Origin of the sequence: Guptibacillus hwajinpoensis (genome assembly GCF_020524165.1) — a bacterium.
Lineage (GTDB): Bacteria > Bacillota > Bacilli > Bacillales > Guptibacillaceae > Guptibacillus > Guptibacillus hwajinpoensis_D.
Genome location: NZ_JAIVKU010000002.1, coordinates 230,687 through 288,357 on the forward strand (window position 1 = coordinate 230,687; position 57,671 = coordinate 288,357).

At 37.8% G+C, this 57,671-nt stretch carries 53 protein-coding genes and 1 riboswitch (2 of these 54 running past the window's edge); of the genes, 51 read left to right on the forward strand and 2 right to left on the reverse strand.

Annotated elements, in window-relative coordinates; genetic code table 11:
- The 34 genes from LC090_RS02800 to LC090_RS02965 all read left to right on the forward strand — a co-directional run.
- Nucleotides 1-273, forward strand: partial view of a serine hydrolase domain-containing protein gene (locus tag LC090_RS02800; RefSeq protein ID WP_226655076.1) — the final stretch only. The gene continues 1,404 nt to the left of window position 1, outside the view; the window shows 273 of its 1,677 coding nt (coding positions 1,405-1,677); its start codon lies off the left edge, out of view; the stop codon is at nucleotides 271-273.
- Between the two features lie 24 nt (nucleotides 274-297).
- A complete protein-coding gene (locus tag LC090_RS02805; RefSeq protein WP_425590618.1) occupies nucleotides 298-2,385 on the forward strand; it encodes a glycoside hydrolase family 3 N-terminal domain-containing protein in 2,088 nt (695 codons plus the stop codon).
- 64 nt (nucleotides 2,386-2,449) lie between these two features.
- Complete coding sequence (locus LC090_RS02810) at nucleotides 2,450-3,721, forward strand: exo-beta-N-acetylmuramidase NamZ family protein (RefSeq protein ID WP_226655079.1); 1,272 nt, start codon at nucleotides 2,450-2,452, stop codon at nucleotides 3,719-3,721.
- Between the two features lie 236 nt (nucleotides 3,722-3,957).
- On the forward strand, nucleotides 3,958-5,352 hold the full coding sequence (locus LC090_RS02815) for a PTS transporter subunit EIIC (protein WP_226655081.1): 1,395 nt from the start codon (nucleotides 3,958-3,960) through the stop codon (nucleotides 5,350-5,352).
- Between the two features lie 22 nt (nucleotides 5,353-5,374).
- Nucleotides 5,375-6,430, forward strand: coding sequence for a DUF871 domain-containing protein (locus LC090_RS02820; protein WP_226655263.1), 1,056 nt, complete (start codon nucleotides 5,375-5,377; stop codon nucleotides 6,428-6,430).
- A gap of 4 nt (nucleotides 6,431-6,434) precedes the next feature.
- On the forward strand, nucleotides 6,435-7,340 hold the full coding sequence (gene murQ / locus LC090_RS02825; RefSeq protein WP_226655084.1) for an N-acetylmuramic acid 6-phosphate etherase: 906 nt from the start codon (nucleotides 6,435-6,437) through the stop codon (nucleotides 7,338-7,340).
- A gap of 60 nt (nucleotides 7,341-7,400) precedes the next feature.
- Nucleotides 7,401-8,252, forward strand: coding sequence for a MurR/RpiR family transcriptional regulator (locus LC090_RS02830; RefSeq protein WP_226655086.1), 852 nt, complete (start codon nucleotides 7,401-7,403; stop codon nucleotides 8,250-8,252).
- The gene (locus LC090_RS02835) at nucleotides 8,245-9,261 is read left to right on the forward strand and encodes a serine hydrolase domain-containing protein (protein ID WP_226655088.1); all 1,017 of its coding nucleotides are present in this window, start codon (nucleotides 8,245-8,247) and stop codon (nucleotides 9,259-9,261) included. Before LC090_RS02830 ends, LC090_RS02835 begins: the two co-directional genes overlap by 8 nt.
- Nucleotides 9,262-9,277: 16 nt before the next feature.
- Nucleotides 9,278-10,558 (forward strand): ABC transporter substrate-binding protein, encoded by a 1,281-nt coding sequence (locus tag LC090_RS02840; protein WP_226655090.1) that lies wholly within the window; start codon nucleotides 9,278-9,280, stop codon nucleotides 10,556-10,558.
- A gap of 12 nt (nucleotides 10,559-10,570) precedes the next feature.
- Entirely contained in the window at nucleotides 10,571-11,527 is a 957-nt protein-coding gene (locus LC090_RS02845) for a carbohydrate ABC transporter permease (RefSeq protein WP_226655092.1), read from the forward strand.
- A 12-nt stretch (nucleotides 11,528-11,539) separates the two neighbouring features.
- Complete coding sequence (locus LC090_RS02850; protein WP_226655094.1) at nucleotides 11,540-12,364, forward strand: carbohydrate ABC transporter permease; 825 nt, start codon at nucleotides 11,540-11,542, stop codon at nucleotides 12,362-12,364.
- A complete protein-coding gene (locus LC090_RS02855) occupies nucleotides 12,351-13,319 on the forward strand; it encodes an N-acetylglucosamine kinase (RefSeq protein WP_226655097.1) in 969 nt (322 codons plus the stop codon). Before LC090_RS02850 ends, LC090_RS02855 begins: the two co-directional genes overlap by 14 nt.
- Nucleotides 13,320-13,334: 15 nt before the next feature.
- A complete protein-coding gene (gene murQ / locus LC090_RS02860) occupies nucleotides 13,335-14,234 on the forward strand; it encodes an N-acetylmuramic acid 6-phosphate etherase (protein ID WP_226655099.1) in 900 nt (299 codons plus the stop codon).
- Between the two features lie 461 nt (nucleotides 14,235-14,695).
- Entirely contained in the window at nucleotides 14,696-15,430 is a 735-nt protein-coding gene (locus tag LC090_RS02865; protein WP_226655102.1) for a YveK family protein, read from the forward strand.
- Nucleotides 15,408-16,073 (forward strand): CpsD/CapB family tyrosine-protein kinase, encoded by a 666-nt coding sequence (locus LC090_RS02870; RefSeq protein ID WP_226655105.1) that lies wholly within the window; start codon nucleotides 15,408-15,410, stop codon nucleotides 16,071-16,073. The genes LC090_RS02865 and LC090_RS02870 overlap by 23 nt, the downstream gene beginning before the upstream one ends.
- A gap of 381 nt (nucleotides 16,074-16,454) precedes the next feature.
- A complete protein-coding gene (locus LC090_RS02875) occupies nucleotides 16,455-18,275 on the forward strand; it encodes a polysaccharide biosynthesis protein (protein WP_226655108.1) in 1,821 nt (606 codons plus the stop codon).
- A gap of 56 nt (nucleotides 18,276-18,331) precedes the next feature.
- Entirely contained in the window at nucleotides 18,332-19,486 is a 1,155-nt protein-coding gene (locus tag LC090_RS02880; protein ID WP_226655110.1) for a glycosyltransferase family 4 protein, read from the forward strand.
- Nucleotides 19,471-20,622, forward strand: a complete 1,152-nt coding sequence (locus tag LC090_RS02885; protein WP_226655112.1) for a glycosyltransferase family 1 protein — start codon at nucleotides 19,471-19,473, stop codon at nucleotides 20,620-20,622. The genes LC090_RS02880 and LC090_RS02885 overlap by 16 nt, the downstream gene beginning before the upstream one ends.
- The gene (locus tag LC090_RS02890) at nucleotides 20,585-21,481 is read left to right on the forward strand and encodes a glycosyltransferase family 2 protein (RefSeq protein ID WP_226655115.1); all 897 of its coding nucleotides are present in this window, start codon (nucleotides 20,585-20,587) and stop codon (nucleotides 21,479-21,481) included. Before LC090_RS02885 ends, LC090_RS02890 begins: the two co-directional genes overlap by 38 nt.
- Before the next feature lie 29 nt (nucleotides 21,482-21,510).
- On the forward strand, nucleotides 21,511-22,584 hold the full coding sequence (locus LC090_RS02895; protein ID WP_226655117.1) for an EpsG family protein: 1,074 nt from the start codon (nucleotides 21,511-21,513) through the stop codon (nucleotides 22,582-22,584).
- 30 nt (nucleotides 22,585-22,614) lie between these two features.
- Nucleotides 22,615-22,779 (forward strand): hypothetical protein, encoded by a 165-nt coding sequence (locus LC090_RS02900; protein ID WP_226655119.1) that lies wholly within the window; start codon nucleotides 22,615-22,617, stop codon nucleotides 22,777-22,779.
- Between the two features lie 9 nt (nucleotides 22,780-22,788).
- Complete coding sequence (locus LC090_RS02905; protein WP_226655122.1) at nucleotides 22,789-23,388, forward strand: sugar transferase; 600 nt, start codon at nucleotides 22,789-22,791, stop codon at nucleotides 23,386-23,388.
- Nucleotide 23,389: 1 nt separating this feature from the next.
- Entirely contained in the window at nucleotides 23,390-24,028 is a 639-nt protein-coding gene (locus LC090_RS02910; RefSeq protein ID WP_226655124.1) for an acetyltransferase, read from the forward strand.
- Between the two features lie 22 nt (nucleotides 24,029-24,050).
- Nucleotides 24,051-25,181, forward strand: a complete 1,131-nt coding sequence (locus LC090_RS02915) for an aminotransferase class I/II-fold pyridoxal phosphate-dependent enzyme (protein ID WP_305076408.1) — start codon at nucleotides 24,051-24,053, stop codon at nucleotides 25,179-25,181.
- A gap of 24 nt (nucleotides 25,182-25,205) precedes the next feature.
- Nucleotides 25,206-25,553, forward strand: coding sequence for a helix-turn-helix domain-containing protein (locus LC090_RS02920; RefSeq protein ID WP_226655129.1), 348 nt, complete (start codon nucleotides 25,206-25,208; stop codon nucleotides 25,551-25,553).
- Nucleotides 25,554-25,581: 28 nt separating this feature from the next.
- Complete coding sequence (locus LC090_RS02925) at nucleotides 25,582-26,304, forward strand: glycosyltransferase family 32 protein (RefSeq protein ID WP_226655131.1); 723 nt, start codon at nucleotides 25,582-25,584, stop codon at nucleotides 26,302-26,304.
- A 15-nt stretch (nucleotides 26,305-26,319) separates the two neighbouring features.
- On the forward strand, nucleotides 26,320-27,273 hold the full coding sequence (locus tag LC090_RS02930; RefSeq protein ID WP_226655133.1) for a glycosyltransferase family 8 protein: 954 nt from the start codon (nucleotides 26,320-26,322) through the stop codon (nucleotides 27,271-27,273).
- Between the two features lie 16 nt (nucleotides 27,274-27,289).
- A complete protein-coding gene (locus LC090_RS02935) occupies nucleotides 27,290-28,486 on the forward strand; it encodes a glycosyltransferase (protein ID WP_226655135.1) in 1,197 nt (398 codons plus the stop codon).
- A gap of 30 nt (nucleotides 28,487-28,516) precedes the next feature.
- On the forward strand, nucleotides 28,517-29,554 hold the full coding sequence (locus LC090_RS02940) for a glycosyltransferase family 2 protein (protein ID WP_226655137.1): 1,038 nt from the start codon (nucleotides 28,517-28,519) through the stop codon (nucleotides 29,552-29,554).
- Nucleotides 29,551-30,744 carry a glycosyltransferase gene (locus LC090_RS02945; protein ID WP_226655138.1) on the forward strand — a complete coding sequence of 398 codons (1,194 nt, stop codon included), beginning with the start codon at nucleotides 29,551-29,553 and terminating at the stop codon, nucleotides 30,742-30,744. The genes LC090_RS02940 and LC090_RS02945 overlap by 4 nt, the downstream gene beginning before the upstream one ends.
- An 8-nt stretch (nucleotides 30,745-30,752) precedes the next feature.
- Nucleotides 30,753-31,874: a polysaccharide pyruvyl transferase family protein gene (locus LC090_RS02950; RefSeq protein ID WP_226655139.1), complete on the forward strand. Its 1,122-nt coding sequence runs from the start codon at nucleotides 30,753-30,755 to the stop codon at nucleotides 31,872-31,874.
- Nucleotides 31,871-33,067: a glycosyltransferase gene (locus tag LC090_RS02955; protein WP_226655140.1), complete on the forward strand. Its 1,197-nt coding sequence runs from the start codon at nucleotides 31,871-31,873 to the stop codon at nucleotides 33,065-33,067. Before LC090_RS02950 ends, LC090_RS02955 begins: the two co-directional genes overlap by 4 nt.
- An 18-nt stretch (nucleotides 33,068-33,085) precedes the next feature.
- On the forward strand, nucleotides 33,086-34,252 hold the full coding sequence (locus LC090_RS02960; protein ID WP_226655141.1) for a glycosyltransferase: 1,167 nt from the start codon (nucleotides 33,086-33,088) through the stop codon (nucleotides 34,250-34,252).
- 28 nt (nucleotides 34,253-34,280) lie between these two features.
- A complete protein-coding gene (locus LC090_RS02965; protein ID WP_226655142.1) occupies nucleotides 34,281-35,828 on the forward strand; it encodes an oligosaccharide flippase family protein in 1,548 nt (515 codons plus the stop codon).
- Between the two features lie 151 nt (nucleotides 35,829-35,979).
- Here LC090_RS02965 and LC090_RS02970 read toward each other — a convergent pair whose 3' ends face one another.
- Nucleotides 35,980-38,745, reverse strand: a complete 2,766-nt coding sequence (locus tag LC090_RS02970) for a right-handed parallel beta-helix repeat-containing protein (RefSeq protein WP_226655143.1) — start codon at nucleotides 38,743-38,745, stop codon at nucleotides 35,980-35,982.
- Nucleotides 38,746-39,051: 306 nt separating this feature from the next.
- On the opposite strand from LC090_RS02970, the gene LC090_RS02975 reads away from it, so the two are divergent.
- From LC090_RS02975 to LC090_RS03020, 10 genes are all read left to right on the forward strand, one after another.
- Nucleotides 39,052-40,971: an asparagine synthase-related protein gene (locus LC090_RS02975; RefSeq protein ID WP_226655145.1), complete on the forward strand. Its 1,920-nt coding sequence runs from the start codon at nucleotides 39,052-39,054 to the stop codon at nucleotides 40,969-40,971.
- Between the two features lie 14 nt (nucleotides 40,972-40,985).
- On the forward strand, nucleotides 40,986-41,117 hold the full coding sequence (locus tag LC090_RS02980) for a paeninodin family lasso peptide (RefSeq protein WP_226655147.1): 132 nt from the start codon (nucleotides 40,986-40,988) through the stop codon (nucleotides 41,115-41,117).
- Between the two features lie 98 nt (nucleotides 41,118-41,215).
- Entirely contained in the window at nucleotides 41,216-42,145 is a 930-nt protein-coding gene (locus LC090_RS02985; protein ID WP_226655265.1) for an aldolase, read from the forward strand.
- A complete protein-coding gene (locus LC090_RS02990; RefSeq protein WP_226655149.1) occupies nucleotides 42,138-42,428 on the forward strand; it encodes a lasso peptide biosynthesis PqqD family chaperone in 291 nt (96 codons plus the stop codon). The genes LC090_RS02985 and LC090_RS02990 overlap by 8 nt, the downstream gene beginning before the upstream one ends.
- A 27-nt stretch (nucleotides 42,429-42,455) precedes the next feature.
- Nucleotides 42,456-42,905, forward strand: coding sequence for a lasso peptide biosynthesis B2 protein (locus LC090_RS02995; protein ID WP_226655268.1), 450 nt, complete (start codon nucleotides 42,456-42,458; stop codon nucleotides 42,903-42,905).
- Between the two features lie 25 nt (nucleotides 42,906-42,930).
- Nucleotides 42,931-44,130, forward strand: coding sequence for a nucleotidyltransferase domain-containing protein (locus tag LC090_RS03000; protein WP_226655151.1), 1,200 nt, complete (start codon nucleotides 42,931-42,933; stop codon nucleotides 44,128-44,130).
- A complete protein-coding gene (locus LC090_RS03005; protein ID WP_226655152.1) occupies nucleotides 44,123-45,913 on the forward strand; it encodes an ABC transporter ATP-binding protein in 1,791 nt (596 codons plus the stop codon). The genes LC090_RS03000 and LC090_RS03005 overlap by 8 nt, the downstream gene beginning before the upstream one ends.
- A 38-nt stretch (nucleotides 45,914-45,951) precedes the next feature.
- Nucleotides 45,952-47,901: an asparagine synthetase B family protein gene (locus LC090_RS03010; RefSeq protein WP_226655153.1), complete on the forward strand. Its 1,950-nt coding sequence runs from the start codon at nucleotides 45,952-45,954 to the stop codon at nucleotides 47,899-47,901.
- A 17-nt stretch (nucleotides 47,902-47,918) separates the two neighbouring features.
- Nucleotides 47,919-48,077: a paeninodin family lasso peptide gene (locus LC090_RS22235; protein ID WP_226655154.1), complete on the forward strand. Its 159-nt coding sequence runs from the start codon at nucleotides 47,919-47,921 to the stop codon at nucleotides 48,075-48,077.
- A 234-nt stretch (nucleotides 48,078-48,311) separates the two neighbouring features.
- Nucleotides 48,312-49,301 (forward strand): metallophosphoesterase, encoded by a 990-nt coding sequence (locus LC090_RS03020; protein ID WP_226655155.1) that lies wholly within the window; start codon nucleotides 48,312-48,314, stop codon nucleotides 49,299-49,301.
- Between the two features lie 145 nt (nucleotides 49,302-49,446).
- On the opposite strand, the gene LC090_RS03025 is transcribed toward LC090_RS03020, so the two are convergent.
- Entirely contained in the window at nucleotides 49,447-49,596 is a 150-nt protein-coding gene (locus LC090_RS03025) for a BH0509 family protein (RefSeq protein WP_142329588.1), read from the reverse strand.
- A 342-nt stretch (nucleotides 49,597-49,938) separates the two neighbouring features.
- Between LC090_RS03025 and LC090_RS03030 the strand changes: the two genes are divergently transcribed.
- The 7 genes from LC090_RS03030 to LC090_RS03060 form a co-directional block, all read left to right on the forward strand.
- Nucleotides 49,939-51,966, forward strand: a complete 2,028-nt coding sequence (locus LC090_RS03030; protein ID WP_226655156.1) for a S9 family peptidase — start codon at nucleotides 49,939-49,941, stop codon at nucleotides 51,964-51,966.
- Nucleotides 51,967-52,061: 95 nt separating this feature from the next.
- Nucleotides 52,062-52,170: riboswitch (SAM riboswitch) on the forward strand.
- Between the two features lie 169 nt (nucleotides 52,171-52,339).
- Nucleotides 52,340-53,146 carry a MetQ/NlpA family ABC transporter substrate-binding protein gene (locus LC090_RS03035; protein WP_226655158.1) on the forward strand — a complete coding sequence of 269 codons (807 nt, stop codon included), beginning with the start codon at nucleotides 52,340-52,342 and terminating at the stop codon, nucleotides 53,144-53,146.
- Nucleotides 53,147-53,167: 21 nt separating this feature from the next.
- Entirely contained in the window at nucleotides 53,168-54,202 is a 1,035-nt protein-coding gene (locus tag LC090_RS03040; RefSeq protein ID WP_226655160.1) for a methionine ABC transporter ATP-binding protein, read from the forward strand.
- Nucleotides 54,192-54,866 carry a methionine ABC transporter permease gene (locus LC090_RS03045; protein WP_226655162.1) on the forward strand — a complete coding sequence of 225 codons (675 nt, stop codon included), beginning with the start codon at nucleotides 54,192-54,194 and terminating at the stop codon, nucleotides 54,864-54,866. The genes LC090_RS03040 and LC090_RS03045 overlap by 11 nt, the downstream gene beginning before the upstream one ends.
- Nucleotides 54,867-54,881: 15 nt before the next feature.
- Nucleotides 54,882-55,982 (forward strand): alpha-hydroxy-acid oxidizing protein, encoded by a 1,101-nt coding sequence (locus tag LC090_RS03050; RefSeq protein ID WP_226655164.1) that lies wholly within the window; start codon nucleotides 54,882-54,884, stop codon nucleotides 55,980-55,982.
- 12 nt (nucleotides 55,983-55,994) lie between these two features.
- Nucleotides 55,995-57,092, forward strand: a complete 1,098-nt coding sequence (locus LC090_RS03055) for an iron-containing alcohol dehydrogenase family protein (protein ID WP_226655165.1) — start codon at nucleotides 55,995-55,997, stop codon at nucleotides 57,090-57,092.
- Nucleotides 57,093-57,611: 519 nt separating this feature from the next.
- Nucleotides 57,612-57,671: the beginning of an L-cystine transporter gene (locus LC090_RS03060; protein WP_226655166.1), read on the forward strand. The gene runs 1,335 nt beyond the window's last position; 60 of the gene's 1,395 nt are visible here — the first part of the coding sequence; its start codon is at nucleotides 57,612-57,614; its stop codon lies beyond the right edge, outside the window.

Sequence of the window (57,671 nt, forward strand, 5' to 3'; positions counted from 1 at the left end):
GATACGTGGTACCAAATGGAGGAAGGCTATGATACAGGAACAGTTGAGGTTACAGAGGATGGCGAGAAGTGGACAGAAGTAGTGTCGCTAACTGGCGCAAGCGAAAGTTGGGAAAGAGAAGAAGTTACGATTCCAGCGAATACGACACAAATTCGGTTTACTTATCATACAGACGGATCAACGAATAAGCGCGGATGGTACGTCGATGCAGTTCGACTTGATCAAGAAAAAATCTCGTTCACAAGCAATGACTGGGTGAAGCGAGCTTATTAATTTTCAACAAACAGGAGGGGTAAAATGAAAGGACGAAGTAAACGGATCGTTGTGGGGATATTGGCGTTTGTGATGATGTTTTCACAAATGTGGCTGCCAAAGGCTGGGGCAGAAGGTGCGCCACACTTAATTTTAATGGAAAACGTTCCTGAAGTAAGCGCAACGTTTGATGGAAACACAATGACGCTTCATCCGCTTCACATTTATGAAGACGGTCATTTTATGAAAACAGATCAGAATCTAACATGGAAGTCCTCTAATAAAAATGTAGCGAAAGTGGATGATGAAGGAAAAGTGACCTTAACAGGAAAACGCGGCCGCACATTCATTAGCGTTTCCGATGGTGAAAGCAGCGACCGCATTGCGATTGATTACAAAGTGAATAAATCGAATAAAAAAACGTCCGCAGCGACAATCGTTAAGCAAAAAGGAAAGCAGTACAATCTGATTGAAAATGCGATTGCGGGTATGACAATGGAAGAAAAAGTTGGTCAAATGCTAATGCCCGATTACCGAAACTGGGATGGTCAAAATGTGACCGAAATGCTTCCGGAAATCGAAGCACAAATCAAACAATATCACCTCGGAGGCGTGATTTTATTTCGTGAGAATGTGGTGACTACTGAACAAACAACAAAGCTAGTCGCTGATTATCAAGAGGCGTCTGAAAAGTACGGCATGCTGATGACAATTGATCAGGAAGGCGGAATCGTCACGCGTCTTCAGTCTGGAACGGACATGCCTGGGAACATGGCGCTCGGCGCAACGCGTTCACCTGAGCTTGCTGAGAACGTCGGGCATGCGATTGGAGAGGAGCTAGCTTCGCTTGGGATCAACACGAACTTTGCGCCAGATATGGATGTGAACAACAATCCAGATAATCCTGTTATTGGCGTTCGTTCATTTGGAGAAGATCCGGAGCTTGTAGCGGATCTTGGGATTGCTTATACGAAAGGACTTCAAAGTACCGGCGTAGCGGCAACAGCGAAGCATTTCCCTGGTCACGGTGATACTGCTGTAGATTCTCACCTCGGCCTGCCTGAAGTACCTTATGACAAAGAGCGCCTTATGGAAGTAGAGCTTTATCCTTTCCAAAAGGCGATGGAAGCGGGGATCGACGCGATCATGACCGCTCACGTGACGTTCCCGAAAATTGATGATACAAAAGTGATTTCGAAAAAAGACGGAACAGAAATTTCCCTTCCTGCCACACTCTCTCACAAGGTCCTAACCGAATTAATGCGCGATGAGATGGGGTATGAAGGGGTCATTACAACCGATGCGATGAACATGGGCGCGATTCAAGATCACTTCGGATCTGTCGATGCAGCGATCCGCTCCGTGAAAGCAGGAACGGATATCGTCTTGATGCCTGTTGGTCTTCCAGAAGTGGCGGAAGGATTATATGAAGCGGTGAAATCAGGTGATATTCCTGAGGAGCGCATCGAAGCTTCCGTTGAACGCATTTTAACGTTAAAAGTGAACAGAAGAATCATCAAGTCTGAGAACCCTATTGATGTAGAAGACCAAATTAAAGAAGCACTTCAGACAGTTGGATCTGATGAGCATAAAGCGGTTGAAAAAGAAGCTGCCGACAAGTCGATCACACTTGTGAAAAATGAAGATGTCTTACCACTTCATGCCAATAGTGATGATCATGTTGTCGTGGTTGGAAGAAGTTTCGTATCTTCGCTAGGTGACGCTGTAAAAGCGCAGCATGCGAATACGACAGTGATTGAAGCAAATGCAAGCTACACGTTAACAGACGAACAGCGTGAAACGATCGCTTCAGCTGATCAAATTATTGTAGGAACGTATTCGTACAGTGTGGGTACGCGTTCTCCTGAACATCCACAAATGCTAATGGTAAACGCCATTATGAATGAAACAGATGCACCGGTTATTGCCGTTGGAATTCGGAATCCATACGACATTATGGCGTATCCGAACGTTGATAGCTATTTAACACAGTATGGGTTTAGAACAGCGAGTTTTGAAGCAACAGCCGCAACTATTTTTGGTGAAAACGCACCAACAGGAAAGCTACCTATTACGATTCCAGGGGAAACAGGTGGCGTCCTTTATCACTTTGGGCACGGGTTAACGTACTAAAAATGATGATCGGGAAGAAGCGCTCATTCTTCCCGATTTTAAAAAATGGGGAGGCGTTTGAAACGTGAAAAAGTGGATGATTATGCTGGTGACAATGGTGCTCGTTCTATCCTCTTTGTCAGTCGCGCTAGCGGATAACAACGGAAAAGGAAATGCGTATAGTCACGATAACAACAAAAAGAAATTCAAGCTTGGTGTGGAAGTACTCCTAGATGATCAGAAAGAGTTAATTGAAGGCAAAAGCGTTGGGCTCATTACAAATCCTACAGGTGTAGATCAAGAGCTTAACAGTATCGTAGATTTATTACACAATGACGCGGATGTTGATTTGAAAGCGTTATACGGTCCGGAGCACGGGGTTCGTGGAAGTGCACAGGCAGGAGAATACGTGGAGTATTATATTGATGAAGAAACAGGACTTCCTGTTTATAGCCTCTATGGCGCTACGAAAAAACCAACGCCTGAAATGCTAGAAGGCATCGATGTTCTTCTATTTGATATTCAAGACGTTGGGACACGCTTCTATACGTATATTTACACGATGGCTTATGCCATGGAAGCCGCAGCTGAAAATGACATTGAATTTATCGTATTAGATCGACCGAATCCTCTTGGTGGGGAAGCAGTCGAAGGGCCGGTTCTCAATGATGACTATTCTTCTTTCGTTGGAAAATATGAAATTCCACTTCGCCACGGCATGACGGTAGGAGAGCTAGCCCAACTTTTTAATGAAGAATTTGAAATTGGCGCTGATCTAACAGTCGTTGAAATGGATAAGTGGAAGCGGGACATGTACTATGATGACACGCCTCTTGAATGGGTGCTTCCATCCCCTAATATGCCAACCCTTGATACAGCTCTCGTTTATCCAGGTGCTGCTTTAATTGAAGGAACGAATGTCTCAGAAGGTCGCGGAACGACAAAGCCATTTGAACTAATCGGTGCACCGTTTATTAATTCAACAGAGCTTGCCAATGAGTTGAACGCCCTTGAGCTTCCAGGCGTAGATTTTAGAGCCGCTTCTTTTACGCCTTCTTTCTCGAAGCACGCTGGGAAGTTAACACACGGCGTTCAAATTCATGTAACGGATAAAGAAGCATTTGAACCAGTACGAACAGGACTTAGCCTAGTGAAAACCATTCATGATCTTTACCCAGAAGACTTCGAATTCCGTGCAGAAAACAGCGCGGGTGTATCGTTCTTTGATCTCCTCGTTGGAAACGGTTGGATTCGAGAAGCGATTGAAAATGGAGAAAGTGTTGACGAAATGCAGCAGCAGTGGGAATCCGATCTGGAAGACTTTAAAGAAGTAAGAGAAGAATACTTGCTTTACTAAGGGTTAAAAGCACTCGTGAAATAGCGGGTGCTTTTTTTATGTAATAAAACTTCACGAAAACACTTACATTATTAAATAAAACTTGTTAAACTTAAATTATTAGAAAATTCAATACAAACGTACTGAGAAGGGAGGATCACTCGCGCATTAGGGGGAGCCAGCTAATTACATAGCATAAGACGCCAGAAAGATGTTGAATCGTTTCATGAAATCATCAGAAGAAATGGGGAAAGCTTGTGAGAAAAGAAGAACGTTTAGCTAATGAAATTTTACCTCTTCTCGGTGGACCATCGAATATTCAATCATTAACAAGTTGTATGACGAGGCTTCGCGTAACGACAATTGATTCGTCAAAAGTAGAGCTCGAACAGTTAAAAGAAATTGACGGGGTACTCGGCGTTGTGGAGGCTGAGACGATCCAGGTGATTTTAGGACCGGGAATCGTGACGAAGGTAGCAGAAGAAGTTTCTAAGATGAGTGGCGTAGAGGCGGAGGATGACGATGAGGATATCTTTGAAGGGCTCGCAGCCCAAACCAAATCAGATCTGAAGCAAAAAAACGCGACGCCATTTAAATTGTTTTTAAGAAAAATTGCCAGTATCTTTATTCCGCTCATTCCAGCGATCGTAGCCTCAGGTTTAATCGCTGGAATTACGAATATCGTCATTCGATCAGGTGTTGATCCTGAAACGTCACTTGTCTCCATTCTTAATTTCATTGGTTGGGGACTGTTTGGGTATCTTGGTATTTTTGTTGGGATTAACGCAGCAAAGGAATTTGGTGGAACCCCTGCATTAGGTGGGATTGCGGGCATTCTGATCATTAACCCTGCCCTTGCGGATATTACGCTTTTCGATGAACAGCTCGTTCCTGGTCGCGGCGGTTTAGTTGGTGTCATGCTTGCTGCCTTTTTCATGGCCTGGACAGAACGTCGGGTCCGTCGCTTCGTGCCTTCTTCTCTTGATATTATCGTGACGCCAACGATTTCGGTGTTAATTACAGGATTTGCGACGTTAATCGTGCTTCAGCCGATCGGCGGTTTCGTTTCAGATTTAATTACAAAAGGTTTGTTAGGGTTAATAGACGCTGGAGGCATTTTCTCAGGACTGATTCTTGCAGGAACGTTCCTGCCTCTAGTTGTAACAGGTCTCCATCAGGGACTAACGCCAGTTCATATGGAATTAATTAATACGATTGGTGATGATCCACTGCTTCCAATTCTTGCAATGGGTGGTGCCGGCCAGGTTGGAGCAGCTTTCGCGATTTATTTTAAAACAAAAAATAAAAAGCTTCGAAAAGTCATTAAAGCAGGATTACCCGTTGGGATTTTAGGTATCGGAGAGCCGCTGATCTTCGGTGTGACGTTACCACTCGGTCGCCCATTCGTGACAGCGTGTCTCGGGGCAGCGATCGGAGGCGCTTTTGCGGCCTTCTTTAAAGTCGCAACCATTGCGATTGGTGTATCAGGCTTGCCGCTCATTTTTCTTGTGAATTCAAACCAAATCCTCTATTACATTATTTCACTAGTCGTTGCGTACTTCTTTGGCTTTGTTTTCACGTATTTGTTCGGATTTAAGGAAGAAATGACGGAAGCAATTGATAAAGGCGCATCAAAGACGACGGCTGCATAAAGGAGGTAAAAGCGTGCTCGGAATGTCCATTTATCTAGGAAGTGATGGTGACATGGAAGGGAAGTTAAAGAAAGCGGAGGCCTTTGGACTGAAGGTGCTTTTCACTTCCTTACATATTCCAGAAGAAGATCACTCCACCTATCAAACTCGTTTAAAAGAGCTTGGTCGTTTGGCAAGAAAGTTTGAGTTGGCACTTGTGGCGGATATTTCGCCTCAGTCCATCTCCTATTTAGGAATTGAAAACTATGAAGAGCTCATTGAGTGGGGCCTGACCGGGATTCGTCCTGACTATGGCTATACGGATGACTTAATCGTTTCGTTGTCTCAAAAAATGAAAGTCGGGCTAAACGCGAGCACTGTGACAAAAGTTGAAATTGAACGATGGATTGAGATGGGGGCAAACTCTAGGAATCTTGAAGCGTGGCATAACTATTATCCTCGTCCTGAAACGGGCCTTGATGACGCTTTCTTCGCAGAACGAAATGCGATGTTTCGCAAATATGGCATTCAAACGATGGCGTTTATTGCAGGAGATGAACAGTTTAGAGGGCCTATTTATGCAGGTTTGCCAACGCTCGAAAAGCATCGCGGTATGCCGCCACACGGCGCCTGTGCTGAACTAATTTATCGGTACAAAGTGGACCACGTACTAGTTGGGGATATTTCGATTAGCGACGATCAGCTTAGTAAACTATCCCTTCTTGCGCAGGGAGTGATTCCACTTGATGTCGAAAATCCTGATCAACAGTTTGAAAGATTCCATGTCGCAGGTCGCCACGAGAATCGCCCTGATCCTGCGCGCGATGTGATTCGTTCAATGGCTTCCCGGCGCTTTCATGATCGTCCTGACCCATTGCCTTCAGTAGAACGGAAAAGCGGTGTCGTAACGATTGATAATGCGAACTATGGTCGCTATGCTGGAGAAATTCAGTTAACAAAAAGGAGTCTTCCAGCAGACGATCGGGTAAACGTGATAGGAAATGTAACAGAGAATGATTTACCACTTTTACAATGGATCGGGGCGTCTCAGCCCTTTCACTTACAATTGAAAAATGATGCTATTTATGAAAGGAATTAGTGAAATGAATTTAAAGAACATCCAGACCGAGCAAAGAAATCAAAACACGCTTACGATTGATCAAATGACAACAAACGAGATTCTTCGCGTGATGAATGAAGAAGATCACGTTATTCCTGAAGCGGTTAAAGCAGCACTTCCCGTTATTGAACAACTTGTTGACCAGATTGTGGACGCTTTTCAACAGAACGGTCGTTTAATTTATGTTGGGGCTGGAACGAGTGGAAGGCTCGGCGTTCTTGACGCCTCTGAATGTCCACCTACGTTCGGCACTCCGTCTGAACAGGTGATCGGCGTTATCGCTGGGGGCGATCAAGCGCTTCAATACGCTCTTGAAGGAGCGGAAGATGATGAAGCGCAGGCTGTTGAGGATATGAAAAATCTCCATCTTACGCCAAACGATGTGATTGTTGGAATCGCCGCAAGCGGAAGAACGCCTTATACAGTGGCGGCCATGACGTACGCGAAAACCGTCGGTGCGACGGTTGGTGCCGTTACTTGTAGTGACAACACGAAAATGGAAGAGGTGGCTCACTATAGTGTTGTTGCGAGCGTAGGGCCGGAAGTTGTTACAGGTTCGACCCGGATGAAAGCAGGAACGGCTCAGAAGCTCGTGTTGAACATGCTTACGACGGCTTCGATGATAAAAATAGGAAAAGTGTACAGCAATTTAATGGTGGATGTTGTGCCAACGAACCGGAAACTTGTGCAGCGCGGCAAGAACATTGTTGCTGAAATTGCGGGTGTATCAATAGAAGAAGCAGAGAAATCGTTAGAAACTTACGGCTCAACGAAGGCTGCTATTCTTTCATTATTAACAGGATTAACCGGAGAAAGTGTGCACGCTACGTTAGAAAGATATGATGGTCACTTAAGAAAAGCGATTGAATCAGCAGTTGTGCCAAGCTAGGTGGAGAGGATATGCTAAAATGAAATGATTGAAAATTTATAAGATAAAGGTGGGCTAGTTATGAACGGTGGCCTGATCAGTCTTCAGGAATCAATCACTTCATTAAAACCTTCAGAACGAAAAGTGGCAGAATATATCATTCATTATCCAGAAGAGGTCATTAACCTCTCGATTCAAAAGCTCTCGAAACGAACAGAGGTCAGCGAAGCGACGATTATCCGTCTTGCTCGTACGTTGAATTATAAAGGGTTTCAAGAGTTGAAACTACGAATCGCAGGAGATCTTGCGACAAAACAAACGAGCAAGTCTTATCAAGAAATTTCGATTGACGGTACGGTTGATTCGTTTATTGAAAATGTCTCAAATAACAACATTCAATCGATCAATGATACGATCTCGGTTCTTTCAAAAGAAGAAGTCGAGAAAGCGATCACCGCTCTTAGTCGTGCACGCAAGATTGCGCTGTTTGGAATCGGGGCATCTGGTTTAATTGCACAGGACTTCAAGCAAAAGCTTTCCCGAATCAACCGCTGGTGTGAAGCGGCTGTTGATTATGATACGCAGGGTACGATCAGCGCGAATCTCGAGGAGCAGGATGTCGTTTTCGGTATCTCCTACTCAGGTCAGACGAACGATATCATTGAATCGCTTAACATCGCAAAGGATAACGGTGCGACTGTCATTACGTTAACCAAATATGGAACGAATCCGGTATCAGATCTTGCAGATATTAAACTTTTTACGAGTTCACTTGAGAAAAGCATTCGAAGCGGTGCGATGAGTTCCCGTATTTCTCAACTTAACGTGATTGATATATTATACGTTGGCATGACGAGCCGAAACTACGAGGAAAGCGTGATGGCGCTTGAACGCACCCGAAAAGCGGTGGAGGTTGCCAAAAAGCATGTCTGAACTAGAAGCCTATCTCAACGAACTTATTGCCAAAAAGGAGCTCCCTGGCGCTGTTCTTCACGTTCAACTCAAAGGGAGCACCGTTTTCCATCGTGCATACGGTGGGTTTATCGATTCGAATCATTACCCCCACAACATGAAAACATCAACACGATTTGACCTTGCTTCCTTAACAAAAGTGATGGCAACCCTTCCCTCAATCCTTTGGCTTGTTGATCATACATCTGTTGAACTTGACCACACGATTCAAACTTACATCCCAGAATTCAAACATTCAGAGATTACGATTCATCAGGCGCTTATGCATACAACAGGACTCCCAGCCGATCTTGCGCCACCAGTACAACGGCATGAGAAGCGCGATGTTTTGAACGAAGTGGTGAATGCAGCACTTATTCATGAACCAGGAAAAATCGTGAAGTATAGTGATCTCGGCATGATTTTACTAGGAGCAGTCATTAAAAACGTGAGTGGCCTTCCGATTTCCACTTTTGCAGAGAGAACGCTCTATAAACCGTTGGGGTTAACACAAACCAGCTTTCATCCAGATCAACCGTTGCAAATTGCTTCCACAGAGTGGACGAAAGACCGCTATTTACAAGGAGAAGTGCACGATGAAAAAGCGTTCCATCTTGGCGGCAGCGGAAGTGCCGGGCTTTTTTCTACTGCGAGTGATGTAGGGAAATTTGGCTCCTATTTTCTTTACCCAGAAACGCAAATGGTGCTATCACAATCACTCATGAGAAAAGCACGAAATCACGTAGCTGAGAATCGTGGCCTTGCGTTTGAAGTGTGGAGCGGGAAAGGCGCTACTTTATCATGCGGAAGGGGGTGGTCAGAAGGAAGCTTCGGCCACACGGGATTTACGGGAACTAGTTTATGGATTGATCCACGGGAAGAACTGATCGTCACCTTTTTAACAAACGTCGTTCAGTATGGTAGAAAACACAACATGAAGCACATCAGGCCTTATCTGCATTCTTTGATTCACGCTTATTTTACTAACTAAACGAGGGGGAAACGTTATGAACAAATTGAAAGCGTTTACTTTAACGGGGTTTTTAGCCTTTATCCTGGTATTATCCGCATGTAGCTCTGAAAGTGGAGGGAATTCGGGAGATTCTGAGGCAAGTGAAGACAGCGTCACGTTAACGATTGGAAGCTGGCGAACAGAGGATAAAGCAAGTTATCAGAAAATCATCGACAAATTTAATGAAGAAAATCCGGACATTACGGTTGAGTTCAAGCCTTCAAAAAATACGGAGTATAACACGATTTTGAACACGGCACTTAAAAGTGGAGAAGGACCTGATATCATCCACCTTCGCCCTTATACGCCTGGGATCGAGCTAGCCGATGCAGGCTATCTTGAGCCGCTTGATGATTTAGAAGGACTCGATCAATATCCAGAAGAAACGCTAGCCGCTTCAAAGGGCTCAGACGATAAGCAGTACGGTGTGCCGCTGAATATGAGCACGACGCAAATGTTTTACAACAAAAAAATGTTTGAAGAGATGGGACTTGAAGAGCCACAAACGTGGGATGAGTTCATCGCTTTGAATGAAAAAATTAAGAAAGAGGGTGTGACACCAATCGCGCTAGGTACAAAAGAAGGCTGGCTCCTATCGCTATCACATGGCATCGTTGGGCCAGCTCACTATGGCGGCAATGAATTTGTTGATCAAATTACAGCGGGAGAGACCGATTTTACAAGCGAAGAATTTCAAAGCTCGATTGACGCAATGGATGAACTGAAACAGTTTTTCCCTGAAAACTATGAAGGGCTTGGCATGGAAGATATCCGGACGATGTTCTTTACAGGTGACGCAGCGATGTTCCCGCTTGGCAGCTGGGAAATTGAAGTGCTACGTGAAATGAATCCGGATCTTGAGCTTGGCTTCTTCCCGATGCCATCTGCTGTTGGAAAAGAACCGACGATTACGACATGGGTGGATGGTTCTTATGCGATCAATGCAAGCTCTGAGCACAAAGATGCTGCGAAGAAATTCCTTCAGTTCATGACAACGGAAGAGTTTGGAACGATGTTCACAGAAGAATTTAAAATGATTAGCGCGATTCCAGGGATTGAGTCTGAGGATGAACTTGTGAATGCGCTTGGAAAAGCAGCAGAAGAGCAGTCAACGCCGTACATGATGCTCGTTCACTTTGCCGGCGGAAATCCGTCTACGAAAGCGACGATCGAAACGGAACTTCAAGGCATGTACCTTGGTGAACGTACGCCGGAGGAAGTCGCGAAGGCGGTTCAAGAAAGCGCGCAGTCCTGGTATGAGCCACTACAGAAATAAGGGGCGTAGAGTATGAAACCAGCTACGAATTCAAATGCAGTCGTGAAAATGAAGAAGGAGAGGAAGTGGAAAAGGTGGACCATCCACCTTTTTCCTATTCCCGCTCTATTGATTTATGGACTCTTCATTGTTTATCCATTATTTGCAGCGCTAACGTACAGTTTCTTTGACTGGAAAGGGATTGTCCGCGGCGAATTTGTTGGATTAAAGAACTTCAAAGATCTCTTTACACTCGAGCCATTTTCAAGTCTGTTTTGGGGAGCGTTTGGTCACAATATCCTTTATTTCGTGCTACAAATGATTTTCCAGAACGGGCTTGCCTTTATTCTGGCTTATATTATTTATAAAAAAGTAAAAGGTTCAGAGTTTCTTAAAATTGCTTATTTCCTGCCAAGGCTTTTATCCGTTATCGTTGTCGGATTTTTATGGAAGCTGATATTAAATCCAAACTATGGTGCTCTGAATGTGATTCTTGAAAAGCTCGGTTTGGAACAGCTCCAAAAAGCGTGGCTTGGTGATCCAGATACAGCGCTTATTTCGATTATTCTCGTCAACTGCTGGTATGGGATCGGATTCGGCGTGCTGATTTTTCTTGCTGGTCTTCAATCGATTCCAAAGGAACTGTTTGAAGCAGGTAAGCTCGACGGCGCAGACGGTCTTTCAATGATCCAAAAAATTGTTCTTCCATTAATGGTTCCTTCTTTTATGATTATGACGGTGCTTACGTTTATTCAATCGTTTGAGGCATTCGAACTTGTCTATGCGATGCAGGGATCGCAGGGAGAGCCTTATCATTCGACAGATACGCTCGCGATTTACTTTTATCGTCTTGCCTTTGGTGGTTCTGCTGGAGGATCGACAACGGCGGTCGGATTAGGATCAGCGCTTGCAGTCGTGCTCTTTCTCTTTATTTCATTCTTTACCGCGCTTTATTTACGCTACATGCAGAAAAAACAAGTGGACATGTAAGGAGGCGAACCGATGAACCACACGATCTGGACGAGACCGTTTTACTATGTATTTGCTTTTCTCATCGCATCAATTAGCATCTATCCGATTCTCTTAATGATTCTTTCCTCTTTTAAAACGAGCGCTGAGATCTTCACAAGTCCACTCTCCTTGCCGAAGACGTTTAACCTTGATACGTACCGGAACTTACTTGAGATGATTCCGTTTACAACGTATTTTATGAACAGCGTTTTTGTGAGTGTTATTTCTGTTCTGTTGATTTTGATCACATCTTCACTCGCTGCTTTCTATATCGCACGCTTCACATTCGTTTGGAATAACATCATTTTCTTTTTCTTTTTAATGGGAATGATGCTTCCAATCAAACTAGGGATTGTACCACTGTTTATTTTAATGAAAGATTTGAACCTATTAAACTCGCTCTGGTCGCTTATTTTTATGTATGTGGCAACGGGGATCCCCCTTTCGATTCTTATTCTGACGGGGTTCTTCAGAACGATGCCTCGCGAGCTTGAAGAAGCAGCACGAATCGATGGCGCAGGAAACCTGCGTATTCTATGGAATGTTGTTCTTCCGCTTATGCGTCCTGCACTTGGCACGGTGATGATTATTCAGTTTATCCAGTCATGGAACGACTTCTTTTTCCCACTCATTTTTATTACGGATGATCTGAGAAAAACGATTCCAGTTGGCATGCTTTCCTTATTCGGTGAATACTCTGCAGACTGGGGAGCACTTTTTGCCGGATTGACCCTCGCCTCCTTGCCAATGATCGTGCTCTTCTTCATTGCTTCGAAACAATTTATGGAGGGGCTGACGCAAGGTGCCATTAAATAAGAAGGTATATATAGGCATAGATGGTGGTGGCACGAAGACGGTTGGACTCATTTGCAATCAGGAGGGGGTCATTCTTTCAAAAAGTGTAGCCGGCTCTACAAATGTAAAATCGCGTCCGGAAGAAGACGTTCGAGCTGCGATTCATCACGTGATTTCGGAATTAATGTTAGGCGTAAAAGAAGGGGAGCTTAGTGGCGTTTTTGTTTCAACGGCTGGCGGCGATCGAGAAGAAGATCAGCTGCGCTGGAGGAAATGGTTGACGGAGGTCCTGCCAGGTTACGCAGGAGGACTTGAGGTACGGAATGATGCATACGGCGCGATGGCAAGCGGGACCTTTTCCATGGAAGGCACGGTTTTGATCGCTGGAACAGGTTCGATTGCTTATGCTTTAGACAGAAGCGATTCAAGACGAGCCGGGGGCTGGGGCTATTTGTTTGGTGATGAAGGAAGCGGCTATGATATTGGGCAGCATGGGCTTCGGACCGTCGCGATGATGCATGACGGGAGAGCGAACGTAGATGAAGCTTTTTGCAGAGAGGTGCTTTCCTTCTTAAATTTAAAAAGTGCTCCTGAGATGATTACGGCAATATATGAGGATCCGTATGCGCGTATGAAAATCGCTTCTGTAGCAGAAGTGGTGATTGCCCTAGCGGAGAAGCAAAATCAGACCGCCCTGGGCCTGGTTCAGCACGCTTTTCTGAAATTGAGCGAATTAATTGATGCCATTGAGGTTCGGAGCGGGAGGCTTGTCGTTTGTGGAGGATTGATGCAGTCGCCTTTTTTCCGGAAGGGGTTTTTTGAGGAACTGAGGGAGAGCGGAGTCAGTAACGTGTTTTTTCCGACCCTATCACCAGCAGTAGGTGCTTGTATCTGTGCCCTTATTGTTAATGGTCAGTCAATCACAGAAGAACGAAAAGCAAATCTACTGTCGTCTTATTATGTCATGAGCGGCTAGCGAGGAGAGATGCAAATGAGTGATGGAAAAAAAGCAAAGACAGAAATGAGAAATGCGAAATCAGAAAATCTTCATCAGTTTTCAACGTTAGAGATCATTGAGCTGATGAATGAAGAAGATGCAACCGTTGCTGGCGTTGTGAAGATCGCTCTCCCCCAGATTGAGAAGGTGATTAATGAGGTGGTGAGTGTGATCAGAAATGGTGGGAAACTCTTTTATTTCGGTGCGGGTACGAGCGGACGTCTTGGCGTATTAGATGCCTCTGAGTGCCCGCCTACTTTCGGCGTAGCGGAAGAGCTTGTAAATGGCGTCATCGCAGGCGGGGGCCGGGCACTTCGTTATCCCATTGAAGGAGCGGAAGATCGTGGGGATCTTGGTGCTGAAGATGTACGAAAGCATGTGAGTGAGCGTGATTTAGTCATTGGCCTTGCTTCAAGTGGAAGAACGCCATACGTGCTTGGTGCGATGGAAGCAGCGAATGAAATCGGGGCAAAGACGGCCGGGATTTCATGCAATTCGAACGCTCCGCTTTCAAAAATCGTTACATACGCGATTGAATTACCGGTCGGACCAGAAGTGGTAACAGGATCGACGCGTTTAAAAGCGGGAACGGCTCAGAAGATGGTGTTAAATATGATTACGACTGCTTCCATGGTGAAGCTTGGAAAGGTGTATCGTAATTTAATGGTGAATGTTCAGGCGTCGAATGAAAAGCTTCGGAAGCGGACGGTTTCGATTATCCAGGAGTTGACGGGAGTTAGTGAAGATGTGGCTGGACGTTATAGTGAACAGGCGGAAGGTGATGCGCGGGTAGCGGTGTTGATGGTGTTGCTGAAGGTGGATGCGGAGGGAGCGAAGCAGATGCTAGAGGAGAAAGGTGGGGATTTTGTGGCGGTGATGGAGGAAAGGGATTAGTATTCAAAGCGAAATGATCATTTCTATTGGAGCGAGATAATAATTAGATAATTAGAAGAGGGAGGTTTTAAAAAACCTCCTAAAATCTATCAAAAGGTAGAGCAAACAACAATAATCATAGCTACTTCTTTATGTAGACTTTCATCTACTCAGCTTCTAATCATTTTAATTGTTTTTAAATAAAAAGAGATTCGTTAATTGTAAAGCCTATTAAGAGAGTAGGAGGCCATTGATAGCGTAAAAGTGTATCTTTTCTTATATCTGGTCTGCCTTATTCCTCATAAAAATAATGGATTTGTCTGTTGACATGTTCTTTATATAGAACTAAAATAGTAAATAATCACAATTGTAAGAAAAAGTATAGGAGAGTTATTTTCTCGGTTAACGGAACTTTGGAATAGGGTGTTCATTATAAAGAATATACGAATTTGAAAGTAAAATCTATTAAAAAGGTGGGCCTTATGTCTAAATTTCAGTATGAAAATAACAGTAGTAGTTCTCCGGAAAAAGAAATAAATTTAAAAGAATATTTTGCTGTTATTAAATCACGATTTTGGATTGTTATAGTTCTAGCAATTCTTACGACCGCGGGAGGATACTTTTACAGTCAATACACATACGTACCACTTTATGAAACCTCTACAAGAATTATTGTTGATACAGAAAATCAGGATATGAAAACATTAATGGTTATGATCAAAGACCCTATTATCATGGAGAAGGTTATAAAGGAATTAAAGTTAGAAACCACTGCAGAAGGAATTGCAAACCGAATTACCGTTGAACAAGTGGATGAATCTCGAGTGGTTCGAATCTCAGTTATTGATACAAACCCTGAAGCAGCAGTTGCCATTGCCAATGCAACTGCTAAAACATACAAAAGCGAAGTTGTAAAACTTCTTGATTTTAAGGAAGTACAATTGCTATCTGAGGCCAAAGTAAATCCATATCCGATTAACGAATCACAAAATAAAGTCGTTTTGGCTGCTGCAGTATTCGGATTAGTTGCTGGAGTTGGTTTTATCTTCTTGCTGGATTCTTTGGATGGCACAGTAAGACGTGAAAGCGATATTGAAGCGATCCTTGGTGTACCTGTTATTGGAAATGTTTCAAATATGAATAAAAAGAAATTTGTCTCAAAAAAAAGAAAAGCGAGAAGCTACGAGGTAAGGAGTGAGTCAGTTGATCTCAAGTAAAAAGGGACGATCTACTTTAAAGAAACGAAATTTAATTACTCTTTCTCACTCAAATTCCATCATTTCAGACCAGTTTCGTACCATTCGAACGAATATGCGTTTCTTAGCAAAAGAGAATGAGGAACGCGTTTTTCTCATTACTTCTCCTGGTGTTGGAGAAGGGAAATCGACGATGACAGCTAACCTGGCTGTTTCATTAGCGCAACAAAAAGAAAAAGTGCTTTTAATTGATGCGAACCTTCGCTCTCCAATTGTCGACCAAATATTTAAAGTCTCCAATGAAGATGGTTTAACAGATGTGTTAACTTATAAAAAAAGCTTTCAAGATGCCGTTCATCATTCTGAGATAGGAAGATTGGAGATTCTTACAAGTGGTCACCATGCAAGTAATCCTGCTGAGTTACTTGGAAACGAGATGATGAGAGAGTTACTGATGAAGGCTAGAGAAAATTATGATTTTATTTTAGTGGACTCGCCCTCAGTGTTAACATCCACTGAAACAAGAATGCTCGCTAATATATGTGATGGAATTATTCTCGTTTTAAATAAAGGGAAAACAGATCTTGAGCAAGCTGCAAAAGCAAGAAGAGTGTTAGAATTGGCGCACGCTAACCTTATGGGGGCAATCATTAACAAGAAATAAGTATGTTTATTTGTTCTTTATTAAGAATATCATTTCCAATTTGAATAATCTGGCGATGCCTTCTTGCCATTATCAATGAAGGCACTCGATCATACTGTGGGTTTACGGACCTTAGACGCTAGTCGTCGATGGTGTGGTGTGAGGATGGGTTAGATGCCCATTTTTCATTTATTTAAGTGTTCTTAATAAAGTTCTAAGTATGAGGTTTTGGAGAACCTTATACTTAGAACTTTATTATCTAAGGGGGCAATGCTTGTGAAACTAACGGAAGATTATCCTAAATCGATGAAGAAAGCGATTAGATAGGTTGAACAGGATAGAATCATTGATGTTCCGATTAGAAAAGAAAGAATTTAATAAAGTAGTGAGGGGAGGAAAGATATGACCTACCGACAAAGGTTGCCTTTTTTCATTTTCATTGATTCATGTATCGTCTTAACTGCCATCTTCTTTAGTCAATTTCTAGTTGGTGCAACTATCCATGTAATCACCTTCTCAGTTATTTTAAGCTCAGCTGTCATCTTAATCAGTCATCATTTATTTTCATTTCGATTTAACTTATATAAGAAAGTTTGGGAATATGCGAGTATAGGAGAGTTAGTGGTTATCCTTCAAACGGTTACCTTTTCTATTCTAATCGCTGCTATATTCCAACAGTTTATTCTAAAGGAGATCTCATTTCGACTGTTGATGGCGACATGGATTCTTCATTTACTATTCATTGGGGGGTCACGCTTTTGTTGGCGAATGTACCGTGACACAGTAATGAACAAACCGAATAGCAAACGGAATACTCTTATCGTTGGAGCAGGATCAGCAGGAACGATGGTAGCAAGACAATTACTGAAAAACAATGACTCTGACCTTTCTCCAATAGGATTTATTGACGATGATCGACGGAAACAGAGTCTTGATGTTTATGGGATCCCTGTACTCGGTGGAATCAATTTAATTGAAAAGAAAGTAAAAGACCTTGATGTTGAGAATATTATTATCGCGATTCCATCCTTAAGTAAAAAAGAACTTCAGAGAATTTTTCAAGAGTGCGCTAAAACGGAGGCGAAAACGCAAATCCTTCCAATGCTAGAAGACCTTATGACTGGCAAAATTGCAGTTAATCAATTTAGAGATGTGAAAGTTGAAGATTTACTTGGAAGAGAGCCAGTTAAATTAGACATCGACATCATTTCAAACTCGATCACAAACAAAACTGTTCTAGTGACTGGAGCGGGTGGATCAATAGGGTCAGAAATTTGTAGGCAGATTTCACTTTTTCATCCAAAAACACTCATTCTATTAGGACATGGCGAAAACAGCATTTATGCTATTGAATTAGAATTAAAAGAAGTTTTTCAAAATACGGACATTGAGTTTGTTACTGAAATTGCTGACGTGCAAGATGCAGGGAAAATGGTCGCTGTGATGGGACTCTACCAGCCTGATGTTGTTTATCACGCGGCAGCTCACAAACACGTACCATTAATGGAAAGGAATCCTGAAGAAGCTGTAAAGAATAACTTAATTGGAACCTTGAATGCTGCCAATGCGGCTAGTTGGAGCGGTGTTAAAACGTTTGTGATGATCTCCTCTGATAAAGCCGTTAATCCTACAAGTGTCATGGGGGCTACAAAGCGCTTGTCAGAAATGGTTGTCCAAAATCTTGATCGAAAGAGTACTACCAAATTTGTTGCTGTGAGATTTGGAAATGTTCTCGGGAGTAGAGGTAGTGTGATTCCCTTATTTAAAAAGCAGATTCAAAAAGGTGGTCCAATCACCGTGACCCATCCAGAAATGATTCGATTCTTTATGACGATCCCTGAAGCATCCAGACTTGTCATTCAAGCAGGTTCACTGGCTGAAGGTGGAGAAATTTTTGTATTAGATATGGGCGAGCCAGTTAAAATCGTAGACTTGGCAAAGAACTTAATTAAACTATCAGGACATTCTGTTGATGATATCGGAATTGAATTTAGCGGCATTCGTCCAGGAGAGAAGTTATACGAAGAGCTTCTTAATAAAGAAGAGGTGCATTCGGATCATGTTTATCCAAACATTTACGTTGGTAAAACGTCCGAGCTGTACTTAGAAGAAATCGAAGAGCTGATCGAGACTTTTTCCGATATGGAGAAAGAAGCGTTGCGGAGTAGATTGTTGCAACTGGCCAACCACAAAATAGAGTCGCAACCTTTGTTGTCAGGTTAATTCTTCAGCATAAGATGTTCTTTATTAAGAATGATCTTTGAATAGGAGGTGCGTATATGCCCGCAAAAAAAGTGTTGTTTTGTGCAACGGTTGATTATCATTTTAAAGCTTTTCATTTACCGTACTTAAAGTGGTTTAAAGAAGAAGGATGGGAAGTTCACATTGCGGCAAGTGGGGAACTAAAATTACCTTATACGGATCGTAAATTCAACATACCAATTCAGCGATCTCCTTTTCAAATGAAAAACATTGAAGCGTATAAAGAGCTGAAAAGAATTATGGATAAAAATCACTATGATATTATCCATTGTCACACTCCTATGGGAGGCGTTCTTTCCCGGATAGCTGCTAGGAAAACAAGGTCCCAAGGAACGAAAGTCATTTACACAGCACATGGCTTTCATTTCTGTAAGGGATCACCACTATTAAACTGGTTCGTGTATTACCCTATCGAAAAGAAGTTAGCAAATGATACAGATTGGCTTATCACAATTAATCAAGAAGATTATCAACTTGCATTGAAGCGTTTTAATGCAACCCAAGTAGAATATGTTAAAGGTGTTGGAATTGATTCTAATGTATTCACGCCGCTAATAGAAGAAGAAAAAAGAAAACGAAAGGAATCATTTGGATACCATCCAGATGATTTTTTATTATTTTATGCAGCAGAATTTAATCAAAACAAAAATCAAAAGTATTTACTAGAAGCACTAGTCCTATTGAAAGAAAAATTACCTCAGGTGAAATTATTACTTGCAGGTAAAGGGCCACTTCTTCAAAGTTGTCAAACTCTAAGTCACACGCTTGGTATTAGTGATCATGTGGATTTTCTTGGATTTCGAGACGATTTGAAAGAATTAGTACCAATGTGCGATATAGCTGTTGCATCAAGCTTACGTGAAGGTTTACCAGTTAATATCATGGAAGCCATGTCATGTGAACTGCCGGTTGTAGCTGTTGATAATAGAGGACACAAAGAGCTTGTTGTATCTGGAAAAACGGGGTGGCTCGTTCAACCTGAAAGTCCAGAGCAGTTAGCAGCTAAAGTAAACGATTTGGCCATGGACGAAGTCACAAGAAGAGCTTTTGGAAAAAGTGGGAGAAAAAGAATACTTAGCGATTTTAACGTAGATCAAATCCTCCAACATAAAAGGATGATTTACACCTCATGTATACAAGGAACGGAGGAGGTAAATTGGGCACTCCAGTAAGAGTTCTTCATGTTGTTGTGAACATGAATCGAGGCGGAGCAGAAACATTAATCATGAACTTGTATCGCAATATTGATCGGTCAAAGGTTCAATTTGATTTTCTGACCTGTAAAGAAGGGGTATTCGACTCGGAAATAAAAGCGATGGGCGGGAAAATCTACCGCATTCCTTATGTCAGTGACGTAGGTCATAGGAGATATGTAAGAGAGCTTAATCAGTTTTTTTATCGTCACTCCGATTACCAGATTGTTCATTCACATCTGGATAAAATGAGTGGGCTTGTACTTAGGGCGGCAAAGGAAGCTGGAATTCCAAATCGGATTGCACATAGTCATAATACGAGTAGTGAAGGAGGGAAAATAGCAACACTTTATAAGTGGTATGTAGGACTACTTATCGATAAAAACGCGAATCATTTATTCGCATGTTCCCAGCTTGCAGCAAGATGGCTCTATGCTAGTAAATCTAGAAGTAGCACGATAATAAAAAATGGAATCGAGTTTGAAAAATTCTCGTTTTCTAAGGAAATTAGGAAACAAATAAGGAAAGAACTAGATATAAGCAATAAAACATTTGTACTTGGTCATGTCGGTCGCTTTGCGAAGCAAAAAAATCATCATTTTCTTATTGAGGTTTTTAGTGATTTTGTGAAACTCAAAAAAGATTCTCTTCTACTATTAGCGGGTGATGGCCCATTACGATCCGAATTAGAAAGAAAGGTGAAAAATTTACAGTTAGAAAAAAACGTTAAGTTTATTGGCATTCGTAGTGATATCCATCATGTTTTGCAAGCTTTCGATGTATTTGTATTTCCATCTTTTCATGAAGGCTTACCCGTTACACTAATTGAAGCACAAGCAGCGGGTTTGACGTGTTTCATTTCGAATAATATCACAACTGAAATCGATTTAGGAATGAAATTGATTCATCAACTCTCGCTTAAAGACAAAAGTAGTTGGGTAGATCATTTAATAGCCTTTTCGGAGAAATCGACTTCTCGTTATCAATCGCCACTTGTCTTTACTTTGAAGGGGTATAACATCCTTCAATCAGCCAGACAGCTGGAAGAGAATTACTTAAGAATGGGGGGAGAAAAGAATGAAGAAATTAACCATCTTCACCCCAACGTACAATAGGGCTTATTGTCTTTCTAATTGCTATGAGAGTTTAAAAAGACAAACAAACATGGATTTTGTTTGGTTGATCATCGATGATGGTTCAACTGATGAAACAGAGAAATTAATTTTTAAATGGATGGAAGAACGTGTAATAGAAATTCTCTATATTCAGCAGGAAAATCAGGGGATGCATGGTGCACATAACACTGCTTACGAAGTAATTGAAACAGAACTCAATGTCTGTATCGATTCAGATGATTTTATGCCTGATGATGCGGTTGATAAAATCTTAACCTGCTGGGATAAATATGGTAGTAATGAAGTTAGCGGAATCATTGGTCTTGATGCATACACGGATGGAAGTATCATAGGTACAAGATTACCTAAAGGGTTAAAACAATCAACGCTTTTCCAACTGTATCAAAAGCATAGGGTTACAGGAGATAAAAAAGTCGTTTATCGAACAGAATTAACGAGAGATTTTCCCTATCCACTTTATGAAAATGAAAAATATGTTGGTTTAGCGTATAAATATTATAAGCTCGATCAGTATTTTGAGATGATTTTATTAGATGAAGTACTTTGTTATGTAGAATATTTGGAGGATGGTTCCTCTTATAATATGTTTAATCAATATAGACGAAACCCAAGAGGATTTGCCTTTTACCGAAGAGAACTAATGAAGCTACCTTTTGCCAATTACTTATTTAAATTCAGACAGGCAATTCATTATGTTTCCAGTAGTATGATGGGAAAGAACTTGAATTACTTACGAGAAGCACCATCCAGAGTTATGACGCTAAGTGCTACACCGTTTGGAATTGTGTTGTATTTCTATATTATGTTTAAAACAAGACATGTAAAGACGATTACGTAATCAATTATTGATTTGAAAGGAATATCCTTATGACGATTCTATGGATGACACTTGCCATAGTTTTTCTTTTTGGTTATTTTGCGAGATATGCTTCTGCTACCGTCATTACACATGGATATTCGCATGTTATTCGACCAAGTAAATTGTTTGTACTTGGTTCGATGATAACGCTTGTTACTGTAGCAGGGTTAAGGTCAAACATTGGTGACACTTTCAACTACGTTAATATTTATGAAGAAAATACGTTTACCTGGGAGTACGTATTAAGTCAAAAGGATATTGGTTTCGGAATTCTCCAAATGATCCTAAAGGCAATATCAGAAGACCCACAAATTATGATTTTCACAACAGCACTATTCACAAATGCTCTAATTGTCATTATTCTTGCTATCTATTCAAAAAGGATTGAACTCAGTCTATATGTTTATATTACCGGTGGGCTTTTTCTAGTCTCGATGAACGGCATTCGTCAGGCTCTAGCAGGAGCTATTGCTTTTACAGCTACTAAGTATTTAATAGAAGGAAACTTCATTAAATATTCGTTGATCGTAGTGTTAGCGTCCTTTATTCATCAGAGTGCACTCATTTTACTTCCTATTTATTTTGTTGTTCGATTCAAGCCATGGTCGAAGGCAACAATAGCGCTCTTAATTCTTTCCATCTTTATTGTTATGGGGTATGGAAAATTTTCCTCTATCCTTTTTTCAGCTATAGAAGATACACAATACGGAGGATACGAAGATTTTAATGAAGGGGGGGCAAGTAAACTAAGGGTTCTTGTCATGGCAGCACCCTTAATCATTGCTTACCTTGGGAGAGATAAGCTTAAGAGATTGTTTCCAAAAAGTGATGTCATCGTGAATATGACTTTACTGAGCGTAGTGTTTATGATTGTCTCGACCCAAAGTTGGATATTTGCTAGATTCACCATTTATTTTGGACTCTATCAACTCATTCTGATTTCCTGGATTGTCGACCTCTTTAAGCTACGTGATCAGAAGGTGATTTATTATGGAATCCTTGTTTGCTATCTTGCTTATTATTATTACGAAAGTGTAATCAGCTTAAATATCATTTATAAGAGCAATTTTTTAACTTGGTGATAATAAAATCATAATGAAGGAGAGAGTTATGTGGAGGCACCACTAAGTATTACACAAGAAAAGCTTCAAGAAGTCTTATTGCTAGCAAGGGAGAAAGGGAATCAGGACGGAGAGTTATCTGTTTCACATTTAGTAGAGGAGATCAAAGACAACCTTTTATCTTCTAGTATGATCAACTTGAAAGAAACACCTTAGGTTAAAGGGATGAAGCGATTAATAGATGTGGCAGTCTCAACAACTTTACTCGTTGTACTATCGCCTATCATAGGCGTACTAAGTCTAAAGGTTAAGAAAGATATGGGAACACCAGTCATCTTTAAGCAACAAAGACCGGGACTAGATGAGGAACCATTTCTTTTATGTAAGTTCCGAACGATGGAGAATGTAACCGATGAGAATGGCCATTTACTTTCTGATGAGCATCGCGTGACTAAGGTTGGAATGTTTCTCAGAAAATACAGCCTTGACGAACTACCTCAGCTTCTCAATGTGTTAAAAGGTGAAATGAGTCTTGTAGGACCGCGACCTTTGTTAATGGAATACTTACCCCTCTATTCAGAAGAACAAAAGATTCGCCATCAGGTAAGGCCAGGCATGACAGGATGGGCACAGGTGAACGGAAGAAATGCTATCACGTGGGAAGAGAAGTTTAAACTAGACACCTGGTATGTGCAAAACCAATCCATGCTATTAGATTTAAAAATTTTATTGCTTACGATTATAAAGGTAGTGAAAAAAGAAGGCATTAACCAGCAAAAAGAAGTACCTATGGATAAATTCAAAGGATCGAAAGAAGTGATTTGAAATGGACGTTATCGTAATCGGTAACGGTGGTCATAGCAAAGTGATTCAAGACATGATCCGATCGCTTAATTTTAAAATCATTGCGGTTCTTGATGGCAAGTTCATTGAACATACAATAGAAAGTGGAGTTAATTATGCTCCAATTGAGTTGATTAATGAATACCTAAATCCTGATGTAAGAGTTGTAATTGCCATTGGTGATAATGCTTCCAGAAAAAAGGTTTCCGACCAATTATCTCTTCATCCAGAACAATATTTAACTGTAACGCATCCATCTTCTGTGGTAAGTTCAACCGCATGCATTGGAGCTGGAACGGTAGTCATGCCGAATGCGGTCATCAACGCAAACGCAATAATTGGTGATCAATGCATTATCAACACGGGAGCAATTATTGAACATGAGAATAAGGTTAATAACTACAGCCATGTGTCACCTAACGCAACGCTAACCGGGAACGTGTCAACTGGTGAAGGCGTACATATAGGAGCATCAGTTACCGTCATACCTGGTATATCAATAGGAAACTGGTCTGTTGTTGGAGCGGGAGCAACAGTGATTGAAGATATTCCAGCCTTTTCAACGGCTGTTGGCTGTCCTGCAAAAATCATAAGAAAAGGTGGTGATGTGATTGCACAATAAAATCTATCTTTCCCCGCCTCACATGTCAGGAAATGAACAGAAATATATTCAGGAAGCATTCGATTCCAATTGGATCGCCCCATTAGGAGCTAATGTTGACGCCTTTGAAAAAGAAATAGCCACTTACGTTGGAGCCAGTGATGCCATCGCAGTTAGTTCAGGAACTGCAGCGATTCACCTGGCTCTTTCTTTATTAAGTGTGAGCAGAGGGGATCAAGTTTTCTGTTCAACGTTAACGTTTGTCGCAAGTGCAAATCCAATTCTCTATCTAGGAGCAGAGCCTGTTTTTATTGATTCAGAACCTGAAACATGGAATATGTCTCCCGAGGCACTTGAAAGAGCTTTAGTAGATGCCGCTAGAGAACAGAGACTTCCAAAAGCAGTCATTGTCGTTCATTTATATGGTCAAAGTGCCAAAATGGATGAAATTCTTAACTTGTGTAATCGATACGAAGTGCCGGTCATTGAAGACTCAGCTGAATCACTTGGATCCACTTATAAAGGAAAGGCGAGTGGGACTCTAGGTAAATTCGGGGTTTATTCCTTCAATGGTAACAAGATTATTACAACATCAGGTGGTGGAATGCTTGTTTCGAATGACAGACATGCGATTCAACAAGCCCGTTTCCTGGCAACTCAAGCACGTGATCAAGCTCACCACTATCAGCATAGTCAACTGGGGTATAACTATAGAATGAGTAATATACTTGCTGGGATTGGTAGAGCGCAACTGGAAGTATTAAATGAACGTATCGCTTCTAGACGTAAGGTGTTTGATACGTATCTTCGTGAATTTTCTATCCTTCAAGAAGTTGAATTCATGCCTGAATTGTTAAATACAATGTCTAATCGATGGTTAACAGCACTAACGATTAATGAAAAAGCAATTTCCACAACTAACGAAATTTTGGAAGACATGAGAAATCATAATATTGAAGGAAGGCCAGTATGGAAGCCACTTCATCTTCAACCCTTATATCGTAGTGCGAAGTATTATCCACATAAGGAGAAGAATCACGTAGCAGAGAGGCTATTTCGGTCAGGAATTTGTCTTCCTTCTGGATCTAATCTGTTGGAAGATGATCAAATGTATATAATCGATAGTTTTAAGAAGGCTCTTCGTATGAAAGAACCAGTTAGGGAAATGGTATGAGTCAGAAATGAAGAGGTATATGTCATGATAGGACAAAATATCCTTAAGATTCGAAAAGCAAAAGGTCTCACATTGTCAGAGCTTGCAGAAAGGTCAAAGGTTTCAAAATCATATTTAAGTAACATTGAAAGAAATCTTAAACAAAATCCATCAATTCAAGTTATGGAAAAGTTAGCTTACGTACTCGATGTAGAGCTAAATATGTTGCTTGAAGAAGATGAGAAAAAACATCATTTATCAGATCAAGAATGGACGGATTTTGTAGAGGAATTACGGAAATCTGGTATTCGGAAAGAGCAGCTCCGAGAGTATAAGACGATTTTGGAGTTTATTAAGTGGCGGAATGAATACTGTGCACGCGAAAGCAATTAAATTGTAGATAGTGTTAGGAGGGAATAAATTGATACCTAAAATTATTCATTATTGTTGGTTTGGGGGTGAGGAAAAACCTTCTAAAATACAGAAGTGTATGAATACTTGGAGTGAACACTTATCAGATTATGAACTAGTTGAGTGGAATGAAGAGAATTTTGATTTAAACACTAACTCTTATGTAAGAGAAGCATATAATTCGAAGAAATATGCTTTTGTAAGCGACTTTGTAAGAGTTCATGCTTTATATCATTATGGAGGAATTTATTTAGATACGGACGTAGAAGTAATGAAATCCTTTGATGATTTATTAAACCATAAATCCTTTTGGGGATTTGAACAAGCGAATTATGTCGCTACAAGTACAATTGGTGCAGAAAAAAACAATGAATTAATTTCATGTTTTTTGAATTATTATACCAAAAGAAACTTTATTAACCAAGATGGTGGGAGGGATGAATTAACAAATGTAGCGATTTTGAACGGAATTCTTGAACAAAACGGTTTAAAAGCAAATGGAGAGTATCAAGAAATAAAAGGAATTGGAGTTATTTACCCACAACATTATTTTTCACCTTTTGATTATATAAACTTGAGAAATTTAAAAAATGAGGAATCCTATACACTACACCATTTTTATAAGAGTTGGCTTCCTTTAAGTGTAAGAATAAGGTCATTCATAAAAGTAGTTTTATCAAAAGCAATTGGTGGTGAAAATATTTATAGACTGAGAGAATTATTTTTTAAATGATGTGGAGGACAAGCAATGAAGCTAAGTGTTGTGTACTCAAGTGATAATAATTACGCACAGCATGTTGGGGTATCTATATTATCTGTTTTTGAAAACAACCAAGAATTTGAGGATATCGATGTATATCTTATAGAAAATAATATATCAATAATCAATAAACATAAGTTAGAAACTATATCTGAAAAGTATAATAGGAAGATTCATTTTGTTAGCTTTACGCAGTATGAAGCAAAATTAACACTTAAAATGAAGCATTCAATATCAATAAATGCATATGCAAGATTATTTATTTCAGAAATAATAGATAGTAGTGTGAATAAAGTTCTTTACTTAGATTGTGACTCAATCGTAAATGGCAATCTTACTGAGTTGTGGAATACAGATATAAGTGATTATCATGCAGCTGGTGTATTAGATACAGTAAGCGAGGATACTAAGCTAAGAGTGAACATGAATGTAAAATCCCCATATATAAATTCAGGGATGCTTCTTATTAATTTAGCAAAATGGAGAGAAGAAGCAATTAATCAAAAATTTATAGATTTTATTGAATCTTATAATGGTGACGTCTTTCATCACGATCAAGGGGTTATTAATGGTGTATTAAGTGAAAAAATTTTGATTCTTCACCCAAAATATAATGCTATGACTCCTTTTTTTACATTAAAAAGAAGTCAAATAACTAATTATTATGGAATAGAAGAATTCTATAGTGAGGCTGAATTAATAGAGGCAAAAACTTCTCCAGTATTTATACATTTCACTCCTGCTTTTATCACTAGACCTTGGATAAAAGGTAGTAAGCATCCTTTAGCAAATAATTATAAAAAATACTTGGAGATGACACCATGGAATGGAGTAAGGTTTATTGATGACAATCGAAATATAAATGAGAAATTTGTATCTTTCTTATTTAATAAGTTGCCATTTAAGGTGGCAATTAGCTTATCTAGCATAATATATAAGTGATAATGGGAGAGGTTCTATGAAAAAGAAAGTTTTAATAAGTATGTATTCATTGCATATCGGAGGAGCTGAAAGAAGTTTAATTGGTTTGTTGGAAACTTTTGATTACACAAAATTTGATATTGATTTATTTTTATATAGACATGAAGGAGAGTTTCTATCTTATATTCCTAATCAAATTAAATTGATACCACCGATAAAAGAGTACACTACCTTTGAAAGACCAATCGTTGAGGTTGTAAAAGAAGGAAATCTATTTTTAGGGAGCGTAAGAATACTCTCTAAATTGAAAGCTAATATGAAAAATAAAGGATTGAAAAAGGAACAGCGTACTTACAAACAAATGCAATATACTTGGCACTATTCATTACGGAAACTACCTGAATTTAAAAAACAATACGATATCGCAATAAGTTTTTTAGGACCTCATAATTTTATACTTGAAAAAGTACAAGCTCGTAAGAAAATTGGATGGAGTCACACGGATTATTATACAATTGTCAATCCAGATGAAAAACTAGATGAAAAAATGTGGAGTAAGTTAGACTATATAGTTAATGTATCATCAGATTGTGAGACTTCCTTTCTTAAAGTGTTTCCAAAACTTGAGGGGAAATCAGTAGTTTTGGAAAATATAATTTCACCTTCATTTGTAAGGGAACAAGCTAATGAATGCGTTATTAAAGAAATGCCCAATGATGGATCATTAAAGATCTGTACCGTTGGTAGGTATTCAAACCAAAAAGGTTTTGATATGGCAATCGTTGCATGTAAGAAGTTAATTCAATTGGGATATGATATCAAGTGGTATGTTATTGGTTATGGTGGAGAAGAAGGTTACTTAAGAGAACTAATTAGTACACATAATTTAGGAAACAAATTTATACTTTTGGGTAAGAAAAAAAATCCATACCCATATATAAATTCATGCGATATATATTGTCAGCCATCTAGATATGAAGGCAAAGCAGTTACAGTAAGAGAAGCTCAAATCCTCGGTAAGCCGGTTCTCATTACAAACTATCCAACTGCAAAAAGCCAACTGGAGAATGGATTTGATGGTGAAATTTGTGATTTATCAATTGAAGGCATTGTTAACGGTATAAAGGACTTATATGATAATTTGTCGAAAAGGAATGAATTATCGAAAAATTGCATCAATAGAGATTATAGTAATCGTTCTGAAATTAATAAATTATACGAGTTGATTAATTAACGATATATGTTGCCCCTTTGGGAGGTTTTGATGATCAATAAAGTAAGTATAATAGTTCCAGTTTATAATGGGGAAGCTCACATAAAAAAATGCTTAGAGAGTATATTGGTGCAATCATATGGGAATATAGAAATTATAATAATTGACGATGGTTCTACTGATAGAACAAGAAGCATCATTAATAGATTCTCAAAAGAAGATAGGAGAATAAAATATTTTCATCAAACAAATAGTGGACCATCTGTCGCTCGTAACAGAGGGATAAATTTATCAGTTGGTGAATTTATTGCATTCATTGATGCAGACGATACGATTGACGAAAAATATGTAGAACAGTTGGTCTCGCATATGTTAAGTTCTGGGTCCGACCTAGTTTGTTGCGGCTATAAAGACATTTCTAATCAAGGAATTTTGTTTCTTTCTGATTTTAATTTCTCGAAAAGCACTTCATTACACTCCTTCATGGACATGGTGTGTAACGGTACTGGGGGAGTTTTATGGAGCAAAATTTTTAAAAAAGAGATTATTGAAGATCACAAAATTAGAATGAAAAAAAATGTATTTATGTGTGAGGATTTAATATTTGTATTGGAGTATGTATTACATTGCAAGACATTTTCTGCAATTAATCAACACTTGTATAATTACAACAGACTCAATCAATATAGTATAAGTTCTAATATCACAAACAGTTACTTAAATAGTTTTATCACAGTGTGGAAATATGTTGAGAATATTTACCTATCAACAAATCATAGCCAGATACAAACAAATGAATTAATAAGTAGAAAAGTTCAAGAAATGACATTAACAATTATCGGACAAAATATAAAGGAAATATATAAGCTTGGAATAAGTAAAGTTATTTTTAATATTAAAGAACTATTAGAGAACCCTTACATTGAGTGCTATAAAGAAAAATTTTCAACTGAAAAATATCTTTATAAGCCATTTATATTGAGTATTAAACGAAAGTCCGTACCAATGATTATTGTGTACGGCTCTTTTTATTTTTTATTAAAAGAAATGAAGAAGATATTTAACATAAGGAAGAAAGTGACTTTATGAAGAAAAAATTATTATTTGTCATTGATTCACTTGCAATTGGAGGAGCAGAAAAGAGTTTAGTGTCTTTATTAAGTAATATAAACTCATCTATCTTTGAAGTTGATTTAATGGTGTTTAAAAGTGGGGGAGAACTTGAGAGTTATGTCCCTAATTACGTTAATATACTTCCCCAACTCGAGTATTTTAGCTTTTTAAACGGTGGATCTGTAATGTTATGGAAAAAAATTCTCTTCTCATATTACAGATGGAAAGCTTCTATAAATTTAAGGTTAAATAATTTTAGAAGAAATGCTTTACACAGTGAGCAGGTGATATATAAAAGCACTGGTAAAATATTGCTAACTGATTTAAAAAAGAAATATGACGTTGCTATTGCCTATAGCCAAGGGTTGCCGACTTATATTGTGGCTAATAAAATTATTGCTGAAAAGAAGCTTGCATGGATAAATACCGACTATTCCAACACTCTTTATAACAAGGATATAGACTACCTTTCTTATAAAAAAATAGACAAAATTATAGCAGTATCTCAGAATACCAAAAATTCTATTTTAAAAATAAGAAGAGAATATATCAATAAAGTAGAGGTTGTCATGGATATCCTTGATCCAGATATTATATATAGTATGGCAAACGAAGAGCCTATTGAAGAATTTAGTAATGTAAATATAAAAATTCTAAGCGTTGGAAGATTGGAGTCTGTTAAATCATACGATAGAGCTATTAAAGTAGCTGAAATGTTAAAAAAATCTAATTGCAACTTTAAATGGTATGTAATTGGTGAAGGTTCTGAGAGGCGGAAATTACAAGAAATGATAGATAATTTCGGTTTGACCGATTGTTTTATATTGATGGGAAAAAAAATTAATCCATATAAATATATGAATTGCTGCGATATATATGTTCAAACGTCTCTAAAAGAAGGATTTGGACTCACAGTTAGTGAAGCAAAAATTTTAAAAAAGCCTATAGTATGTACAAACTTTCCAACAGCGAAAGAAATAATTACTCATAAAGTAGATGGACTAATTGTAGAACAAAATATAGAAAACATTTATGAAGGCATAATGAAACTAATCAATGATTCTGAGTTGAATAAAAGTATAATTAATCAATTGAATAATACGATTCCGTATAATTCCAAAAGCGAGATTGAAAAAATTTATCAAATAATTAATAAAGAAATGTAGGTGAAATTTTGAATCGGATTTTTGTAGATATTTACTTACAATATAATCTTGGAGATGATTTATTCTTAGATATTCTTGCTGAAAAATATCCCGAAACGCAATTTACTATCAATTATTTAGGAAAGAATTACAATCAATTCATTTCAAAATATAAAAATGTTGTTGCTAGAAAATATACATTTTTAAACAAAATAGGCCAGAGACTCAAGATTAAAGATTCAATTACTAATTTTGATTCTGTTGCTGATGAGCACGATGGACTCTTGTTCATTGGTGGATCTATCTTCCGTGAAGAGCATTACCACAAATCTCTGTATAGTGAAAGAATGAATTTGATTAAAGAGTTTAAAAAGCGAAACAAAGCAGTATTTATCTTAGGTGCAAATTTTGGACCTTACACATCTGATGAATTTATAGATGACTATAAAAAACTATTTAAATTATGTGATGATGTTTGTTTTAGAGATGTTTCCTCTTTTACACTTTTTGAAGATATTCCACAAGTAAGAATTGCCCCAGATATAGTTTTTCAAATGAAAACAGAGCAATACAAACCAAAAGAGAAGACGAACACAATAGGGTTTTCAGTAATAGATGTAAATCATAAGAAGGGACTATCCAGTTACAGTAAAGAGTATATAGATAGTACTGTGAAAACCATAGATATATTTGTGGGAAAAGGGTATGAATGTTATTTAATGTCATTTTGTGAGAAAGAGGGAGACTTAAAAGTAATTAAAGCTATAATGTCCTCCCTCGATTCTAAGACATTAAATAAAGTGAAAATATACAATTACAAGGGAAATTTAAAAGAAGCTATTACTTTAATAGCTTCTTTTAAATTAATTGTGGCAGCTAGATTTCATGCGAATATTTTGGGGATGTTATTAGGATCCAAAATAATACCTATCATTTATAGCGAAAAAACCTCCAATTTGCTTAAAGATTTAAACATGAGCGATTTAGGTATTGATATGTTGAATATTGAATTTCAATATGATGAAAATTATATTAGTAAAGCGCTTAATAGTAGAATAGACTTGAGCGATGTAATAATAAACTCAAGTAATCAATTTGCAAATTTGAATAGATTTCTTAAAGGTCGATACTTAGATTGGGGTGAAGTATGAAAAAGAAAGTAATTTTCATGCTAATTAACATGAACATTGGAGGCACTGAAAAAGCGTTGTTGAATATGATAAGTAAAATGTCAAAAGAAGAATATGAAATATGCGTGTTTTTATTAGAAAAGTCAGGAGGCTTTTTGAGAGATATTCCAGACCATGTACAGATAGAAATACTGGAAGAATATAAAGGAATAAAAAAAATGTATGAAAACTCACCATATTACAATGTGATTTCTCTATTCAAAGAGGGCAAATTCATCAATTCATTTATGTTATTGATATGTTACTTATTAACAAAATTATTAAAAGATAGAAGGATTTATATTAGTTATTTACTTAAGGACTGTTCAATAAAATATGGTTATGATATAGCCGTTGCTTATGCTGGACCTATGGATTTAATATCTTGTTATGTATTAAAAAAGATTAAAGCAAGAAAAAAAATCCAATGGGTTCATTTTGATGTTACTAAAATATCATTTAATAAGGAATCAGAATCTAAAATGTTTAAAAAATTCAGCAAAATATTTGTGGTGTCAGAAGAAGGTAAAACTAAATTGATTAGTATGATTCCAGCAATAAAAAATAAGGTTGAAGTATTTCCAAATTTAATCTCAACAGAACTAATAAGTAGGAAAGCTAGGATTGGGAATGGTTTTAACGATAAATTTGAAGGAATTAGAATTTTAACTGTAGGAAGACTTTCAGGAGAAAAAGGACAAGATTTAGCTATTAAAGTGCTAGCTGAATTAATGAAAAAAGGTTTTAATGTTAGATGGTATTGTATTGGTGAAGGAAATTCAAGAAATAGGTATGAAAAGCTAGTAGAAGAATATCAGGTGCAAAATGAGTTTGTTTTCCTGGGGAGAGATTCTAATCCATATCCTTATATTGAGCAATGTGATATTTATGTACAACCTTCCAGACATGAGGGATTTTGTATAACTCTTGCTGAAGCAAAGTATCTAAATAAACCTATAGTAACTACTAATTTTACAGGCGCAAAAGAACAAATAATAGACGGTGTGACAGGTTTGATCGTTAGTACTGATAACGAAAAAGAATTGTTGAATGGAATATTAAGATTGATAGAAAATCCAGATTTACGCAAAAATCTATCTCTCAACTTACGAAAAGTAATATTAGATTCAGCCCAAGAGAATAAGAATGTAAATGAATTAATTACATCATTCTAAAAAGGTGGAGGTTTCCCTTTGAAAAGTATAGTAATTGTTACCAGGAGGTTAATAGTAGGGGGGATAGAGAAAGCATTACTATCTATGCTAGAAGCTATACCTAAGGATAAATTCAAAATTACTTTGATGTTAATGGGGGCAGAGGGAGAGCTTGTGAAAGATATTCCCACGCATGTCGACGTGAAATTTATATTCGGAGAAGAAAAAACTACTCAAAAAATTTGGCGCGAATTAAAGAAAGGTAAGTTTAAAGAAATTAACAGCTTAATTAGATATAGGTTTATGTTTAAGGAATTTAAAACAATCTATGAAAGAGAGTATTATGAATCTCAAATGTTACCTATTTTAGAGGCAAAATATGATATAGCAATAGCCTATCATACACCTGCATCATTTCCGGTTGTATATGTAATGAAAAACATAAGAGCAAGTGTTAAAGTTGCATGGATTCATAGTGATGTCTCTCAGTATGAAAAAGAATTACAACCTTATAAGGATTTATATGTGAATTACGATCGAATATTCTGCGTATCAGAATACGCCCAAATGGAATTTTTGAAAATGTTCCCTAGGTTAAAAACTAAAACTAATGTATTTTACAATATTATAAATAAAAATAAACTGATATTACTCTCAGAAAAAGAAAAGGGATTCACAGATGAGTTTGATGGTATTCGTATACTAACTATTGGGCGATTAAGTGCACAAAAAGGTCAAGAAATTATACCCGAAATTTTATCTGATTTAATTTCAAATGGATTAAATGTTAAATGGTATTGTATAGGAGAAGGTGACGGAAGAAAACAAATTGAAAATGCGATTGAAAAACATGGAGTAGCTGATCATATGATTTTGTTAGGAACTTTAACAAATCCCTATCCGTTTTTAGCACAATGTGATTTGTATGTTCAACCTTCTAGACATGAGGGATACTGTATTACACTTGCAGAGGCAAGAGCGTTTAAAAAGCCGATTGTGACAACAGACTTTGTTGGGGCTAGAGAACAAATTACTCACTTACAAACAGGCTTAATAACTAATTTTGATAGTGATAAGATATTTTCATCTATTCTTAAAGTATTAAATGATAAGGAATTGGCTACCAGGCTTCAGGATAATTTAAGTAAGAAGGAATTTGTTGGAGGGCATTCAGAAATAAATAAACTTTATAAATGTATAGATTGATATAGTTACAATGAGGAGTAGTTAACAAATGAAAAGCCAACTAAAAGGTGGGGCTATTTTATCTTATTTAGGTCTCTTAATAAATAGTGCAATTTCTTTAATTTATATACCTATTATGTTGCAAGTGCTTGGTAGGGAAGAATATGGTTTATATATCTTAGCTACTTCAGTAGTAGGTTATTTAGCAGTCCTTAACTTCGGTTTAGGAAATGCAGTAATTCGATATAGTGCAAAATATAGAGCTTCTAAGGATTATGAAGGTTGTTATAATCTTTATGGTATGTGTTTCTTAATATACTCTATATTAGGTGTACTTGCATTTGGAATAGGTATGATATTAATTAATAATATAGATACTTTGTTTTCCCTTTCTTTAAGTGAAAACGAATTAAAGAAAATAAAAATATTAATGATGATTATGATAATAGGAGTAAGTGCAGAAATAACATTTGGAATATTTAATGTAATAGTTTTAGCTCATGAAAAATTCATTTTTCAAAAAACATTAGTTATTATTACCTCCTTATTAAATCCAGTATTAGTATTACCGTTGCTGTTAATGGGATACAATACAATATCAATGGCAGTAGTTACAACTTCTTTAAGTTTTTTCACCATAGTAATTAATATGTATTTTAGTTTAAGAATTATTAAGGTAAGATTTAATTTCGAAAAATTTGACAGCAATTTATTTAAAGAAATTTTAACCTTTTCAGTGTATATCTTTTTGAATTTAATTATTGATAAAATTTATTGGTCAACTGATCAATTAATTTTAGGTGTATATAGCGGTACAGCAGCAATCGCTATATACACAATTGGAACAGCATTTACAGGGTATTTCTTAGGTTTCTCTTCAGCTATTTCAAACCTATTTTTAACTAGAGTAACTACTATAGTTGTTAATGGAAAAGTAGGTGATGAATTATCAAATTTGTTTATTAAAGTGGGGAGAATTCAGTATATTATCATTTCTTTTGTACTCTGTGGATTTATAGTACTGGGGCAAGAGTTTATTAGTTTGTGGGTTGGAGAAAAATATGAGAGTTCATACTTAATTGCTCTCTTAATATTAATTCCTTTAGTATCATCACTGATACAAGGGATAGGAGGTACGATACTCCAAGCAAAGAATATGCATAAATTTAAATCAATGGTGTTTTTCAGTATAGCAATAATGAATGTAGTGTTAAGTTTGATATTTGTTCAATTTTGGGGCGCGGTGGGGGCCGCTCTTGCTACAGGCATTGCTTTTACTCTTGGAAATACTATAGTAATGAATATTTACTACTGGAAAAAAATAAAAATCGACATACCTAGATTCTGGAAAAATATATTGATGATGAGTCTGCCTATGATCATTAGTGTAATTTTAATAAATAAATTGAATAGTTTTTACACGGTTAATAGTTGGGGAATGTTAATTGTCAAAATACTTGTGTTTTCTATGTTTTACATATCTTTAATGTGGTATGTCGCTTTAAACAATGAAGAGAAAGCACTAATTTCTAACCCAGTAATAAAACTCATTAGTAAACCTTTTAATAATAGAAATGATTTTAAAATAGATAATTAGAGAAATATTATTTAATTAGAATATGAATCTCATTCTTGAAACATGGAGAATTATTAGGAATACTTTAAATCTAGCCTGCACAGATGGATTATAAATACGTATTATTTAAGGTCAGTCTTAGAAAATATTAAAGGTAAATGAATATAAAATATTAAATTACAGAACCATTCGAATTAACCCAAATTGCAGGATTTCCTTTGCAAATCCAAATCACTGTTCCATCTGTTGTGGTATTATTTAAAAGGGTGTTGAATATAGGTTTTTCATTTCCTGTAATACCAGGAGTATGACATTCGTATATTTTCCCATCTTCAATTACTAAGTGTCCTAACCTATAACCTTTATTTCTTAATACGGATTCACTTGAATATAAACCATAAGTTCCTTTTGATTTTATATAAATGGGTTTCCCTAATGTCGTATCAAAATATTGAAGCCCTTCTGTTAATCTTCTTTGAGGCCTTGTTATTGTACTTCCTGAATTATGCGTTTCTCCAATTATATGAGGTATAGGCGCAATCCCATCTATAGTATTATTATAATAAAGAGTAGGTTCTACAGTTAATTTTGATGTGAACTCCACTGCATTAACGTTTGTAGAAGTACCATAGAACTTATTACCTGCAATAATAAGAAAGGCTTTATTTAATCCACTAGATTTAATAAAAGCTCCCGAATTGGCATTTGGAGCAGAAAATTCACAATCTGAGAATAGAACCATTTTTGCATCAGTAATACTAATGAAGTCTAATGCGTTATTTTCAAAAAGTACTTTGCAACGAATTAACTTTAAATCAGAACCTGGACTGTTAAATGTTAAAAACCTTTCTGCTATTGTGAAGTCACAATTCTCGAACACTAGCTGTTTTCCTAATTCATTTCCAGTTGCCATAACAATAGGTTTAACAATCTTGCAATTTTTATATTCTAACCAGTAGGAACCACTAAATTTAGGGTTTATAAAGGTTGAGTTTTCTACTAGTGTTCCTTCACTAGCTATTAATGTAGCACCTGATTGTTCTCTTCCGATAATTGTTAAGTTTTTAAGCCTAGTTATATAATTAAAGCTTGAAATTGAACTTCCTCTATATTTATCTGCATCATTGTAAAAACTACAATTATCCACATTAATTGCATATGGCTGTTGTTGATTCAAAGCAATACTTGAATTAAAAAAAGTGCAGCAGCTAATTATTACGTTTCTACCTTTGTTAGGGGCCCCAAAAGAAAAAGCCGCATCATGAGAATTATTATTACTGAATATTACATTATCTGCAAAAATACTCCCTCCAGACTTTTGAAAGAAATTATTACTTATATTCCAATGATTACCACTACCGCTCAAGTTTGAGGTGAGTGAATTTCTTTGAACGGTAACATAATAAGTTCCCACAAAGATGATGTCATTTATCCCATGACCATATAGCTTATTTCCAAGTATATGAATATTTTGGTTAGATCTATAGCCGTCTTCAATGTCTATTCCGACACCTACATAACCATTATTGTCGTGAACAATGTTATTTTTGATGAAAAAATGTCTTATCGTTGCGCCTGTAATTCCAATTCTTCTATTATTAAATATTTCACAATTTTCAATAGTGATAAACTCTGGACGTGGTTCAGCTCTGACTTCAAAAGCAATTCCATTTAATGAAGTTTGTTTCAAAACGAAGTGCATAGATTCTGCACCTGTTGGTCTTTCTATGTCTTCGTACCAACTTTTATTTTTTAATGCTGAAATGAAATTATTATTATTGTCGTAAAAGAAGATATCAAAACTATCAGTAGTAATACCATAGAGAGTACCGTAACCATTACCTGTAAGCATAAATTTATTGTCATTATTTGTTACTCTGAAATGACTTACATCGTAAGGATTGATGGTTCTAATAGTTGTTTGCGAGGTTTGTTTGGAACCAGTAGCTTCATTAACACCACCTGCTTCAAAATTAGATGAAGTTGGGTATAACCATACATTATAAATTCCTTCCGCTATAAACCCATCACCAGTAGCATCCTTCATAATGCAATTAAATATTGTGATAAATTTACAATGACCTTTCAGCGCTATACAGTGACCCCATTCATGGGTGCCTCCTGGAGAGTAGTCATGAGCATAGCGATCACCAATAAATTCTGCATTTGAAATGGTAATATGATGTGCTTTTTTAGTAGCATCTGAAGAACCGATCTTAAGAATTGCTGTTCTCTCTTGATCATTTGGCTCCATATATATCTTAGAACTACCAAAATCGTAAAAAGTATCATTTTGTGGTTGTATACTGCTGGAAGATGGTACTAGATATTCTCCTTTAGGTAAACTAACATATGAAAAATTATTTTCGTATGCCCAAAGAAATGCATCATTTATTCCTTTTACTGTATTAATAGAATCGGTTTTATCATTTTTGATGCCCCATCGATTTAGTTCAACCAAGTAACTTGAAGAAGAAATAGTATTTGAAATTTGTGTTGGTACCCAATTAACCCCATTATAACTTAAATGATCTCCAACTGATGGTGGAATGGTATTTGTATCAATATCGGTGATGGCATTAATAGTATGATCATGAATAGCATTCGCTTTTGATTCAATTGTACTTTTAATATCCTGATCATTAAATATTCGTAGTTCTCGTCCATCAATTATGATATTTCCATTAGTAGTACTAGCTTTAATCAAATGTAAATTATCACGATCATTTATTTCATTAATTGAATTAACTAAGTTTGTTTTATTATTTGTGGTTAGACTAGATAAAAAACCTATTGCATCGTTTGGTGCGAACTGAAGATTACCTATTTCAGAACCAATAAATAGTTCATTCGTATCCGTGCAAAAACCAAATTCACCAATATCTAGAAGAGGTAGATCTGCTTTTAAGCAGCTCTTAATTTGAATCTTTTGAGCCATATAATATACCTCCATTAAAGTATTTTTATACATTAAGATATTCCGTTTTGTTCTTTTTGCTTGTACATTATATGAACTAATTGGAATTACTTTAGAATATTTAGATTTTATAAATGGTTCATATTGACAACTTCAGAATGTAATGATATCTTTTATTTATAAATGTTCTTTATAAAGAACTAAGGGTATAGAAGTTAATTATACTTAAATTAATTTTTAGTCTAGTTATTTTTTGGAACGATTGTTCTTTATAAGGAACGGATGAGGCATTGAAACTAAATTACATACTTATTATTGGAGGGTTATATGAGTGCAATTGCTGGTATATATCATCTAAATATGGAACCAATCCCTATAGAACATAGCAAGCTAATGATGAGTGCTTTTGCCAAATTCCCTTCAGATAATATTGAACTACTTCATCAAGATAATCTTTTCTTTGGATGTCATGCTCAATGGATAACCCCTGAATCAGTAGGTGAAAAACTACCCTATTCCGATTACAATTGTCAATTAACCATTACAGCTGATGCAATAATTGATAATAGAAATGAAGTGTTTAATAAACTCCAGATTGAAAATAAAGATCGTAGCACTATTTCTGATAGCCGGTTAATCTTACTTGCATATCAAAAATGGGGAGAAAAGGTAATCAATCAAATAGTAGGAGATTATGCTTTTTTTATATGGGATGCTAAAAATCAAATACTCTTCGGAGCTAGAGATTTCTCTGGAAGCAGAACTCTTTACTTTCATGAAAAGCATCAAAAATTTGTTTTTAGCACAACCATTAGTTCAATACTGCAGTTACCTTTTGTTGATAAAAAGTTAAATGAACAATGGGTTGCAGAATTTTTAGCCATACCAGATATGTTTAATACGGTTAGCTTAACTTCAACTGTTTATAAAGGGATACAACAATTACCCCCGTCTCATACAATTAGAGTAAGCAGCGATGGAGTAATACTTTCTAGGTTTAATGCTATTGATGCAAAGAGTCAAACGATTTATAAAACTAATGAAGAGTATGAAGAAGCTTTTAAAGAGTTATATAATCAAACGATTAATGAGCAGATTAGAACAATAAGTAATGTAGGCGCACATTTGAGTGGAGGGTTGGATTCAGGTTCAATCGTAAGTTATGCCGCAAACAGACTTAAGACTGAAAACAAACCATTATATACCTTTAGTTATATACCTGCAGATGGATTTAACGATTGGACCCCTAGGGGTAGAGTTGCAGATGAGAGACCCTATATTAAGTCAACTGTTGAACACGTAGGAAATATACGAGATCACTATTTGAAGTTTAATGACCGAAATCCTTTTTCAGTAATTGATGATTGGTTAGAAACAATTGAAATGCCATATAAATTTTTTGAAAACTCTTACTGGATGTCAGGAATATATGAAGAAGCAAATCGATCGAAAGTTAGCCTACTATTAAACGGATCAAAAGGGAATTATACCGTTTCATGGGGAGCCGCTTTTGACTACTATGCTGTTTTGTTTAAAAAACTAAAGTGGGTCCATCTTTACAATGAGATACAAAGTTATCATCTATTTAGAGGATTGGGTAGGAAGCGTATTATCGAAAAGGTTATTAATAAAGCAGTTAGGAAGAGTAGTAACATCAATAATTCGTTTCCTTCGGTCATCAATCCTACTTTAGCGAAACAAACAAAAGTATTGGAAGTACTGGAACAAAATAATATAGACTTTACAGGCTCTTCTATCTCTAACACATATGAAGCTAGAAATAATCAATTCCATAAGCTATATCATCGGGGGAATGGTCATACTTTAACAAATTTTTCTTTGAGATATAAATTGTGGAATCGTGATCCTACAAATGATTTAAGAATAGTTCGTTTTTGTTTATCTCTTCCAGATTCACAGTTTGTTCAAAACGGCATTGATCGATCCCTCATTCGCAGATCTACAAAAGGGTTATTGCCTGATAAAGTTAGGATGAATTATCAACATAGAGGTGCACAAGGTGCTGATGGTATTTATAGAATGTCTAATGTATGGGATAGCTTTTTAACTGACCTGCACGAAATGATAGAGAGTCCACTCCTAGCAGAGTTTCTACATATCCCGACATTAAAAAAGGTGATAAGTAAATATAAGGAAAATGAGGAACCAGCTCTGATATTTGATCCAAGTTTTAAAATGACAATGCGATGCTTGATTCTATATAAATTTATTAAGAAAAAATTTTGAAGGGGGGTGATTTGATGAAGAGAAATTGGGAAAAACCATCATTGGAAACATTAGATGTCAAGATGACTATGGCAGGTCCTGGGTTACGTTATGTAGATAACGAGCAAAATGACCCGGATGAGGAAGATGCTGATCACTACAGCTAAATACTATACCGCACTAATACTGATCTAAAGCCCTTATATTAATTAATTATAAGGGCTAATTTTCAAACTTCGTAATAGATGGAACTGAGGTGATTTTATTGGTGGAAGATTCAAAGTTAAAAAGTTATAAATCTTTCGGTCTTCAGTTTAATAGTCGTATTTATTTTCCAGAGTTAGAAGAGGTAGAGTTAACTACAAATCCTGATGTAACTATAGAGGTTTCTGACTTAACAAATTTGTGGAAGCAGGAAGGTAACGAAGGGAAATTTGTAATAAAACAAGGAAGAGTCTTATTTAAAATTGAAGATACTGGTGTTTTTTGTATTGAAGAAGGAGAAAGAGTTATTGTATCACCGTTAGAAAAAAGAAATGTGGATAAAATGAGGTTGTACATTCTTGGTAGTTGCATGGGAGCAATTCTCTTACAAAGGAAAATATTAGCTTTGCACGGCAGTGCTATAGCTATCAACGGCAAGGCTTATGCTATTGTTGGCGATTCTGGTGCTGGAAAATCAACGCTTGCAGCTTCATTTATAGCAAATGGATATAAAATTCTTAGTGATGATGTTATACCTGTTTCTCTTTCTAATCAAATTCCGATTGTTACACCCTCATACCCACAACAAAAGTTATGGTCAAGAAGCCTGGAAAAGTTCGGGATGGATAAAAAGGAGTTTAACCCGTTATTTGAAAGAGAAGATAAGTATGCCATTCCAGTTAATAAGCATTTCTTTAAAGATGCTTTGCCACTTGGGGGGATAATAGAGCTCAGTAAAAGAGAATGCGATCAGGTAGAACTTAGTTCGATTCGATCGTTGCAAGCCATTTATACATTATATAACCATACGTATCGCAACTTTTTTGTTCCTAGATTGGGCTTAATGGAATGGCATTTTAAAATAACATCTCAAATTTCTGGACAAGTTCCCTGTTATCATATCGTTCGTCCTATCTCTCAATTTACCGCAGGTGAGATTAGAGATTTAATATTATCGAAGATTAAAAAAGGAGAGAAGTTGCATGCTTAAAAAACAGACCTTTACTGCTCAACAAACCATTACACAGGCGCCAGGAAACATTGTCAGTGACATGGATGGTGAAAAGGTAATGCTGAGCATTCACAATGGGAAATACTTCAATCTTGGGTATGTTGGAGGTGAGATTTGGGACCAAATAGCAGAACCAATCCTTATTAATGTTTTAGTTTTAAGGTTGATGGAAGTTTTTGAGGTTGATCGACATACCTGTGAAGAAGATGTGTATTCCTTTCTAGAAAATTTATTGGAACAAGGACTCGTACAAGTAAATTAGTGAAAGAAAAAATACTAGAAAGGAATAATTAGCTTAATGCGAAAGCTAAAAACATATCTCTCATTGAATAAACAGACTAGAAGTCTTCTGCTAGAATCCTATTATTATTTAGGGAAAGCCCGGCTGGCCAAGGGTGTTCCATTTTCAAAAGTAGCACCTACCTTAGGCATACAGATGGAGGAGACTAATTATGAAGTAAATGAGCTACATCGCAAAACTTTAAAGAAGGTCTCTCAAACTATTCATCTTGTAAGCAAGTATACTTTTTGGGAAAGTCAGTGCCTTGTTAAAGCGATAGCGGCTATGAGAATGTTAGAAAAACGAGGGATTGAAAGTACGTTATATCTTGGGACTGCTAAAGAGGAGTCAGGAGAAATGATCGCTCATGCATGGTTACGTAGTGGACCTTACTATATTACTGGCGCTGAGGGGATGGAGAGATTCACGGTAGTAGCTAAGTTTGCTAAAAAACTTTGAATTTATAGGACAGAAGGGAAGATATATGCTATTAACTAGGGACTTAAAGTTAGAGGGCATACCTAAAGAACTGCAGTTAATTGTTACAATACTTAAATCGGAAGACATTAAAACCGAACTATATATAAATTCTAACTTATTAAGAGAAATTGATTGGGACATGTTTCTAAAACAAACAAAACACCACCGTATATATCCGTTAATATATAGTAAATTAAAAGGAACTAGTGATAAAATGATTCCGATTTTTGTCCTAGAAAGCTTGTCAAAACAGTTCAAAACAAATATATTTCAGATGCTTTATTTAAGTGGAGAGATGGAAAGACTTAGTGGATTGTTCTTTAATAAGAACATCCACTCAATATATTTAAAGGGACCAGCTCTAGCTCATGACCTTTATGGAGATGTGTCACTACGTACTTCAAGTGATTTAGATCTTCTGATATCCATTAATGATTTGGATCTTGTAGAAGACTTGTTAATTAAAGATGGTTATGAAAAAAATGATTATTTTGAAACGACATTAAGTGACTGGAAGTGGCGCCATCATCATATGACCTATTTTCATCCCACAAAAAGAATAAAAGTGGAGGTCCATTGGCGACTTAATCCTGGCCCATCTAAGGAGCCCGGTTTTAATGAGCTTTGGGAGAGAAGACGATTAAGCAGTTTAACAAAAACACCAGTTTACTTACTTAGTAAAGAAGATATGTTTTTATTTCTTGCTTCCCACGGGGCACGCCATGGCTGGTCTAGATTAAGATGGTTAGTAGATGTCGGGGAACTAATGGAAGAATCTATTGACTGGGAAAAGACACAGAAGTTACTAAAAAATAATTATTTTAAGCCGATTGGCGAACAAACTATGATTTTAGCTTCTGAAATTCTAAAAGCTAAAATCCCATCCCAATTTCCAAATTTCAGTCCTCGCTCAATAAAACTTGCGCAACAAGCAGTGTTTTATTTTGAGAATATGGTAAATCTACACACCAATCCTGTTCCTGACCATATTACAAAATATCACCAACGTTATTTATTCTCATCTATGTCATACCACCAGAAAATATTATACATGATAAGTCTTTTGCTTCCTTATCCAGAGGATGTAGAAGTACTGAAATTACCAAATGCGCTACGTTTTTTATATTACCCGCTTCGACCAGTATTGTGGTTATGGAGAAAAATAAAAGGATTATTACCCCAAAGGGGGCAGCAATATGGGTAATGTGTATTATTTCTTGAAGCAAATTCATGCATTTGCCGGTAAGATACTTTATTTTAATCTTATTGCAATGATGCTTATTGGTTTTTTAGAGGGAGCAGGTATTCTATTGTTAATACCATTGATTGGTATAACAGGTATTGTTGATATTGATGTTAACGAAATTCCTTTTTTAGCATTTTTTAAATTTTTAGAAGGCATTCCAGCTTCATGGGGATTATTAATAATACTAGGATCTTTTATTGTACTTGTCATTAGTCAACATATTATTCAACGTCAAATTACCGTTAGAAATACAACGATCCAACAGGGATTTCTTAAACATTTACGAGAAGAAACCTATAGAAGAGTTCTTCACTCCAATTGGAGCTTTTTTATAAAGAACAGAAAATCTGACCTTATTAATATTTTATTTTCTGAAGTAGGGCGAGCAAGTTCAGGTACAAATTCATTACTGCAATTTTTGTCATCCCTTATCATCACTAGCATTCAAATAGGACTCGCGTTTTTACTAGCACCAGTCATTACTACTTTTGTATTACTTTGTGGAACAGTTTTAATATATTTTAACCGCAAATTTCTTAAGCGCTCTCTTGCACTTGGTGACCGAAACTACGAACTTGCAAAATCTTATGTAGCTGGTATTACTGATCAAATTAATGGGATTAAAGATATTAAAAGTAATACCCTTGAAGAATCTCGTATGACATGGTTTAACGATGTAACTCGAAGAATGCAAAATGAACAAATTGAATATATAAAATTGAAAACAACGTCGCAATTATATTATAAAGCTGCTTCAGTCATTTTAATTGCGATCTTTATCTATATGTCTATAAGTCTTTTTAACGCTCAGGTTGGGCAGCTCACATTAATTGTTGTGATTTTTTCCAGGCTTTGGCCTAGGGTAGCGGGAATTCAAGGTGCAATGGAGCAAATTGCGACTACGCTCCCTTCATTTAAAGCTGTCAAAGCGCTACAGAATGAATGCGATTTATCGAGAGAATTTGATGTGAAAGAAAGTTTATTGCAGCCAGTGGTGATTGATAATGGTATAGAATGTCGAGATATCTTTTTTCGATATAGTCAAGAAGGAACTTACGCTTTGAAAGGGATTAATATCGTTATTCCTTCTAATAAAATGACAGCCTTTGTTGGAAGATCAGGTGCAGGAAAAAGTACACTCATTGACTTATTAATGGGGCTTAACAAACCTGAAAAAGGAGAAGTTATCATCGACGGTGTTACTTTAAAAAGCGAGCATTTATTATCATTAAGGCAATCAATCAGCTACGTCTCTCAAGACCCTTTCCTTTTTAATTCAACAATACGAGAAAATCTAATGCTTGTAGCTCCTAATTCAAAAGATGATGACCTTTGGAATGCTTTAGACTTTTCCTCTGCAGCTGAATTTGTCCGCAAACTTCCTGATGGACTTGACTCTTTAATTGGAGATCGGGGGATTAAATTATCTGGGGGGGAACGACAACGATTAGTATTAGCTCGTGCTATTCTCAGAAACCCTTCAATACTTGTATTGGATGAAGCTACTAGTGCTTTAGATACTGAAAATGAGACGAAAATTCAAGATGCGTTAGAACGATTGAAAGGTAAAATGACGATTATTGTTATTGCTCACAGACTATCAACTATTCGAAACGCAGATCAGGTTGTGGTACTTGATGAAGGAGAAGTAATTCAACAGGGTGGATTCAATCAACTCGCAAAAGAAAAGAGAAATGTTTTCAGTCAGTTATTGCAAAATCAATTAAAGTTAACGAAATAGGTTGTAGTACAGAAAATGAAACTGCTAAGGAGGAAATCATGAGTGCCATCGCAGGAATTTTTAATTTAAACGCGGAACCTATAAACCCAGCAGATGAAAATAAAATAATGCAACCTTTTGAACAGTATCCTGCAGATGATTTACATACCTGGAGTGCTCGCGGAATTTTTCTAGGATGTATGGCTCAATGGATTACTCCCGAGTCTAGAAATGAAGTAGTGCCTTTTTATGACTATAGTCGTCAACTAATTATTACTACCGATGCGATAATTGATAATCGTGATGAGCTTTTTAATCTATTACAAATTAAACAACATGCAAGAAGCGATATTGGTGATAGTCAATTGATATTACTCGCTTATGATCGATGGAGAGAGGAAACGCCAAAGTATCTATTAGGTGATTTTGCTTTTATGATTTATGACTTAAATAACAAAAAAATATTCGGTGCGAGAGATTTTTCTGGGGCTAGGACATTGTATTTTTTTTACAATGGAAATAAATTTGCTTTCTCAACTACTATAAAGCCATTAATAACTTTACCTTATGTAAAAAAAGATTTGAACGAAGAGTGGCTAGCTGAATTTTTAGCTATTCCTAACTTGGTGGAATCAGTAGACATGGGTACAACAGTTTACAAATCAGTTCAGCAAGTTCCACCTTCACACTCTATTACGATATCTAAAAAAGAAGTGAGTGTGAAAAAATATTCTACGGTTTTATCTCAAGAGAAGATGCAAATTAAGTCTGAAAAAGAGTCTGATCAATATTTCCAAGAAGTTTTTCACCAAGCTGTAAAAGCAAGAATTAGAACTCATGGAGAAGTGGGGGCTCACTTAAGTGGGGGCCTAGATTCTGGTACGGTAGTTAGTTTTGCAGCAAATGAATTAAAAAATAAATCTAAAAAGCTTCATACCTATAGTTATATTCCAGAAAGAAATTTTGAGGACTGGACACCCAAATATTATGCACCTAATGAAAGTGAATTTATTAAAGAGACTGTTAAACATGTTGGGAATGTAAACGATTCATACTTAAGTTTTGATGGAAGAAATCCTTTGACCGAAGTAGATGATTTCCTAGAATTAATGGAAATGCCTTATAAATTCTTTGAAAATAGTTATTGGTTAGAAGGAATAACTAAAGAAGCGAGTCAAAATGGAGTAAAGGTACTCTTAAATGGGGCGAGGGGCAATCACTCCATATCATGGGGATCATGGGGAGTAAATATGGAGTATTATGCAAGTCTATTAAGAAAGTTAAAATGGTTGAAGCTTTTTCGTGAGTTAGATCTTTATACTAAAAATTTCAACACTGGAAAATCAAACTTAGTACCTGCTATTACTAGAAAAGCCTTTCCTTCAATAGTAAATAGAATTTCGAAATTTGATAATGTATCTGGTCAAACCAATTCCTTAATCAATCCTTCCTTTGCGGCCCAAACAAATGTTTATCAAAAACTAAAGGATTACGGAATGGATATTTCAGGAAGAAATGTAGGCGATTTAAGTCAATATAGAAATGAATATTATCGCCAATTATATAGATGGAATAAAAGTGGAGTTGCTACAACTAAACTCTCTTTACGATATTCTGTCTGGGATCGTGACCCCACCAATGATTTAAGAGTAATAAATTATTGTTTATCCTTGCCTATAGAAAAATATGCTGAGGGAGGTATGGAGAGGTCATTCATAAGAAATGCCACTAAAAAAAGGCTTCCAGATCAAGTTAGATTAAATCATAAAATTCGAGGACTACAAGCAGCTGACACTATTCATCGAATGCTGCCTACTTGGCAAAAATTCTTGCAAGAAATTCAACAAGTAATAAATGATAAAAATGTAGAGCACCTGTTCAATGTACCTGCTATTAGACAATCTTTTAGTTTAGTAGAAAAGGAGCCTCGTCCAGACTTGAGTTTTACTAATGAATTTAAAATATTAACTCGTAGTTTAATAGTTTACAGGTTTCTTAAGTCATTTTAGTGAAGGGGGGTGATGAAATGAAGAAGGCTTGGACAAAGCCATCATTAGAAGTACTGGATGTTCGAATGACAATGAATGGACCAGGAAATGCTAACCCTGACTGCTTTGATGCATCAGAAGGAAGACAAGAAAACCATGCAGGTCAATCGAATGCTAGTTGTCGACATGATAGTTAAGGGATGTGGTCTAATTATTAATTTTAAATATTAATAGTGGTTTTGGAAATTAATTTTTTAATTACGTGGTTATTTAATTAAAATTATTCTGATGATATGAAAAATCCCCTCTTTGATCGAAAGAGGGGAGCAATTAAAGAAAACAAGTCAATATTAACTATACATAAGTAACTTAAGAAACATAGAAATCTCAATCTTAACAAAATCATTGAAGTGAGAGGTCAGTGGTATCCAGTGAGAAAACGTCATTTGAAGATTTTTTCGATCTTGTTACTACTCACTATTAGTTTAGTCTTTTATATAGTGTGGGAAAATAATCGAGTTGTTATAAAAGAGGATACAATTTTAATAGAAGGTCTAACGGATAATCAAGAATTTTCAATCCTTCAAGTAACAGACCTTCATGAAAAAGAATTTGGAGAGAATCAGAGGAGGCTTATAAAAGCTATTAATTCAGTTGAATATGATGCTATCGTATTTACTGGAGATATGTTGGATGATGCAGGTAGTAGAAACTATGATTCCTTTTATAAATTAATTGAGGGCATACAAAATAAAGAAAATGCCTTTTTTACTGAAGGAAATACAGATCCTGAAAGATATAAATTAACAGCAGAAGGAAACCTTGTGAAGAATGAATTTGTTCAAGGGATGGAGAAGCGAGGTGTGAACTTACTTGAATCAATTGTAACGATTGAAAACAAAAATTCTAACATCTATTTATTAGACTTTGAACTGTCTTTAATGACATCTGAAACAAATAGACAGGATTATGAAGGTAGAATAATGCCTAGTTATGCTGTACTTCCTGAGTATAGAGACTATGAAGAAAAATTATTAATAGAAATGAAAGCTCTTGATAAAATGACAGACTCAGATATAGTTGTTGCTCTAAATCATTATCCAGTAGCTGATGCAAGAATTGAGGCAATTCAAAATGGGGGACTCTACGAATTAAAAGATTATGACGCGATCCTTGCTGGTCATTATCACGGTGGTCAAATTCGTATACCCTTTTTAGGAGCTCTTTTTATACCAGAACCCTGGTATGATAGGAGAGGTTTCTTGCCTCCACAGGACAGAGTAAAAGGACTATGGGAGTACCAAGGGATAAAACAATATGTAAGTGCAGGACTCGGAAGTAGTGACGCAATTTCATTTTTGAATTTTAGGTTTAATAATCCTCCTGAAATTAATGTTATAACTCTCACTAATGGGCAATAGTAGGTCAACCAATAAAACTATGGAAATATGAAGAAAACTTCAATAATTAACAACAAAAATCTAAAACTAAATTCAGAAACAAATCAATATACCCATACCAAAACAGCCCCTGCAGGAAAATCCTGCAGGGGCTGTGAACGTCTATTTACATCATTAAGTCCGCTGGTGATTCATCAAAGTAGAGCCAGTGAAAATATTCTACTTCCGCATCAGACATCTTGAGAACTTCTTCTCTGTTCATTGTCGTTTTGTCGCACAAAAGATCAATAAATTGGTTTCGTGCTTGCTGGCTCATTGTAAATCCTCCCTGGTATTTTAAGCGGCTTTTCGATTTTGGTAACCGCTTTTAATTTGTTAATTCTATTATATATCTCATTATGAGATCATTCAAATACCGATTTGAGATATATCACCTGAAACCGATGTGGTTTTGGTATGAAAGTGAGCGGTGGTTCGGAGGAAATGAGCTAAAAGGGAATGTACGTTCGTTTTCACTGAGAGGAATTTTTTGGGCGAACGAAATAAATCAGGAACTACCGAAACCTTTTTAAAATCAAGTGTGCGTGTAAGACTGAACAAGCAGGAGTTTCACCTATTTAATGGAAGTAGAAATAAGAGAAGAAAGGAAGTGGAGAACTTGAAGAAGGAAATTGAAAAAGAAGTGGAAAAAAACGATCAGATGGCAGAGCTTTTATATGAGTTTACCTTTGTTGGAGATCCCCAGATTTCGCCTGATGGAAGCTACGTTGTTTATGTGAAAAAAGTGATAAATGAGGAAAAAGAGTATACTTCTAACCTCGTTATCGTGAACCGAGATACTAGAATTGAGCATGATTGGACAGCCGCAGGAGGTGAAAAGAAAGACCATTCTCCGCGCTGGTCACCAGATGGTAAGACGATTGCATTCGTTTCCGATCGATCTGGAGAAAATCAAATTTGGCTGATCTCAACGGATGGTGGTGAAGCGCGCCAGTTAACCGATTTGAAGGGTGGCGTATCTGCTCCGGTTTGGAGGCCAGATGGTACTTCTTTGCTCATTTTAAGTAAAGATAAAAAAGAAGAAGAGAAAGAGAAGGGACGAAAGCCGCTTGTCGTAACTGACTTGCAGTATAAATCTGATGGCGTAGGATTTCTGGATGGTCATCATATGCAGGTTGTATTGATTGATGTACCTTCTGGCGGACAGAAAATCGAATGGCTAACGGATGCGCCTTTTAATCATTCCAACCTTAGCTGGTCACCAGATGGTCAAGTGATTACTTATGTGCGAAATCGTTATGAAGAACAGGAGTCATATATGCGATCAGATCTATTCGTACAGCGACTAGAGGAAGGTAAGGAAGATCCAAAGCAACTCAACAGTGAAGGAGGCAGCTTTGAAGCACCAAAATGGTCACCGGATGGAGAGAAGCTCTCTTTTATCGGGCATTTCTTTCATCATGAGGGGGCTACTTTAAATAAAGTGTGGACCGTAGATATAGAGAAGAACGAGTTTACGTGTTTAACAGACTCCGTCGATCTGGAATGCTCGGATGTGTTAATTTCAGATATGCATTGGGGAGGCGCTTCGCCAGGTGCGGTTTGGAGTAAGGACGGAACGGAAGTCTATTTCCTTGCAAGCGAAAAAGGAAACACTGGTATTTACTGCGCTGATGTTACTGGCACGGTTCGACAAATAACGGGTGGTGACAGGCACTTCTATGCTTTTCACTACTTACCGAAGACGAATGAAGCGGCTGTTGCGATTAGTGATCCTGTTCAGATTGGGGACATTTATACGCTTTCGTTTCATGATGATCGAGTCAATGAAGAGCGTATTTCTCAATCAAATGATGAAATTCTACAACGATTGGAGCTCTCGTCACCAGAAAGCATAACCTACTCAGGGAAAGACGGTTTAGAAATTCAAGGTTGGATGATGCGGCCAGCTGGGTTTAGGGATGATCAAAGCTATCCTTTAATACTAGAAATTCATGGTGGGCCACATATGATGTATGGAAATTCGTTTATGCATGAATTTCAACTTCTCGCATCAAAAGGGTACGTTGTCCTTTATACGAATCCGCGTGGAAGTCAGGGGTATGGGCAAGAGTTTGTAAACGGCTGTCGTGGTGATTATGGCGGTGGTGACTATGAGGATGTAATGGCTGGTGTGGATGCCGCTTTAAAGAAATATAAATTTATTGATGAAAACCGGCTCTATGTAACTGGAGGAAGCTACGGTGGTTTTTTGACGAACTGGATTGTCGGAAAAACGGATCGCTTTAAAGCCGCTGTGACGCAACGATCGATTTCAAACTGGCAGAGCTTTTATGGGGTAAGTGACATTGGGTATTTCTTTACCAAGTGGGAAGTAGGAAGTGATCTTGATGAGAATCCCAATAAACTTTGGCACCATTCTCCATTAAAATACGTCGATCAAATTCAGACGCCGCTTCTTATTCTACATAGCGAAAATGACTATCGCTGTCCGATTGAGCAAGGAGAGCAGTTGTATATTGCTTTGAAACATCGTGGAAAGGATACGATGTTTGTGAGATTTCCAGATTCTGATCACAATTTATCTCGTAGTGGTCATCCGGAGCTGCGGGTAGAAAGGCTCAAGCATCTCGGTAACTGGTTCGATCAACACGGCGGATGCGATTCGACAAATACCGGGCGGTGACAGGCACTCGCGTACTCGCGCTTTTTCTACATCTTCCCTTGACGCCTTTCAAGAAAGATACTATACTATTGAAAATAGTTAAATAATATTGAAAACTCTTATCTAGAGTGGCAGAGGGACTGGCCCTATGACGCCCGGCAACCATCTCAATTCGTGAGAAAGGTGCTAATTCCAGCAAACGAGGAATCGTTTGAAAGATGAGAGAGAGTTCAAGCACGGCTGATTTGTCATTCAAAATCACTCAACTCTCTCTGTCCTTTACAGAGGGAGTTTTTTTATTGGGAGGGATAGACCGCTAAAGGGAATTTCATGCTTTTAAATTTTAGTGCGAGAACGCTTTACATGATTACATACTACAGGAGGAGATTTACGGATGAAGAAATCATTTTACTTACTTGGTGCACTATTATTGGTCTTCTTGGCAGCTTGTTCAGGAAACGAAGCTTCTGGTGGTTCAGAAGATGGTCCACTTAAGGTTGGGGTAACGGCTGGTCCGCATGAAGATGTGATGAATAAAGTGAAGGAAGTGGCGGCGGATGATGGGTTTGAGATTGAAGTCATTGCGTTTAATGATTACGTGATGCCAAACACGGCGCTTGATGAAGGTGAACTTGATGCAAACGTGTTTCAACACGAGCCGTATTTAGATGATTTTGTAAAAGAACGTGGGTTAGAGCTTTCAAAAGTAGCGACAACGATTAATTTTCCAATGGGCATTTATTCTGATAAATACAAGAGCCTTGATGAATTGCAGGAGGGTGACAAAGTAGGATTGCCAAACCACTCAACTGGTGAGCCGAGAGCGCTTATGCTGTTTGAGGAAGCGGGCATTATTGAGTTAAAAGACGGAGTAGGCGTTGAAGCGACAATTAAAGACATTGAGAAAAATCCTTATAACCTTGAGTTTGTTCCATTAGAAGCTTCGCAGATTCCGAGACAGCTAGGTGAGCTTGCGATTGCGGCGATTAATACGAACTTTGCGATGGAAAGTGGTCGTGTTCCAAAAGAAGATTCGCTTGAAATGGAGCCGGAAGACTCTCCGTGGGTGAACGTCATCGCGACGAAAACGGAAAATAAAGATGATGAGCGGATTCAAAAGCTAGTGGACTATTATCAGTCAGATGAAGTGAAGCAGTTTATCCAGGACGAATTTAACGGATCTGTCGTAGCATCCTGGTAATTCGAAAGAGGAGTGAGCGAGATGATTCGATTAGAAAACATTACGAAAACGTATAAAAGTGGCGAGACGGTAACAAAGGCCGTCGATGATGTTTCGTTACAGGTTGAGAAAGGGAGCATCTATGGGGTAATTGGGTATAGCGGGGCTGGGAAAAGTACGCTTGTCCGCATGGTAAACCTACTGGAGCGGCCGACGGATGGAAAAGTATTTATTAACGATATTGAGCTCACTTCCTTATCAACTGGTAAGCTGCAGAAAACGAGACAGCGTATTGGAATGATCTTTCAATCGTTTAATTTGTTGAAAACGGGCACCGTTCATCAGAACATTGCGATTCCACTTAAGCTAACAGGTGTGCCGAAAAAAGAAATAGAAAATCGCGTGGATCAATATTTAGAGATTGTTGGGCTATCGGATAAGCGTGATGCTTATCCTTCCCAGCTCTCTGGAGGTCAAAAACAGCGGGTTGCTATAGCGCGTGCGCTTGCTCATGAGCCTGAAGTTCTTTTATGTGACGAAGCAACAAGTGCCCTTGACCCAGATACGACGGAATCGATTTTAGCACTGTTGGAACAAATTAATCGAGATTTTGGCATTACCATTTTACTCATTACCCACGAAATGCATGTTGTGCAGAAAATTTGTCATGAAGTGGCAGTGATGGAAAATGGCAAGGTGATTGAGCAGGGCAGGGTGGTTGATATCTTTAGTCAACCGGCCACATCCACGGCAAAACGATTTGTCCAGTCACTCTTCCAGGACGAGCTTCCAGAGTCGCTCGTTACGTGTTTGAAAGAAAGCGGTCAGATCGTGAACCTTTCCTTTATTGGTGAGCGTTCCGGAAGTCCGGCTCTTGCGCATGTTAGTAAAAAGTTCGACGTGTATCCGTCCATTTTAGCAGGGAACATTACGCAGCTAAAAGACCAGCCGTTTGGTCGACTTGTTGTCCATCTAGAAGGGGATGCGGATGAAACGGACCGAGCTGTTGCCTTTTTAGAAGAAAGTGGTGTTGTGGTAGAAGGATATGTTCAGGAGGTGGAAGCACATGTCAGCTAAAATTTCGGAATTCCTCGATCTCTGGGGAGCAGATATTTGGAAGGCGATTATCGAAACGTTTCAGATGGTTGGGATTTCCCTCCTGATCTCGGTATTAATTGGGCTTCCACTAGGCGTGTTACTCGTTTTAACCCGGCCCGAAAAAGCGCTTGAGAACAAATTTCTTTTCCGCTTATTAAATGCGGTAATTAACGTGATTCGATCGATTCCCTTCATTATTTTGCTCTTTTTCATTTTACCTTTTACGAAAATGATTGCCGGTACAACAATTGGTGTAAAAGGCGTGATTGTACCGCTCGTTGTGTTTACAGCGCCTTACATCGCAAGGCTGATGGAGTCCGCCTTACTAGAAGTGGATCGCGGTGTTGTGGAAGCCTATGAAGCGATGGGCGTCAAAACGAGGCACATCATCTGGCACGTGCTTGTCAGAGAATCACGATCCTCGATTGTGCTCGGGTTAACAATTGCTACGATCGGCTTAATTGGAGCAACGGCCATGGCTGGTCTTGTTGGCGCTGGTGGTCTTGGAGATCTTGCTTACCGCTATGGGCACTTGAGGTATGAAGTTGATGTGATGTACGTGACGGTCTTTCTGCTGATTGTCCTGGTGCAGGGACTGCAGTCGTTTGGGAATATTCTATCTGCTCGATTGAAAAAAGATTAAGTAGTAGGAGGTTGGATGAGTGTGGTTGCTGATACAATTTTTCCTGTTCGGTATGAGCAGCTTGAAGAGTTGGCGAAACAGAAGATGGCAAAAGAAGTTTTTGATTATGTACAAAGTGGCGCTGGAGCGGAAGAAACCCTACGTGCAAATCGGCAGGCGTTTGAGCAGTGGAAGATCGTTCCTCGTTTTTTAAAAGATGTGTCGAAGCTTTCAACAAAAGTGAAGGTGAATGGAACAGAATTTGACGCGCCGATTCTGCTCGCTCCAATTGGGATGCAGGGCATTGTTCATAACGAGGGAGAGCTTGCGACAGCTCGGGCCGCCGCAAAAGAAAATCTCCCGTTTGTTGCAAGCACAGTTTCTTCTTATTCAATGGAAGAGGTCGCTGCTGAGAGTAGCGGGGACAAATGGTTTCAGTTGTATTATCCGGATGACCCTGACCTCCTGAAAAGTTTGGTGGGGCGTGCTGAGAGAGCCGGCTTTTCCGCGATTGTCGTAACAGTTGATACGGGCATGCTGGGATATCGTGAGCGGGATCGTTCTAATGGTTACTCTCCTTTTCTTCTAGGGAAGGGGGGCGCAAATTATAAAGGTGATTCTGTGTTCAGTGAACGAATGAATCGATCGTCGTCTTTTTTAGAGGAAATGAAAAAGGTCTTCTATAAACCTTCTCTCTGTTGGCAAGACATCACGTATTTGAGAAGCATAACAACGCTACCGATTTACTTAAAAGGAATATTGAGTGCTGAAGATGCACGGACAGCTGCTGATTCTGGAATTCAAGGAATCGTAGTTTCCAACCATGGTGGGCGTCAGCTTGATGGCTGTCTTGCTTCTCTTGATGCTCTTTCTTCTATTAAAAAGGAAGTTGGGGATGAGTTGACCATCTTATTTGATAGTGGAATTAGACGAGGATCTGACATTGTGAAGGCACTTGCGCTTGGGGCTGATGCTGTATTTGTTGGCCGACCTTACCTTTATGGACTTGCGACGGATGGTGAAAGCGGGGTTCAGAGTGTATTAAAGCAGTTGAAGGAAGATCTCTTCATCTCATTATCATTAGCAGGTGTGGCTTCAATAAAAGAACTTGATGAGAATTGGATTCAGCAAGCTTAGGAGGAATGAAAAGTGGAACCGATACAAGTTAGAGCAACCCCAGGACATTATGAATGTCGACCGGGGGTTCTTCAGGAATTACCGCGGCTGCTTAAGGAAGGCCGATTTAAGAAGGTATTTGTTATTTCAGGAAATCGTTCCTGGGAAGCGGCACAAGATTACTTTCCAGATTTGTCTGAATTTCATACTGCTTATTCCACATACAGTGGGGAGTGCTCCGAATTAGAAATAACAAGACAATCGGAATTAGCGCGTATTCATCATGCCGATGTGATACTTGGAGTGGGCGGAGGGAAAGTGCTCGATGTAGCAAAAGCGGTTGGGAATGAAGTGAATAAAGACGTGGCGCTCGTGCCGACGCTTGCTTCTACTTGTGCTGCAACCACACCACTTAGCGTGAAATATTCCGATGAAGGCGAATTTATTACATATACTATTTTTCCAAGAAGTACATATCTTGTTCTTGTAGAGCCTGAAATTCTTTTGCGCTCGCCAATCGCTTATTTACGAGCGGGAGTTGGTGACACGCTAGCCAAATGGTATGAAGCGAGAGCTTTAATTGAAAGATTAACTTCAGTCCCTGTCTCTGTTCAATTAGCTTACGAGGTCGCGAAGAGCTGTCGTGATGTGCTCATAAAGGATGGTGATCAAGCGGTCCAAGATCAGCAAAGAGGCTATTTGAGCGATGCATTCATCCGAGTCGTTGAAACGAATCTTTTATTAGGAGGAATGGTAGGAGGACTCGGTGATCGCTATGGGCGAATTGCTGGAGCACATTCGATCCATAACGGGTTAACGCACATCGAGGAAACACATTCCTTTCTTCACGGTGAAAAGGTTGCGTACGGTATTTTAGTCCAGCTTGTACTTGAAGGAGAGTGGACGGAAGTAAGAGGACTGTTTTCTTTCTATGAGCAAATTGGATTGCCGCTTTCATTAGAGTCACTTGGTATTGCATCTGGAAGTGTGGAGAGTGTCGGTTTGGTTATTGCCGAATACGCAACGAAAGAAGGGGAGTCGATTCATTTTCCGACGACTTCACCTGTTTTGAAAAGCGATGTCGTAGAAGCCATTCGCGGATTAGAAGCTTTGCAACTGACGTTAGCCTGAGTAGGAGCTCTTTAAAATCCAGAAAAAAGTCCCCTGGCTGTTTACGCTCAACATCCAGGGGATTAGCTATAGTATAAAGGATTTGCGAGAAGATCAAGGTGGCGGTTATGGTGGTCACGTAAGTGCTGTTGCTCATGTGCATTCGTCTTAAAAACATTCTTGATAAGCAATAAGATCGTCATGGAAACTCCTCCTTAGTTGGTTTAAGTTCTAGCGTCGATTAATGATTTCTTGTTCGAGCACGTAAATGTTTTCCATGGTGATCACCTCCTCCGTTTCTTTTGTTACTTTCATTCTACGCCGCAGCGAAACGAAATAAACCGGCCAGCAGTTCGGTTTTCATCTCCTCCTTAAGAAGGAGATTTTCTAAGCCTTCTCCCCATTCGACAAATAACGGGTAGTGACAGGCACTATTCGCTTGACAGTACCACAATATGGTAGTATTTTAGATTAATGCCGACTAAACTTATAAGGATTATGTAGTTTGTCTGAGAAATTAAATTTAAGGGGGATTAGAGTATGGATACATTTTTAGTTATTGTGAATATTGCCATTTTACTTATTCTTATTGGTGTTCTC

What these genes read in the sequence shown, in the direction of transcription:
- LC090_RS02805 (WP_425590618.1), top strand. Translation starts at nt 298, where the DNA reads ATGAAAGGACGAAGTAAACGGATCGTTGTGGGGATATTGGCGTTTGTG.
- LC090_RS02820 (WP_226655263.1), top strand. Translation starts at nt 5,375, where the DNA reads ATGTCCATTTATCTAGGAAGTGATGGTGACATGGAAGGGAAGTTAAAG.
- murQ (WP_226655084.1), top strand. Translation starts at nt 6,435, where the DNA reads ATGAATTTAAAGAACATCCAGACCGAGCAAAGAAATCAAAACACGCTT.
- LC090_RS02830 (WP_226655086.1), top strand. Translation starts at nt 7,401, where the DNA reads ATGAACGGTGGCCTGATCAGTCTTCAGGAATCAATCACTTCATTAAAA.
- LC090_RS02835 (WP_226655088.1), top strand. Translation starts at nt 8,245, where the DNA reads ATGTCTGAACTAGAAGCCTATCTCAACGAACTTATTGCCAAAAAGGAG.
- LC090_RS02840 (WP_226655090.1), top strand. Translation starts at nt 9,278, where the DNA reads ATGAACAAATTGAAAGCGTTTACTTTAACGGGGTTTTTAGCCTTTATC.
- LC090_RS02845 (WP_226655092.1), top strand. Translation starts at nt 10,571, where the DNA reads ATGAAACCAGCTACGAATTCAAATGCAGTCGTGAAAATGAAGAAGGAG.
- LC090_RS02850 (WP_226655094.1), top strand. Translation starts at nt 11,540, where the DNA reads ATGAACCACACGATCTGGACGAGACCGTTTTACTATGTATTTGCTTTT.
- murQ (WP_226655099.1), top strand. Translation starts at nt 13,335, where the DNA reads ATGAGTGATGGAAAAAAAGCAAAGACAGAAATGAGAAATGCGAAATCA.
- LC090_RS02865 (WP_226655102.1), top strand. Translation starts at nt 14,696, where the DNA reads ATGTCTAAATTTCAGTATGAAAATAACAGTAGTAGTTCTCCGGAAAAA.
- LC090_RS02875 (WP_226655108.1), top strand. Translation starts at nt 16,455, where the DNA reads ATGACCTACCGACAAAGGTTGCCTTTTTTCATTTTCATTGATTCATGT.
- LC090_RS02880 (WP_226655110.1), top strand. Translation starts at nt 18,332, where the DNA reads ATGCCCGCAAAAAAAGTGTTGTTTTGTGCAACGGTTGATTATCATTTT.
- LC090_RS02890 (WP_226655115.1), top strand. Translation starts at nt 20,585, where the DNA reads ATGAAGAAATTAACCATCTTCACCCCAACGTACAATAGGGCTTATTGT.
- LC090_RS02895 (WP_226655117.1), top strand. Translation starts at nt 21,511, where the DNA reads ATGACGATTCTATGGATGACACTTGCCATAGTTTTTCTTTTTGGTTAT.
- LC090_RS02905 (WP_226655122.1), top strand. Translation starts at nt 22,789, where the DNA reads ATGAAGCGATTAATAGATGTGGCAGTCTCAACAACTTTACTCGTTGTA.
- LC090_RS02910 (WP_226655124.1), top strand. Translation starts at nt 23,390, where the DNA reads ATGGACGTTATCGTAATCGGTAACGGTGGTCATAGCAAAGTGATTCAA.
- LC090_RS02915 (WP_305076408.1), top strand. Translation starts at nt 24,051, where the DNA reads ATGTCAGGAAATGAACAGAAATATATTCAGGAAGCATTCGATTCCAAT.
- LC090_RS02920 (WP_226655129.1), top strand. Translation starts at nt 25,206, where the DNA reads ATGATAGGACAAAATATCCTTAAGATTCGAAAAGCAAAAGGTCTCACA.
- LC090_RS02930 (WP_226655133.1), top strand. Translation starts at nt 26,320, where the DNA reads ATGAAGCTAAGTGTTGTGTACTCAAGTGATAATAATTACGCACAGCAT.
- LC090_RS02935 (WP_226655135.1), top strand. Translation starts at nt 27,290, where the DNA reads ATGAAAAAGAAAGTTTTAATAAGTATGTATTCATTGCATATCGGAGGA.
- LC090_RS02940 (WP_226655137.1), top strand. Translation starts at nt 28,517, where the DNA reads ATGATCAATAAAGTAAGTATAATAGTTCCAGTTTATAATGGGGAAGCT.
- LC090_RS02945 (WP_226655138.1), top strand. Translation starts at nt 29,551, where the DNA reads ATGAAGAAAAAATTATTATTTGTCATTGATTCACTTGCAATTGGAGGA.
- LC090_RS02955 (WP_226655140.1), top strand. Translation starts at nt 31,871, where the DNA reads ATGAAAAAGAAAGTAATTTTCATGCTAATTAACATGAACATTGGAGGC.
- LC090_RS02965 (WP_226655142.1), top strand. Translation starts at nt 34,281, where the DNA reads ATGAAAAGCCAACTAAAAGGTGGGGCTATTTTATCTTATTTAGGTCTC.
- LC090_RS02970 (WP_226655143.1), bottom strand. Translation starts at nt 38,745, where the DNA reads ATGGCTCAAAAGATTCAAATTAAGAGCTGCTTAAAAGCAGATCTACCT.
- LC090_RS02975 (WP_226655145.1), top strand. Translation starts at nt 39,052, where the DNA reads ATGAGTGCAATTGCTGGTATATATCATCTAAATATGGAACCAATCCCT.
- LC090_RS02980 (WP_226655147.1), top strand. Translation starts at nt 40,986, where the DNA reads ATGAAGAGAAATTGGGAAAAACCATCATTGGAAACATTAGATGTCAAG.
- LC090_RS02990 (WP_226655149.1), top strand. Translation starts at nt 42,138, where the DNA reads ATGCTTAAAAAACAGACCTTTACTGCTCAACAAACCATTACACAGGCG.
- LC090_RS03000 (WP_226655151.1), top strand. Translation starts at nt 42,931, where the DNA reads ATGCTATTAACTAGGGACTTAAAGTTAGAGGGCATACCTAAAGAACTG.
- LC090_RS03005 (WP_226655152.1), top strand. Translation starts at nt 44,123, where the DNA reads ATGGGTAATGTGTATTATTTCTTGAAGCAAATTCATGCATTTGCCGGT.
- LC090_RS03010 (WP_226655153.1), top strand. Translation starts at nt 45,952, where the DNA reads ATGAGTGCCATCGCAGGAATTTTTAATTTAAACGCGGAACCTATAAAC.
- LC090_RS22235 (WP_226655154.1), top strand. Translation starts at nt 47,919, where the DNA reads ATGAAGAAGGCTTGGACAAAGCCATCATTAGAAGTACTGGATGTTCGA.
- LC090_RS03025 (WP_142329588.1), bottom strand. Translation starts at nt 49,596, where the DNA reads ATGAGCCAGCAAGCACGAAACCAATTTATTGATCTTTTGTGCGACAAA.
- LC090_RS03035 (WP_226655158.1), top strand. Translation starts at nt 52,340, where the DNA reads ATGAAGAAATCATTTTACTTACTTGGTGCACTATTATTGGTCTTCTTG.
- LC090_RS03040 (WP_226655160.1), top strand. Translation starts at nt 53,168, where the DNA reads ATGATTCGATTAGAAAACATTACGAAAACGTATAAAAGTGGCGAGACG.
- LC090_RS03045 (WP_226655162.1), top strand. Translation starts at nt 54,192, where the DNA reads ATGTCAGCTAAAATTTCGGAATTCCTCGATCTCTGGGGAGCAGATATT.
- LC090_RS03050 (WP_226655164.1), top strand. Translation starts at nt 54,882, where the DNA reads ATGAGTGTGGTTGCTGATACAATTTTTCCTGTTCGGTATGAGCAGCTT.